At 61.8% G+C, this 42,702-nt stretch carries 30 protein-coding genes, 2 pseudogenes and 2 CRISPR repeat arrays; of the genes and pseudogenes, 26 read left to right on the top strand and 6 right to left on the bottom strand.

Going from position 1 to position 42,702, the window contains the following annotated elements; translation table 11 throughout:
• Positions 1 to 166: 166 nt before the first annotated feature.
• On the bottom strand, positions 167 to 1,444 hold the full coding sequence (gene gltA, locus K6T12_RS16655) for a citrate synthase (RefSeq protein WP_222224001.1): 1,278 nt from the start codon (positions 1,442 to 1,444) through the stop codon (positions 167 to 169).
• A gap of 421 nt (positions 1,445 to 1,865) precedes the next feature.
• Here gltA and sdhC point away from each other — a divergent pair, with 421 nt between their 5' ends.
• The 12 genes from sdhC (at position 1,866) to K6T12_RS16595 (ending at position 15,744) form a co-directional block, all read left to right on the top strand.
• Positions 1,866 to 2,243, top strand: a complete 378-nt coding sequence (gene sdhC, locus K6T12_RS16650) for a succinate dehydrogenase, cytochrome b556 subunit (RefSeq protein ID WP_222224000.1) — start codon at positions 1,866 to 1,868, stop codon at positions 2,241 to 2,243.
• On the top strand, positions 2,237 to 2,584 hold the full coding sequence (gene sdhD / locus K6T12_RS16645; protein WP_222224002.1) for a succinate dehydrogenase, hydrophobic membrane anchor protein: 348 nt from the start codon (positions 2,237 to 2,239) through the stop codon (positions 2,582 to 2,584). Before sdhC ends, sdhD begins: the two co-directional genes overlap by 7 nt.
• Positions 2,585 to 2,587: 3 nt before the next feature.
• Positions 2,588 to 4,360 (top strand): succinate dehydrogenase flavoprotein subunit, encoded by a 1,773-nt coding sequence (gene sdhA, locus K6T12_RS16640; protein ID WP_222223999.1) that lies wholly within the window; start codon positions 2,588 to 2,590, stop codon positions 4,358 to 4,360.
• Positions 4,361 to 4,372: 12 nt separating this feature from the next.
• Positions 4,373 to 5,077 (top strand): succinate dehydrogenase iron-sulfur subunit, encoded by a 705-nt coding sequence (locus K6T12_RS16635; protein WP_222223998.1) that lies wholly within the window; start codon positions 4,373 to 4,375, stop codon positions 5,075 to 5,077.
• 242 nt (positions 5,078 to 5,319) lie between these two features.
• Positions 5,320 to 8,151, top strand: coding sequence for a 2-oxoglutarate dehydrogenase E1 component (locus tag K6T12_RS16630; protein ID WP_222223997.1), 2,832 nt, complete (start codon positions 5,320 to 5,322; stop codon positions 8,149 to 8,151).
• Between the two features lie 57 nt (positions 8,152 to 8,208).
• The gene (odhB, locus tag K6T12_RS16625; RefSeq protein ID WP_222223996.1) at positions 8,209 to 9,426 is read left to right on the top strand and encodes a 2-oxoglutarate dehydrogenase complex dihydrolipoyllysine-residue succinyltransferase; all 1,218 of its coding nucleotides are present in this window, start codon (positions 8,209 to 8,211) and stop codon (positions 9,424 to 9,426) included.
• Between the two features lie 48 nt (positions 9,427 to 9,474).
• On the top strand, positions 9,475 to 10,914 hold the full coding sequence (lpdA, locus tag K6T12_RS16620; RefSeq protein WP_222223995.1) for a dihydrolipoyl dehydrogenase: 1,440 nt from the start codon (positions 9,475 to 9,477) through the stop codon (positions 10,912 to 10,914).
• 159 nt (positions 10,915 to 11,073) lie between these two features.
• The gene (gene sucC / locus K6T12_RS16615; RefSeq protein ID WP_222223994.1) at positions 11,074 to 12,240 is read left to right on the top strand and encodes an ADP-forming succinate--CoA ligase subunit beta; all 1,167 of its coding nucleotides are present in this window, start codon (positions 11,074 to 11,076) and stop codon (positions 12,238 to 12,240) included.
• 2 nt (positions 12,241 to 12,242) lie between these two features.
• Positions 12,243 to 13,115, top strand: coding sequence for a succinate--CoA ligase subunit alpha (gene sucD, locus K6T12_RS16610; protein ID WP_222223993.1), 873 nt, complete (start codon positions 12,243 to 12,245; stop codon positions 13,113 to 13,115).
• Between the two features lie 514 nt (positions 13,116 to 13,629).
• Positions 13,630 to 13,851 (top strand): hypothetical protein, encoded by a 222-nt coding sequence (locus K6T12_RS16605; protein ID WP_222223992.1) that lies wholly within the window; start codon positions 13,630 to 13,632, stop codon positions 13,849 to 13,851.
• A gap of 204 nt (positions 13,852 to 14,055) precedes the next feature.
• Positions 14,056 to 14,640, top strand: a complete 585-nt coding sequence (locus K6T12_RS16600) for an LON peptidase substrate-binding domain-containing protein (RefSeq protein ID WP_222223991.1) — start codon at positions 14,056 to 14,058, stop codon at positions 14,638 to 14,640.
• 240 nt (positions 14,641 to 14,880) lie between these two features.
• Positions 14,881 to 15,744: a DNA ligase gene (locus K6T12_RS16595; protein ID WP_222223990.1), complete on the top strand. Its 864-nt coding sequence runs from the start codon at positions 14,881 to 14,883 to the stop codon at positions 15,742 to 15,744.
• Positions 15,745 to 15,752: 8 nt separating this feature from the next.
• Here the strand turns inward: K6T12_RS16595 and K6T12_RS16590 are convergent, their stop codons facing one another.
• The 4 genes from K6T12_RS16590 to K6T12_RS16575 are packed head-to-tail and all read right to left on the bottom strand — an operon-like array spanning position 15,753 to position 17,435.
• Positions 15,753 to 16,070: an MGMT family protein gene (locus K6T12_RS16590; RefSeq protein WP_222223989.1), complete on the bottom strand. Its 318-nt coding sequence runs from the start codon at positions 16,068 to 16,070 to the stop codon at positions 15,753 to 15,755.
• 18 nt (positions 16,071 to 16,088) lie between these two features.
• Positions 16,089 to 16,628: a DinB family protein gene (locus tag K6T12_RS16585; protein WP_222223988.1), complete on the bottom strand. Its 540-nt coding sequence runs from the start codon at positions 16,626 to 16,628 to the stop codon at positions 16,089 to 16,091.
• A 56-nt stretch (positions 16,629 to 16,684) separates the two neighbouring features.
• Positions 16,685 to 17,101: a group II truncated hemoglobin gene (locus K6T12_RS16580; protein ID WP_222223987.1), complete on the bottom strand. Its 417-nt coding sequence runs from the start codon at positions 17,099 to 17,101 to the stop codon at positions 16,685 to 16,687.
• Between the two features lie 16 nt (positions 17,102 to 17,117).
• Positions 17,118 to 17,435, bottom strand: a complete 318-nt coding sequence (locus tag K6T12_RS16575) for a DUF3301 domain-containing protein (RefSeq protein WP_222223986.1) — start codon at positions 17,433 to 17,435, stop codon at positions 17,118 to 17,120.
• Positions 17,436 to 17,622: 187 nt separating this feature from the next.
• On the opposite strand from K6T12_RS16575, the gene cas3 reads away from it, so the two are divergent.
• The 10 genes and pseudogenes from cas3 (at position 17,623) to cas2e (ending at position 29,897) form a co-directional block, all read left to right on the top strand.
• Positions 17,623 to 20,340: a CRISPR-associated helicase Cas3' gene (gene cas3 / locus K6T12_RS16570; RefSeq protein ID WP_222223985.1), complete on the top strand. Its 2,718-nt coding sequence runs from the start codon at positions 17,623 to 17,625 to the stop codon at positions 20,338 to 20,340.
• The gene (gene casA / locus K6T12_RS16565; protein WP_222223984.1) at positions 20,337 to 21,926 is read left to right on the top strand and encodes a type I-E CRISPR-associated protein Cse1/CasA; all 1,590 of its coding nucleotides are present in this window, start codon (positions 20,337 to 20,339) and stop codon (positions 21,924 to 21,926) included. The genes cas3 and casA overlap by 4 nt, the downstream gene beginning before the upstream one ends.
• A complete protein-coding gene (casB, locus tag K6T12_RS16560) occupies positions 21,926 to 22,510 on the top strand; it encodes a type I-E CRISPR-associated protein Cse2/CasB (RefSeq protein WP_222223983.1) in 585 nt (194 codons plus the stop codon). Before casA ends, casB begins: the two co-directional genes overlap by 1 nt.
• An 18-nt stretch (positions 22,511 to 22,528) precedes the next feature.
• Positions 22,529 to 23,608 carry a type I-E CRISPR-associated protein Cas7/Cse4/CasC gene (cas7e, locus tag K6T12_RS16555; RefSeq protein WP_222223982.1) on the top strand — a complete coding sequence of 360 codons (1,080 nt, stop codon included), beginning with the start codon at positions 22,529 to 22,531 and terminating at the stop codon, positions 23,606 to 23,608.
• Positions 23,609 to 23,618: 10 nt separating this feature from the next.
• Positions 23,619 to 24,365, top strand: a complete 747-nt coding sequence (gene cas5e / locus K6T12_RS16550; protein ID WP_222223981.1) for a type I-E CRISPR-associated protein Cas5/CasD — start codon at positions 23,619 to 23,621, stop codon at positions 24,363 to 24,365.
• Complete coding sequence (gene cas6e, locus K6T12_RS16545) at positions 24,362 to 25,204, top strand: type I-E CRISPR-associated protein Cas6/Cse3/CasE (RefSeq protein ID WP_222223980.1); 843 nt, start codon at positions 24,362 to 24,364, stop codon at positions 25,202 to 25,204. Before cas5e ends, cas6e begins: the two co-directional genes overlap by 4 nt.
• Positions 25,205 to 25,364: 160 nt before the next feature.
• Positions 25,365 to 27,532: a CRISPR direct-repeat array (repeat unit 29 nt; unit sequence GTGTTCCCCGCATCCGCGGGGCTGAACCG).
• Between the two features lie 404 nt (positions 27,533 to 27,936).
• Positions 27,937 to 28,497: pseudogene (locus tag K6T12_RS16540) on the top strand (UPF0149 family protein); the annotation flags it as partial.
• 75 nt (positions 28,498 to 28,572) lie between these two features.
• A pseudogene (locus K6T12_RS21870) lies at positions 28,573 to 28,665 on the top strand (SEC-C metal-binding domain-containing protein); the annotation flags it as partial.
• 21 nt (positions 28,666 to 28,686) lie between these two features.
• The gene (cas1e, locus tag K6T12_RS16535) at positions 28,687 to 29,604 is read left to right on the top strand and encodes a type I-E CRISPR-associated endonuclease Cas1e (RefSeq protein ID WP_222223978.1); all 918 of its coding nucleotides are present in this window, start codon (positions 28,687 to 28,689) and stop codon (positions 29,602 to 29,604) included.
• The gene (gene cas2e / locus K6T12_RS16530; protein ID WP_222223977.1) at positions 29,604 to 29,897 is read left to right on the top strand and encodes a type I-E CRISPR-associated endoribonuclease Cas2e; all 294 of its coding nucleotides are present in this window, start codon (positions 29,604 to 29,606) and stop codon (positions 29,895 to 29,897) included. Before cas1e ends, cas2e begins: the two co-directional genes overlap by 1 nt.
• 95 nt (positions 29,898 to 29,992) lie before the next feature.
• Positions 29,993 to 31,182: direct repeats of the CRISPR family, unit length 29 nt; unit sequence GTGTTCCCCGTACCCACGGGGATGAACCG.
• 567 nt (positions 31,183 to 31,749) lie between these two features.
• Here cas2e and K6T12_RS16525 read toward each other — a convergent pair.
• Positions 31,750 to 32,916: a PAS domain S-box protein gene (locus K6T12_RS16525; protein WP_222223976.1), complete on the bottom strand. Its 1,167-nt coding sequence runs from the start codon at positions 32,914 to 32,916 to the stop codon at positions 31,750 to 31,752.
• 244 nt (positions 32,917 to 33,160) lie between these two features.
• On the opposite strand from K6T12_RS16525, the gene K6T12_RS16520 reads away from it, so the two are divergent.
• From K6T12_RS16520 to recD, 4 genes are all read left to right on the top strand, one after another.
• A complete protein-coding gene (locus tag K6T12_RS16520) occupies positions 33,161 to 33,376 on the top strand; it encodes a hypothetical protein (RefSeq protein ID WP_222223975.1) in 216 nt (71 codons plus the stop codon).
• 70 nt (positions 33,377 to 33,446) lie between these two features.
• Positions 33,447 to 36,755 carry an exodeoxyribonuclease V subunit gamma gene (gene recC, locus K6T12_RS16515; RefSeq protein ID WP_222223974.1) on the top strand — a complete coding sequence of 1,103 codons (3,309 nt, stop codon included), beginning with the start codon at positions 33,447 to 33,449 and terminating at the stop codon, positions 36,753 to 36,755.
• Positions 36,748 to 40,284 (top strand): exodeoxyribonuclease V subunit beta, encoded by a 3,537-nt coding sequence (recB, locus tag K6T12_RS16510; protein ID WP_222223973.1) that lies wholly within the window; start codon positions 36,748 to 36,750, stop codon positions 40,282 to 40,284. The genes recC and recB overlap by 8 nt, the downstream gene beginning before the upstream one ends.
• Positions 40,281 to 42,149, top strand: a complete 1,869-nt coding sequence (gene recD, locus K6T12_RS16505; RefSeq protein ID WP_222223972.1) for an exodeoxyribonuclease V subunit alpha — start codon at positions 40,281 to 40,283, stop codon at positions 42,147 to 42,149. The genes recB and recD overlap by 4 nt, the downstream gene beginning before the upstream one ends.
• The last annotated feature ends 553 nt before the right edge of the window (positions 42,150 to 42,702 follow it).

Raw genomic sequence — 42,702 nt, 5'->3', positions numbered from 1 at the left:
CCACTTTCGTGTTGCCGACAAGGCGAGAGCGGCGTTATCCCCGGGCATTAAAGAGCTGCCCATGCCGCTACCCCGTGAGAAAGAAAAATGCCAGTCAGTTGGCTTAACTGACTGGCATTACGCGAGTGCGGGGCTTTTATGGTTTGCTGGCCAGTTACCGGGCGGTTCAGGCCGGGTAGTCGCGCTTGCTCGGGCCGGAGTACAGCTGACGCGGGCGGCCGATCTTGTTCGGGCTGCTGTGGAACTCGCTCCAGTGGGAGATCCAGCCGATGGTGCGGGACAGCGCGAAGATCACGGTGAACATGTTGGTCGGGATGCCGATCGCTTTCAGGATGATACCGGAGTAGAAGTCGACGTTCGGGTACAGCTTACGCTCTACGAAGTACTCGTCCTCCAGTGCGATCTGCTCCAGGCGCTTGGCGATCTTCAGCAGCGGGTCGTCGTCGATGCCCAGTTCGTGCAGCACTTCGTCGCAGGTCTGCTTCATTACCTTGGCACGCGGATCGAAGTTGCGGTAGACGCGGTGACCGAAGCCCATCAGGCGGAACGGATCGTTCGGGTCCTTGGCCTTGGCGATGAATTCCGGGATGTTGTCTTCGTGACCGATCTCTTCCAGCATGGTCAGTACCGCCTCGTTGGCGCCACCATGTGCCGGGCCCCACAGGGCGGCGATGCCGGAAGCGATACAGGCGAACGGGTTGGCGCCGGAGGAGCCTGCCAGACGCACTGTGGAAGTAGAGGCATTCTGCTCGTGGTCGGCGTGCAGCAGGAAGATGCGGTCCATGGCGCGGGCCAGAACCGGGTTCGGCTGGTACTCTTCGCACGGGGTGCCGAACATCATCTGCAGGAAGTTATCAGCGTACTCGAGGTTGTTACGCGGGTACTGGAACGGCTGGCCGATGGAGTACTTGTAACACATCGCGGCGATGGTCGGCATCTTGGCGATCAGTCGGTAAGCACAGACTTCGCGGTGATAGGCGTCGTTGATGTCCAGCGAGTCGTGGTAGAAGGCGGACAGGGCGCCGACCACGGCAACCATGATCGCCATCGGGTGGGCGTCACGACGGAAGCCGTTAAAGAAGTGGCTCATCTGCTCGTGAACCATGGTGTGGTTCTTAACGGTGTGGACGAACTTCTCTTTTTCCTCTGCGGTCGGCAGTTCGCCGTTCAGCAGCAGGTAGCAGACTTCCAGGTAATCGGATTTTTCCGCCAGCTGTTCGATCGGGTAGCCGCGATGCAGCAGTACGCCGTTAGCGCCGTCAATATAGGTGATCTTGGATTCGCAGGCGGCGGTGGATACGAAGCCCGGATCATAGGTGAACAGCCCCTGGCCAGTCAGCGGACGAACATCGATAACATCTGGGCCCTCTGTGCCTGAGTAGACCGGCAGTTCAATAGTTTCATCCAGACCGTCGACTGTTAAACGTGCTTTCTTGTCAGCCATTAGAGGCTCCTATCATATTGTTATGTTTTGTGCGGACTTTGTGGATCGCTGGCCCGCCACAACCTAATCGGTGGGACCCGAATTTTTGGACCCACCCAATATAGAGTTTGAAATACGTTTGTCAATTCGCCACAAGGCGGCTTTTACTGCGTTGCAACATGACCTTAAAAGCACTAACAAGATTGTCCATGTGGCTGAATACGCATTTAGTTGTAAGGGGTTTTACAGTGCCGTCAGGGCGCTAGACCAAAGGCTTAGAGCCCCGTGGTCGCGTTGTATTTCGGTCCTGAAATGCTTATACTCCCGCTCCGAAGTTTAGACCCCGGAATGAGGGTTAAAGCTTCGATACCGAGGTACTTATCTTCTTGCACTTCCTAGCAACCTTGCTCTGCAACAGAGCAGCCGAGTGTGAACAAGAGCCGTGAACAAGAAAAGACCTGTAAACCTAGATCTAAGAACTATCAAGCAGCCTCTCCCGGCTATCTCATCTATTTTGCATCGTGTGACGGGCGTAGTGATGTATTTCGGCGCCGTGTTCATGCTGTACGCGCTGGGGCTGTCTCTGGAATCTCAGCAGGGCTTCAATGAAGCTGTTGAGATGCTAGAGACTAGCTTTTTCGCGAAGCTGATCGCCTGGGGACTGGTTTCTGCGTTGCTGTATCACTTCTTTGCCGGCATCAAACATCTGGTAATGGATTTTGGCTACTGCGAAGAACTCGAAAGCGGCCAACTGGCAGCCAAGGTAACAATGGGCGTCAGCGTCGTGGCAATCCTTCTGGCGGGGGTATGGATATGGTAACCAGTATCACTAGCTTTGGCCGTAGTGGCCTGTACGACTGGATGATTCAGCGCGTCAGCGCTGTGGTCCTGCTCGTTTACACCGTTTTCATGATCGGCTACCTGCTGATGAATCCGGGGCTGGATTACGAACAGTGGAGCGCGCTGTTCGAAAACACCGCAATGCGAATCTTCTCTCTGTTGACGCTGCTGTCTTTCGCAGCGCACATCTGGATTGGTATGTGGTCCGTATCGACTGACTACATCAAACCGACCGGTGCGCGTTTCGTCTTCCAGTCAGCAACAGGCCTCCTGACGTTCATCTATGTCGTCTGGGGTATTCAGATTCTGTGGGGTGTTTAAACGATGGCTAATCTGCGTACGCTTACATTCGACGCAATTGTCGTAGGTGGTGGCGGTGCCGGCATGCGTGCCGCGCTGCAGCTGGCTCAGTCCGGCCTGAATACTGCCTGCGTCACTAAAGTATTCCCGACGCGTTCACACACTGTGTCGGCACAGGGCGGTATCACCTGCGCTATCGCCAGTTCCGACCCGAACGACGATTGGCGCTGGCACATGTACGATACCGTCAAGGGCTCCGACTACATCGGTGACCAGGACGCGATCGAATACATGTGTTCCGTAGGTCCCCAGGCGGTCTTCGAACTGGACCACATGGGCCTGCCGTTCTCCCGTACCGAAACCGGCCGTATCTACCAGCGTCCGTTCGGCGGTCAGTCCAAGAACTTCGGTGAAGGCGGCCAGGCGGCCCGTACCTGTGCCGCGGCTGACCGTACCGGTCACGCGCTGCTGCACACCCTGTACCAGGGCAATATGAAAGCCGGTACCACCTTCCTGAACGAGTGGTATGCCGTCGACCTGGTGAAAAATGCCAACGACGATGTCGTCGGCTGTATCGCCATCTGCATCGAAACCGGCGAGACCGTCTACATCAAGTCTAAGGCGACCGTGCTGGCGACCGGCGGTGCCGGCCGTATCTACGCCTCCACCACCAACGCCCTGATCAACACCGGCGACGGTATGGGCATGTCCCTGCGTGCCGGCATCCCGGCGCAGGACATGGAGATGTGGCAGTTCCACCCGACCGGTATCGCCGGTGCCGGCGTGCTGGTGACCGAAGGTTGCCGTGGCGAGGGTGGCTACCTGATCAACAAGGACGGCGAGCGCTTCATGGAGCGTTACGCACCGAACGCCAAAGACCTGGCCAGCCGCGACGTGGTGGCTCGCTCCATGATCCTGGAGATCCTGGAAGGCCGTGGCTGCGGCGAGAACGGCGACCACGTTTACCTGAAGCTGGACCACCTGGGTGAGGAAGTACTGCACTCCCGTCTGCCGGGTATCTGTGAGCTGTCCAAGACCTTCGCGGCAAGCGATCCGGTCAAGGAACCGATCCCGGTTGTACCGACCTGCCACTACCAGATGGGTGGTATCGCCACCAACATCGGTGGTCAGGCGATCGCACCGGGTGCCGATGGCAACGACAAGATGGTCAACGGCCTGTTCGCCTGTGGCGAGGTGGCTTGCGTATCCGTACACGGTGCCAACCGTCTGGGCGGTAACTCTCTGCTTGATCTGGTGGTCTTCGGCCGTGCTGCCGGCCTCGAGATCGAGAAGCAGATGAAAGAAGGCTATGAAGTACTGGATGCGACCGATGCCGACATCGACCGCGCCATGGCTCGCCTGAACCGTCTGAACAACTCCACCGGTGGCGAGAACGTGGCTGAAGTCCGTAAGGAACTGCAGGACACCATGCAGCTGTACTTCGGTGTATTCCGTGACGGCGACAGCATGCAGAAAGGCCTGGAACTGCTGAAAGGCATCCGTAAGAAGGTCAGCAACCTGCACCTGGAAGACAAGAGCAAGGCGTTCAACACCGCGCGTATCGAAGCGCTGGAGCTGGAGAACCTGATGGAGGTTGCCGAGGCGACCGCTATCGCAGCCGAAGTGCGCAAAGAGTCCCGCGGTGCTCATGCCCGTAACGACTTTACCGAGCGTGATGACGAGAACTGGCTGTGCCACTCCGTCTACTATCCGACCGAAAAACGGGTCGGCAAGCGTGCCGTAAACTTCGCACCGAAGACGGTAGACGCGTTCCCGCCGAAAGTTCGAACTTACTAAGGGGCTGGTACGATGCTGGTAAGTGTATATCGCTACAATCCTGAAACCGATGACGCGCCGTCCATGCAGGATATCCATATTGATATCCCGGGTGGCAAGGACATCATGGTCCTCGACCTGCTGCAGCTGCTGAAGGATAAGGACCCGACACTGGCATACCGCCGCTCCTGCCGCGAAGGTGTTTGCGGCTCCGACGGTATGAACATGAATGGTACCAACGGCCTGGCGTGCATCACGCCGCTGTCGGCGGTGGTTGAAAACGACAAGCTGGTACTGCGTCCGCTGCCGGGCCTGCCGGTCATCCGTGACCTGGTGGTCGACATGACCCAGTTCTACAAGGCGTACGAGAAGATCAAGCCGTACCTGATCAACGACACGCCGCCGCCGGCGATCGAGCGTCTGCAGTCGCCGGAAGAACGTGCCGAGCTGGACGGCCTGTACGAGTGTATACTCTGCGCATGCTGCTCCACCGCCTGCCCGTCGTTCTGGTGGAACCCGGACAAGTTCATCGGCCCGTCCGGCCTGTTGCAGGCTTACCGCTTCCTGGCGGACAGCCGCGACACCGCCACCCGGGAACGGTTGACCGAACTGGACGACCCGTTCAGCGTGTTCCGGTGCCACGGTATCATGAACTGCGTGAGTGTCTGTCCGAAAGGTTTGAATCCAACCAAGGCGATCGGCAAAATCCGCAACATGTTGCTGCAGCAAGCGACCTGATGCGACATCAAGCGGTGCCCGGTGGGCACCGCTTTTTTGCGAGAAGCAGTATTACTGAAGATTCCAACAACCATTCGAATCTCCATTCGAAACAACGATTAACGCTTTCTTAAGAAAGTTCTCGCCGCAGCTGGTTTTCAGCGGGCGGGTAAACATACGGTAACGAAAGAGGGGTCGTCCCCCAAGTGGTGGGAGTTGTGCAGCCCGCCCGGACCAAACCCCCAGAGCCAGGGTGATCAATAATGCAAGAAGGCATAATGGAGCTGATGTGGAAGAATGCCCACCTGTACGGTGGCAACCTTTCCTACATCGAACAGCTTTACGAAGCATACCTGCTGGACCCGAACGCTGTACCTCAGGAATGGCGTGAAGAGTTCGATCGTCTGCCGAAGGTTGGTGACAACCTGACGCAGGATGTTCCCCACTCGCCGATTCAGGACCACTTCCTGTATCTGGCCAAGAACCAGAAGCGCGCCGCACCGGTGGCGGTCAGCTCTGTCAGCTCCGAACATGAGAAGAAACAGGTACGTGTACTGCGGATGATCAACGCATACCGCGTGCGTGGCCACCAGGTGGCGGAGATCGATCCGCTGGGCCTGATGGAGCGCGAACAGGTACCTGATCTGGATCTGCGATACCACGAACTGTCCGAGGCGGATAACGACACCACCTTCCAGCTCGGCTCGCTGTTCTTCGGTCCGGAAGAGGCGCCGCTGAAAGATATTATCGCGGACCTCAAGAAAACCTACTGCACCACCGTCGGTGCAGAGTACATGCACATCGTTGATACCCAGGAAAAGCGCTGGATCCAGTCCCGTCTGGAGCCGGTTCGCTGCCACCCGCAGCTGGAGCCGCAGGAGCGTAAGCACATCCTGGAACGGCTGACCGCTGCGGAAGGCCTGGAAAAATACCTCGGCTCGCGCTATGCCGGTGCCAAGCGCTTCGGTGTGGAAGGCGGCGAGTCGCTGATTCCGCTGATGGACGAACTGATCCAACGTGCCGGTCGTGACGGCGCCAAGGAGATCGTGATCGGCATGGCCCACCGTGGCCGTCTGAACATGCTGGTCAACACCTTCGGCAAGAACCCGGCCGAGCTGTTCGGCGAGTTCGAAGGCAAGAAGCTGGTCGAAACCTCCGGTGACGTGAAATACCACCAGGGCTTCTCCTCCAACATCATGACCGCGGGCGGCGAAGTCCACCTGGCGATGGCGTTCAACCCGTCCCACCTGGAGATTGCCGCGCCGGTGGTCGAGGGCTCGGTACGTGCCCGTCAGGACCGCCGTGAAGATCCGGTCGGCTCTACCGTGGTACCGGTCAACATCCACGGTGACCAGGCCTTTGCCGGCCAGGGCGTGGTGATGGAGACATTCCAGATGTCCCAGACCCGGGCCTACAAGACCGGCGGTACCGTCCATATCGTGATCAACAACCAGGTTGGTTTCACCACCAACAAGCAGGAAGACTCCCGCTCCACCGAGTACGCCACCGACGTGGCCAAGATGGTGCAGGCGCCGATCTTTCACGTGAACGGCGATGACCCGGAAGCGGTTCGCTTCGTCACCCAGGTGGCGCTGGACTACCGTAACGAATTCAACAAAGACGTGGTCATCGACCTGGTCTGCTATCGTCGTCGCGGCCACAATGAGGCGGACGAGCCGTCTGGCACTCAGCCGCTGATGTACGCCAAGATCAAGAAGCAGAAGACCACCCGCGAGCTGTACGCTCAGCGTCTGATCGACGAGGGTGTGATCACTGCCGAAGAAAGCAAGGCGATGGAAAAAGACTATCGCCAGGCGCTGGAAAACGGCGAGCACGTAGCCAATGCGCTGGTGCTGGAGCCGAACACCGAGCTGTTCGTCGACTGGAAGCCCTACCTGGGCCATGAATGGTCGTTCGACTGCGATACCGGTGTCGACCTGAAACTGCTGCAGGAACTGGGCAACAAGATCTGCGAGGTGCCGGAAGGTTTCTCCGTGCAGCGCCAGGTTCAGAAGATTATCGAAGACCGCAAGCGTATGGCCGCCGGTGCCATGGAGCTGAACTGGGGGATGGCCGAATCGCTGGCCTATGCTTCCATTCTGGCCCAGGGGCACCCGGTACGCCTGACCGGTCAGGACGTTGGTCGAGGCACGTTCTCCCACCGTCACGCGGTTCTGCATAACCAGAAGGACGGCAGCACCTACCTGCCGCTGCAGAACCTGTCCGCAGACCAGCCGTGTCTGACGCTGCACGACTCCTTCCTGTCCGAGGAAGCGGTGCTGGCGTTCGAGTACGGTTATGCGACCACGATGCCCAATGCACTAGTAATCTGGGAAGCTCAGTTTGGTGATTTCGCCAACGGTGCTCAGGTTGTTATTGACCAATTTATCACCAGCGGTGAGCAGAAATGGCAGCGCCTCTGCGGCCTGACCATGCTGCTGCCCCACGGCTTCGAAGGCCAGGGGCCGGAGCACAGCTCCGCTCGACTGGAACGTTATCTGCAGCTCTGCGCTGAACACAACATTCAGGTGTGTGTACCGACCACCCCGGCCCAGATCTTCCATCTGTTGCGCCGTCAGGTGGTGCGTCCGCTCCGTAAGCCGTTGGTTGTGATGTCGCCGAAGAGCTTGCTGCGCCACAAACAGGCGATCTCCACGCTGGAAGATCTGACCGTGGGCGGCTTCAAACCGGTTATCGGTGAAGTCGACCAGCTGGATCCGAAGCAGGTGAAACGTCTGGTACTGTGTAGCGGCAAGGTCTACTACGACCTCTATAACCGCCGTGCCGAACTGGAGAAGCAGGATGTCGCGATCGTCCGTATCGAACAGCTCTATCCGTTCCCGGAGCAGGCGCTGGCCGAGGCGATCGCCGAATACACCAACCTGGAATCTGTGGTTTGGTGCCAGGAAGAGCCGATGAACCAGGGTGCCTGGTACTGCTCGCAGCATCACATGCGCGCCGTACTGCACAAGCACGATGCCAAGCTGCATCTGGAAGGCGTAGGCCGACCGCATGCCGCTGCACCGGCGGTAGGTTACATCTCGGTTCACCTGGAACAGCAGGAAAAACTGGTCAACGAAGCAATCAACGGTTAATTGGAGGGCCGGCGCCTATCGGCGCCGGCCGTCTGACGGAGCACGAAAGGAAAAAACATGTCCATCGAAATCAAAGCGCCGACTTTCCCTGAATCCGTAGCGGACGGTACTGTTGCAACCTGGCACAAGCAGCCGGGTGAAGCCTGTGCAGCTGACGAGCTGATCGTAGATATCGAGACCGATAAGGTCGTACTGGAAGTCGTGGCACCGGCTGACGGTGTCATCAAGGACGTGGTAAAAGGCGAGGGCGACACCGTCCTCAGCGATGAAGTGATCGCCCTGTTCGAAGCGGGTGCGGCGGCTGCAGCGGCTCCGGCGGCTGAAGCTGAAGCAGCTGCCGAAGCGGCAACCGGCGAAGGCGACAAGGTTGGCCCGGCGGCACGCAAGCTGATCGAAGAGAACAACCTGGACGCTTCCAAGATCCCGGGTACCGGCAAGAATGGCGGTATCACCAAGGAAGACGTGCAGAACTACCTGAAGAAGGGCGGAGCCCAGGCGCCGGCGCCGGCAGCGACTGCGCCGGTTGCTGAAGCCAAGGCACCGACTGCGCCGGTCAACGTACCGGTTGGCGAACGCGTCGAGAAGCGCGTGCCGATGACCCGCCTGCGTGCGACCATCGCCAAGCGTCTGGTTGAAGCGCAGCAGAGCGCCGCCATGCTGACTACCTACAACGAAGTCAACATGAAGCCGGTGATGGAACTGCGCAAGCAGTACAAGGATCTGTTCGAGAAGACCCACAACGGCACCCGCCTGGGCTTCATGTCCTTCTTCGTCAAGGCGGCCACCGAAGCGCTGAAGCGCTTCCCGGCGGTCAACGCCTCCATCGACGGCAACGACATGGTTTACCATGGCTACCAGGATATCGGCGTAGCGGTCTCCACCGACCGCGGCCTGATGGTGCCGGTGCTGCGTGATACCGACAGCATGAGCCTGGCCGATATCGAAGCGACTATTCGCGATTTCGGTACCCGTGGCCGTGACGGCAAGCTGGGTATGGAAGATATGCAGGGCGGTACCTTCACCATCACCAACGGTGGTGTATTCGGCTCGCTGATGTCCACCCCGATCCTGAACCCGCCGCAGACTGCGATCCTGGGCATGCACAAGATCCAGGAGCGTCCGATGGCGGTCAACGGTCAGGTCGAGATCCTGCCGATGATGTACCTGGCGCTGTCATACGACCACCGTATGATTGACGGCAAGGAGGCTGTACAATTCCTCGTGACTATCAAAGACCTTCTGGAAGACCCTGCACGTATGCTTCTGGATGTTTGATACAGCCCCCCAGTAAGAACGAGTGAATTGACAGAATAGGAAAGGTACATGTCTGACAAATTTGACGTGATCGTAATCGGCGCAGGCCCGGGTGGTTATGTAGCAGCAATCCGTGCCGCACAGTTGGGTCTGAAGACCGCCTGTGTCGAGAAATGGGTAGACGACAAAGGTGCGGCCGTACTGGGCGGCACCTGCCTGAACGTTGGCTGTATTCCGTCCAAGGCGCTGCTGGAATCCACCCACAAGTTCCACGACGCTAAAGCGCACGCCAATGTACACGGCATCCAGGTGGGTGACGTCACCATGGACGTCCCGCAGATGGTGGCGCGCAAGAACCAGATCGTGAAGAACCTGACCAGCGGCATCACCGGCCTGTTCAAGGCCAACGGCGTTACCCTGCTGCAGGGCATGGGTAAGCTGCTGCCGGGTAAGCAGGTGGAAGTGACCGCGGCCGATGGCAGCGTGTCTGTCCACGAAGCTGAAAACGTGATCCTGGCGTCCGGTTCCGTACCGGTTGAGATCCCGCCGGCACCGCTGACCGAAGGTCTGATCCTGGACAACGCCGGTGCGCTGGATATCGAAGAGACGCCGAAGCGCCTGGGCGTGATCGGTGCCGGTGTCATCGGCCTGGAGATGGGTTCCGTGTGGGCGCGCCTGGGTACCGAAGTTACTGTACTGGAAGCGATGGACGATTTCCTGGCGGCAGCGGACAAAGACGTTGCCAAGGAAGCGGCCAAGCTGTTTAAGAAGCAGAACCTGGATATCCGCCTGGGCGCCCGGGTGACCGGCACCGAGATCCTCGACGGTAAGGAAGTGCTGGTGCGCTACACCGACTCCGAAGGTGACAAGGAGATCGTGGTCGACAAGCTGATCGTGGCCGTTGGTCGCCGTCCGCAGACCCAGGGCCTGCTGTCCGCAGACAGCGGCGTCAAGCTGGACGAGCGTGGTTTCATCTTCGTTGACGAGCACTGCCGCACCGACGCACCGGGCGTGTACGCCATCGGTGACAGCGTGCGCGGTCCGATGCTGGCGCACAAGGCGTCCGAAGAGGGCATCATGGTGGCTGACATCATCGCCGGTCAGCACGGTCACATGAACTACGATGTGATCCCGAACATCATCTACACCCATCCGGAACTGGCCTGGGTCGGTAAGACCGAACAGCAGCTGAAAGCCGACGGCGTCAAGTACAAAGCCGGTAAGTTCCCGTTCGCCGCCACTGGTCGTGCCATGGCTGCCAACGATACCGACGGTTTCGTCAAGGTGCTGGCCTGCGAAGAAACCGATCGCATCCTGGGCATCCACATGGTCGGCGGCGTCGCCTCCGAACTGATCGGCCAGGCGGTCATTGCGATGGAGTTCTGCTCCAGCACCGAAGACCTGCAGATGACCATCTTCGCTCACCCGACCGTGAGTGAAGCGCTGCACGAAGCCGCTCTGGCGGCGGATGGTCGCGCCATCCACATGGCAAACCGCAAGAAGCGCTAAGCGCAAACCTATTAGAAAGATTTCGGCCGTCCCCCGTGAGGGGGTTCGGCCGATTTAGCAAGAAGCTTGTCGTTGAAACCCTCAGGGGCTGCGGTCGGGTAACCTCTCCATACCCACAGCCGCAGAATAATCACTAGTGACAACACAACGGATTAGAGCATGAACCTTCACGAGTACCAGGGTAAACAACTGTTTGCCGAATATGGTCTGCCGGTCTCCAAAGGGATCGCGGTAGATACTCCGGAAGCAGCTGCAGCAGCAGCTAATGAGATTGGCGGTGACAAATGGGTTGTTAAGGCCCAGGTGCACGCCGGTGGCCGCGGTAAAGCGGGCGGCGTTAAGCTGGTCGACAGCCCGGAAGAAGCCCAGGCATTCGCAGCCAACTGGCTGGGTAAGAACCTGGTCACCTACCAGACTGACGCAAACGGCCAGCCGGTTTCCAAGATCCTGGTGGAAACCTGCACCGATATCGCTGCTGAACTGTACCTGGGGGCTGTAGTAGACCGCTCTACCCGCCGCATCGTCTTCATGGCTTCTACTGAAGGTGGCGTGGAGATCGAGAAAGTAGCGGAAGAAACTCCGGAGAAGATCCTCAAGGCCACTATCGACCCGCTGACCGGCGCACAGCCGTACCAGGGCCGTGAACTGGCGTTCAAACTGGGCCTGCAGGGCGACCAGATCAAGCAGTTCGTCAAGATCTTCCTGGGTCTGGCGAAGATGTTCGAAGAGAAAGATCTGGCGCTGCTGGAGATCAACCCGCTGGTTATCACCGATCAGGGCAACCTGCACTGCCTGGATGCCAAGGTCGTAATCGATGGTAACGCGGTTTACCGCCACAAAGATCTGCAGGCGATGCACGATCCGTCCCAGGACGATGAGCGTGAAGCACGTGCGGCCGAGTGGGACCTGAACTACGTGGCACTGGATGGCAACATCGGCTGCATGGTGAACGGTGCCGGCCTGGCAATGGGTACCATGGACATCGTTTCCCTGCACGGCGGTTTCCCGGCCAACTTCCTGGACGTAGGCGGCGGCGCGACCAAAGAGCGCGTAACCGAAGCGTTCAAGATCATCCTGGAAGACACCAAGGTGAAAGCCGTACTGGTTAACATCTTCGGTGGCATCGTACGCTGCGACCTGATCGCTGACGGCATCATCGGTGCGGTCAAAGAGGTCGGCGTAAACGTACCGGTCGTGGTACGCCTGGAAGGTAACAACGCGGAACTGGGCTCTCAGCGTCTGGCTGAATCGGGTCTGGACATCATTGCGGCAACCAGCCTGACTGACGCTGCTCAGCAGGCCGTTAAAGCAGCGGAGGGTAAATAATCATGTCCATCCTGATCAACAAAGATACCAAAGTGATCTGCCAGGGCTTCACTGGCGGTCAGGGTACTTTCCACTCTGAACAGGCTATCGCTTACGGCACCCAGATGGTGGGCGGCGTAACGCCGGGCAAGGGTGGCACTGAACACCTGGGCCTGCCGGTATTCAACACCGTTGCCGAAGCCGTCGAAGCGACTGGTGCTGAAGCGTCCGTAATCTACGTACCGGCACCGTTCTGCAAGGACTCCATCCTGGAAGCCGCAAACGCCGGCATCAAGCTGATCGTCTGCATCACCGAGCACATCCCGGTGATGGACATGCTGCACTGTAAAGTGAAGTGTGACGAGCTGGGCGTACGCCTGATCGGCCCGAACTGCCCGGGCGTTATCACTCCGGGCGAGTGCAAGATCGGCATCATGCCGGGTCACATCCACCTGCCGGGCAAAGTGGGTATCGTGTCCCGTTCCGGCACCCTGACCTACGAAGCGGTCAAGCAGACCACTGACGCCGGTTTCGGCCAGTCTACCTGTGTAGGTATCGGTGGCGACCCGATCCCGGGCTCCAACTTCATCGACATCCTGGAGATGTTCGAGAAGGATCCGCAGACCGAAGCGATCGTAATGATCGGCGAGATCGGCGGTACTGCCGAGGAAGAAGCGGCGGCTTACATCAAGGCCAACGTCACCAAGCCGGTAGTTTCCTACATCGCGGGCGTAACCGCTCCGGCTGGTAAGCGCATGGGCCACGCCGGTGCGATCATCTCCGGTGGTAAGGGCACTGCTGACGAGAAATTCGCGGCTCTGGAAGATGCAGGCGTTAAGACTGTACGCTCCCTGGCGCAGATCGGCGAAGCACTGAAAGAAGTTACCGGCTGGTAAGTTCGATCGGTTGCGATCCGATAATAAAAAGGGCAGCTTCGGCTGCCTTTTTTCATTTCAGTTATAAGTTAACAGTTGTGAGTTAACAGAATTCCGTAGACCGGCTCTATGTGGGAGGCGCGCCCCGCGGCGATTGGGAGCAGGCCTCGCTGGTCGCTGCTGAGCCAGCCCGGCTGGCACCCATCTGTCGGCAAGTTTCACCTCGCTTTAAGAAAAACAATTGACAAAAATTAACCAATCCGCTCCAATGGCTGAGTCTTACTGACAAATTTAATCAATATTCGTTAACCCAGACCGCACAGATAGCACAGACCGTCATGATTTACGCCTATACCGCGAAACAGAATCATCCGTCTCTGCCGGCATCCGTCAATCGATGGACGTCCGCTATCTGCCGTCCGCGTGCCTGAGTTTTAACACTGAACGCCGCGGAATCTGCCGCGGTTAATGTGTTTCCTTTCCAGGTTTCCTCTTTTCCCCGTCAGCTTCCGCTCTGAAACAGAAGGGGAATACCATGACTCTGATCTCACTGCTGGCTGCTGCCTACAATCGTTTCATTGAACACCGTCGTCAGAAACGCGCTTATGCCGAACTGCGTGCACTGCGCCCGGAAACCCTGCGCGATATCGGTCTGCGCCTGGAAAACGGTAACATCTACAACCTTCACGAAGAGGCGCTGACCGATGAGCGCACTGAACAGGCGGCGGCGAAGCCCGTGCCGGGAGAGGGTGGCTAGCGTCGCGCCAATGGTGCACTTGCTCAGTTAAGCGTGCATCATTGGCAATTCCGTATCAGCAGAGGGCAGCGATCGCTGCCCTCTGTTTTGTATCTGTTATGCTCTTCGCCGTATAACCCGCAACTCCGTTGGTATCAATTGGTTGCTAATCTACCAGCAACTTTTTAGGTACACTGACAGGCTCGTGCCTATTGAGAGTTGTACATGCAAACCCTGCCACTGTTCCCGTTGCCGACCGTGCTCTATCCCGGAGGTTACCTGCCGCTGCAGATTTTCGAACCGCGATACCTGAGGATGGTCAAGCAGTGCCTGGCCAATAGCAGTGGCTTCGTGGTGGTGCAGAGTATCGATGGCCTGTCTGCCTCTGAAGAGGGGCGGGCGCCGTTCTACCCGGTCGGTTGCTACGGGGAAATTGACGACTGGCACCCGCTGCCGAACGACCTGCTCGGTATCGACCTGCACGGGCAGTACAAGGTCCGCATCCACGACTATCGGGCTGAACAAGACGGCCTGCTGGTCGGTCAGTGCGAAATATTGCCGGCTGAGGCGCCAACGCCGGTCTCCGATCGTTATCCCCAGCTGATCCGGTTGCTGCAGGATATCCAGAAGCATCCGATGATCCAGATGCTGGGATTGGATATCGATTATCAGGATGCCAGCGAGGTTGGCTATCGGCTGGCGGAACTGCTGCCGTTCAGCGGCGACGAGAAACAACTGCTGCTGGAGTCGGACGACCCGCTGGCGCGGCTGGATGCGATCAAGTCGCTGATCCGGCAACTGGGCGGCTGAGTATTGGTTCTTCCCTGTTTTCGGGCCAAGCCGCGAACCCGCTGCTAAAAACACATTGACGGTTCGGCCGACGGCACGTTGGAGGCGCGTCCTGCGGCGATCGCCTGCTGTGCGTTCCGGTGGCGGCCGCTGACTGCAATCCATACTTGCCCTGATAGGGAGGCTGACCTAGTCTCTTTTTACGCCCGATGGAGGTGGGCGGACGGACGCAATGTCCGAATTTCGATCAGGGAGGAAAGGATGAAACTGCTACTGATACCCCTTCTGTTGATGCTGCTGCTGATGCTGCCGATCTCATTGCGTGCCGCCAGCCAGGCGGCGCCCGAGCTGATGCTGGCGCAGACCTATCAGCCGGGCATTACGGTCGGTCACTACTGGGTCAGCGAGAAGTACGACGGGGTGCGCGCCTATTGGGATGGTGAGCACTTGCTGACCCGCAGCGGCCAGCGGATCAATGCGCCCGCCTGGTTTACCCGGGGCTTTCCCAGCCGTCCGCTGGATGGCGAGCTATGGCTCGGGCGGGATCGTTTCGAAGAGATCTCCGGCTTGGTGCGGCGTCGGCAGCCGGATCAGACATTGTGGAAGCAGGTGGGCTATATGGTGTTCGACCTGCCGCCGGCATCGCCGGACGAGCCACTGACCACCTTTGCCGAACGTCATGCCGAGCTGGAACAGCGCTTGGCGGAGATCGATCTACCCTGGCTGAAGGCGGTACCGCAACGGCTGCTGGCCGATGACGCCAGTCTGCAGCAGGCGTTGCGGGAGATTGTCGAGCTGGGCGGCGAGGGGTTGATATTGCGCCGGGCCGACAGCCTCTATCAGCCGGCGCGCAGCCTGGCGCTGCTGAAGCTCAAGCCGTTCTCCGATGCCGAGGCGACCGTGGTCGGTTATACCCAGGGCAAAGGCAAATATCGAGGCATGGCCGGCGCCCTGCTGGTGGAGCGGGCGGACGGGCTGCGTTTCCGTATCGGCAGTGGGCTGACCGACCAGCTGAGGCGGGAACCGCCGCCGATCGGTAGCAAGATCACCTACCGCTATAACGGCGAGACCAATAACGGCATACCCCGTTTTGCCCGTTACCTGCGGCCTTGGCAGGCATTTTAGGCAGGCGTTCAGTCGGCTTCGCCGGACCAGCGATACACCCGCAGGTTGATCCTTTCACCGTTGAATTCGACACCGTCGGCTTCCAGCCGCTCGCGTTGGCATCGGTAGGCGTCGCTGTCCAGCGGGAAAGAGATCCGACCCTGGGCGTTGATCACCCGGAACCAGGGGAGCTGGCTGTCCTTGGGCAGCTGGCTCAATATCCGGCCAACCATCCGGGCCATGCGCGGCAGGCCGGCCAGCTCGGCCACCTGACCGTAGCTGGCGACCTTGCCGGGCGGGATCGCCGCCACCACCTGCCAGACCTTCTGGCACATCAATTCATCCATAACCGGTCAGCTCATCACTCAGTCGTGAAGCTCCGGAATCAGCGTCAGCAGGTCGGTGATGCCGATCTCGATCTCCTGCTGCGACAGCAGGGTGGTCAGCTGGCCGCGGTGGTGGGTCTGGTGGTTGAACAGGTGCAGTGCCAGGCTGCCGAAACGGCGGACCGACTCGATCCCTTTCATATTGGCGTAGTGCAGCGGTACGTCCAGATCCTCGTCGCGCAGTTCATTGGTCCATTCGATCAGCACCTCGTCCAGCAGCTCACGCTCGGCGCGCAGCTCTTCGATATCCTCGAACAGGACCTGCTTCAAGGTAACCGGCTGGCGCATGTGCTGCACCGGTTGCAGGCTCTGGAAGTTGGCCGGGTGGTTGGTGAAGCGCTGTAACCAGATGATATCGCCGACCATCAGGTGGTTCAGCGTGCCCATGATCGAGCCGAAATAGGCGCCCTGGTCCGCTTTCAAGGTCACTGCGGGCAGGGTTTCGGCGGCATCATAGAGGGTTTCGTTCATCCACTGGTTGTAGCGGGCCATTAGCCGAAGGTTGTGCAGTTCGCTCATGTTACAGCTCCTTTGTTCTGTCGCGCCCTGCCGTGTTCTGTCGCGCCCTGCCGTGTTCAGTCGCGGGTGCGGCTGCGTTCGGCCGGCACGAACAGCTGCTCTAGCAGGTACTTTTTAAAATCCGTAGCAAACGGCTGGCTTTCAAGGGCTTTTTCCATACATAGCAGCCAGGCATCGCGCTCGGCCGGGCCGATCTCGAGGTGGGAGTGGGCCGCCGGAATGCGAATCGGGCCATACTTCTCTCGATAACGTTTAGGGCCGCCAAGCCAGCCGCACAGGAAGCTGGCCAGCTTGTCGCGCGATTCGTCCAGGTTGTCGGGGTGCATAGCGCGGATACGCCGGGCTTCCGGCAACTGTTCCATGGCGTCATAGAAGGCATCGACCAGCTTCCGGATGCCGGCCTCGCCGCCGGCGGCTTGAAAGGAGATGTCGCCGTCGCCGTAGCGGGGTTGGTTGGGGTCGGAAATCTGCATCGTACGTCTCACTCAATCAGATTCGGTGGGGCTCCAGGTGGATCCCGGTAATGGCGCGGCCAAGCAGCACAATACGGCCCGTGTAGCGGTCATCGCCGGTACTGCTGAAATTAAACGTGTAGGAGCGCCAGATATGAACCTTGCCGTCCTCGCCGCGCTTGAACCAGAACGCCCGCAGCGCCACGCTCTCATCCAGCAGCTGAAGATCCAGCTCCTTGCACTGCTTGCGCGCCTCGCGCAACGCCAGTTCCTTGATCCGCTGAGCCTGCCACCAGTACAGCATGGCACCGCAGATCAGTGTCAGCCAGAGCAGATCGGACAGCTCGATATACATCTATAGCCTCGATGGATTAAAGGGCAAGGGAATCTGCGGCCATCCTACCATAGCCTGCGCTGGGTCAGTATTTGCTCCGATCAGGCAACGGGGCTGTAATTGAAAGCCCGCTTTTGTTAGGTGTATGCTCGGTAGCGACCGCTGCCACGGAGTTTGGGCGGCGGATTCTGTTCAGGGAGCGACATCGATGACCGCCTGTTATTTCCGCTATTGGGGCAAAGCCAGTCCCGATCCTCACACCGAAGGCCCTGCCTTCCATCTGTTGCCCTATCACAGCCTCGATGTCGCCGCTGTTGGTTGGCGGATGCTCGACCCGTTGCAGCCGCGCTGCCGGCAGTTGGCCACCGGGTTGCAAGTCGAGCCGGCCTGGCTGCAGCGCTGGTTCAGTTTCTGTCTGGCACTGCACGATCTGGGCAAGTTCGCTTCGGCGTTTCAGGGGTTGGCCACAGGCCTGTCGGATCGACTGATCGTGGCAGATGGCCGTTACCCTTACGACCAACGGCATGACTCGCTGGGCTTCCTGCTCTGGCGTGAACAGCTGTCGCAGCGGCTCTGGCAAGGGGCCTGGCAACCGTACAATTATTGGAAAAAACCGGCGCACGCCAACCGCGAATTGGTGTCCTGGCTAGGCATCGTTACCGGCCACCACGGCGAGCCGCCGCGGGAAGATCTGCGCGGCCTGGAGCGTTGGTTCAGCGATGAAGACCGGCAGGCCGCCGAAGCATTCGTTACTGCGCTGACCGAACTCTACCAACCCGATTTCCGGCCGCTGACCAATGCCAAGCTCTATCAGCGATTGAAGCCCGTCTCCTGGCAGTTGGCCGGGCTGGCTGTGCTGGCCGACTGGACCGGCTCTGACCGTTCGCTGTTCGGCTACCATGCCGAGCCGCAGCCACTTACTCAGTATTGGGATACGGTCGCGCTGCCGAAAGCACAGCAGGCGCTGCAAAAGATTCAACCGAATCAGGTCAGCAGCCGCCAGATCAGCAAGGTTAAAGAGCTGTTCCCCTTTATCGATCAGCCCACTCCGTTGCAGCAGAAGGCGGAGTCGGTCGAACTGCCCGAGGGGCCGCAGTTGTGGATTCTGGAGGATGTTACCGGTGCCGGCAAAACCGAGGCGGCGCTGACCCTGGCTGGCCGACTGATGGCGGCCGGCCGGGCGGAAGGGGTCTATATCGGCCTGCCGACAATGGCCACGGCCAACGGCATATACCATCGGATGCGCAGCAGTTATCGCGCACTGTTTACCGAGCAGAGCCGGCCCTCATTGATTCTGGCGCATGGCGCCCGTGAGCTTTCGCAGGAGTTCGTCGAGTCGGTACGGCTGTCCGAACAGCTGGCCGACCGCAGCTACCGGCAGGATGAGCCAAGTGCCACCGCCTACTGCAACAGCTGGCTGGCGGATAACCGCAAGAAGGCGCTATTTGCCGATGTTGGCGTCGGCACCTTGGATCAGGCGTTGCTGACGGTGCTGCCCGCCCGTCACCAGTCGCTGCGGCTGCTGGGCCTGCAGAACAAGATCCTGCTGGTCGACGAGATTCACGCTTATTCCCCGTACATGCAGGCGCTGCTGGCCAGCCTGCTGCGGATGCATGCCGCGCAAGGGGGCAGTGCGGTACTGCTGTCCGCCACCCTGCCGCAGCAGATGCGGGCCGCCTTCAGCACCGCGTTTCGTAACGGCCTGCAACAACCGCCGGCCGAGCTTGTCAGCCGTGACTACCCGTTGGTCACCTGCTGCGCCAGTGGGGCCGCAGAGTATCCGGTGGCAAGCCGCCGCTCGGTCTGCCGTACGCTGGCGGTACGCCAGTTGACCTCGCTCGATCAGGTTTCCGAACAGATACGGGCCGCGCTGGACGCCGGCCAATCGGTCTGCTGGATTCGCAATACCGTGGCCGATGCCCGCGCCGCCTGGCAACTGGCCTGCGAGCAGAACTGGACCGCGCCGCAGCAGATTGGGTTGTTCCACAGCCGCTTTGCGATGTGCGACCGCCAGGCGATGGAGTCTGACGTGCTGGCGCGCTTCGGCAAAGCCTCCAAGGCTGAACAGCGCCGGGGCCAGCTGCTGATCGCCACCCAGGTGGTAGAGCAGTCGCTGGACCTGGATTTCGATCTGATGGTCAGCGATCTGGCACCGATCGACCTGCTGATCCAGCGCGCCGGCCGGCTGCACCGCCATTGCCGCGATGCCGACGGCAATCCGTTAGCGCACGCGGCCGGCGCGGCAGGAACAGACCAGCGCCCGGCGCCGCTGTTCTGTATCTATGCGCCACCCGCTACCGGCGAGGCTGATGAGGATTGGCTCAAGCCCCACTGGCAGGGCAGCCAGTGGGTCTACCGCCATGTCGGCCAGCTGTGGCTGACGCTGACCGTGCTGGCCGAGCGCGACTGGCGGTTGCGGATGCCGGAGGATGCCCGCGAACTGATCGAAGGGGTGTATGGCGAGCCGGCGCAAGAGCGGATTCCCGAGGCGCTGCAGGGGCTGAGCTGGGACGCGGAAGGTGAAAGCCTGGGCCAGAAACAGCAGGGCCGGTTGAACAGCCTGAAGTTCGAGCAGGGCTACTGCCGGAAAAGTGCCGACGGCGACCGCTGGGACAGCGATATCCGCGTGCCGACCCGGCTCAGCAACGACAGCGTCACCGTCGCCCTGGCGCGGCTGGTGGGCGCTGAACTTCAGCCCTGGGCCGACGGCGAACGGCACCGCTGGCCGCTGAGCCAGATCAGCCTGCCGGAACAAGAGTGGCGGCGGGCGCAGGCCATGATTCCGCCCGAACTGCACGAATTGATCGAACAGACCCGACAACAGACAGCCGCGTTGCGCTGGTGCGAACTGCTGCCGCTGACCGACGAGCTGGCCGACTGCTACAGCGCCAGCGGCGGCTGGAATCTTTCAAAGGAGGAAAGATGAACCTGATCGAGGATCGCTGGATACCGGTTATCCGGCAGGATGGCGGGGCGGACTATATCGCCCCCTGGCAGATCGCCGAGCCGGACAATCCCCCTATCGAGCTGAATGCCCCCCGGCCCGACTTTCAGGGGGCGCTTTATCAACTGCTGATCGGCCTGCTGCAGACGGTCTATGCCCCGCAGGAGGCGCGCGACTGGGAGGCATTGTATGAAGCCCCCGAGCCGGCCGAACTGCAACGGGCGCTGGCCCGGCTGACACCGGCGATGCAACTGCTGCAAGCTGACGGGCCCGCCTTCCTGCAGGATTTCGACCTGCCCGATGGTGAAACCAAGCCGATTGCCGGGTTGCTGATCGACGCGCCGGGCGGCAAGACCCTGAAGGACAACCTGGACCATTTCATCAAGGGCGGTCGGCTACCGCAGCTCTGCCACAGCTGTGCCGCCAGCGCGCTGTTCACCCTGCAGACCAATGCCCCTTCCGGCGGGGTCGGTCACCGGGTCGGTCTGCGTGGCGGCGGGCCGCTGACCACCCTGATCCGGCCCGCCGGCCCGGCGACGCTGTGGCAGAAGCTCTGGCTGAACGTGCTGACCTGCGAAGAGCTGCCGGCTGCGCCGGAGCCGCTCAGCGCCAAGGTACTGCCCTGGATGGGGCCGACCCGGTTATCCGATCAGGAGGGGCTGTTGACCACGCCCGACGACGGCCATCCGCTGCAGATGTATTGGGGGATGCCGCGTCGTATCCGCCTGCATCCGAGTGACCGGCACGGCTGCTGCGCACTTTGCGGAGGTGACGATCAGCCACTGATTACCGAGTACCGTACCCGCAACTACGGCATCAACTACAGCGATCACTGGTTGCATCCGCTGACCCCGTACCGCTTCGACCCGAAGCAAAAGAATCCGCCGCGCAGCCTGAAAGGGCAACCGGGCGGGCTCTGCTACCGGCACTGGGTTGGTCTGGCATTGGGTCGGGCCGGCAATGGCGACACCCCGGCTAAGGTGGTGGCGGCCTTTAACGGCGAGCGCGAGGAGCTGCTGGCCGAGGCGTCCACTGGCCGGCTGACGCCCCGCCTCTGGTGCTTCGGTTACGACATGGACAACATGAAGGCGCGTTGCTGGTATGACCACGACTTCCCGTTATTCAGTTGCGATGCCGACCGGCAGGAGAAACTGCTTGCTCAGGCCGAAGAGTTGCTGGATTTAGCGCAACTGGCAGTACGCGAACTGCGTGGCCGGGTACGGGACGCCTGGTTCAAACGGGCCCTGGATGCCAAAGGCGACACCAGCCATATCGAAGCGGATTTCTGGCAGCAGACCGAAGCGCGTTTCTTCGCCCTGGTTCAGCAGCTCGGCAAACTGCCACCGTCCGAAGTGCGGCCGGCCACGTTGATGCTGCCCTGGAGCCGGATGCTGGTTGCCACCGCGCTCGACAGCTTCGACCGCTGGACGCTGGAGAGTAACCCGGAAGACCTCAACCTCAAACGGATCATGGCGGCCCGTGCCGAGCTGCTGCGCAAGCTGCGCACCAGCAAGCCATTCAAGGCGTTTGCCGCCCGCTATCCCGAACCTGAAAAGGAAACTGCCTGATGGAACAGCCCAACCTTAGCTACCGTTTCATTAAGGATCAGGCTGGCCTGAAGGCCCTGCATAGCTGGTTCGCCTGGCTGCAGGAGCTGGAAGACCAGCACAAGGGCGGCCGTGCCGACCGCGCCCGCCTGCGCCGCGCCCAGGCGCCCGACGAACTGATCCTCAGCGATGCGTTCTTCCGCTTTATCAACTACCAGGGGATGCCGGACCTGAAAGCCAAACAGGAACACTGGATTCCGATGGCGATGGTGGCCGGCGCCCTGGCGCATGCCCGCAGCCATAGCCCGAGCAAGAGCTTTGCCGGCCAGTTGGCGACGCCGCTGGAAACCGGCGGTAAGGCGCCGATGAGTGAACTGCGCTTCTCTCAACTGCAGAAAAGCCGTGATTACGACGAGTTCTACCGCCGGCTTCTCCGCGCCGTGAAACTGCTCAAGGGCAATCTCAATATTGTCTCGCTGGCCGACAGCATCCTGCACTGGAGTCAGGAGCACCAATACGGTATCGCCCGCCGGCCGGTCGATCGGCTGGCGGTCGGCTGGGCCAAAGAATACTTCGCCGCACTTCCGCGCTCAGAAAATCAGTAAGTTAAGGAAAACATCGCCATGAACAACCGTTTTATCCAGCTGCATATCCTGACCTCTTACCCGCCGGCCAACCTGAACCGGGACGACCTGGGCCGGCCGAAAACCGCCAAGATGGGTGGCGTCGACCGCTTGCGGGTCTCTTCGCAGAGCCTGAAACGCCACTGGCGCACCTCCGAGCTGTTTCAGCAGGCGCTGGAAGGGCATGTCGGCACCCGCACCAAGGTGTTGGGGCTGCAAGCCTACGACCGGCTGGTTGACGCCGGTATCGGCGAAAAGAATGCCTTCGACTGGGCCAAGTCGATCGCCGGGGTGTTTGGCGCTTTGAAAAAAGCCAATAAGGACAAGCCGCTGCAGGAGCTGGAGATCGAACAACTGGTGCATATCAGCCCCAGCGAACAGCAGGCGATCGACCAGCTGGTCGATACCCTGATCAGCGAGCAGCGCGGCCCGGAAAAAGCGGAGCTGGAGCTGCTGCGCCACGACAACCGGGCAGCCGATATCGCCCTGTTCGGCCGTATGCTGGCCTCCAAGACCGCCTACAATACCGAAGCCGCCTGCCAGGTGGCGCACGCGATCTCGGTGCATCCGGTAGTGATCGAAGACGACTACTTCACCGCCGTCGACGACCTGAACATTCACCGTGATGATGCCGGCGCGGCCCATATCGGCGAAACCGGCTTCGCCGCCGGGCTGTTCTACTCCTACATCTGCATCAACCGCGAACTGCTGATGGACAACCTCGGCGGCGACGAAGCGCTGGCCCGCAAGGCGATCGCCGCGTTGACCGAAGCCGCGCTGAAGGTGGCGCCCAGCGGCAAGCAGAACAGCTTCGGCAGCCGCGCCTACGCCTCCTATGCGCTGGCGGAAAAGGGCGATCAGCAGCCGCGCTCGTTGTCGGCCGCCTTTCTGATGCCGATCGACCAGAACCGGGGCCAGAGCGAAAAACTGGATTTTGCGAAGGCCGCTATCGAGGCGCTGGAGCAACAGCGAGACCACTTCGATAGGGTCTATGGCGATTGCTGCGACAGCAAAGCGGAGATCAACGTGGTGGCGGGCACCGGCTCGCTGGCGGAACTGCTGGCTTTCGTCAGTGAATAAGGAGCCGGATATGGATTATCTGGTCTTTCGACTCTACGGACCAATGGCTAGCTGGGGCGAGATCGCCGTCGGCGAGGCGCGCCACAGCGCCGCCTGTCCCAGCAAGTCGGCGCTGATCGGCCTGCTGGCCGCGGCGCTGGGCATCCGCCGCGACGAGGAGCAGCGCCAGCAGCAGCTGACGCAGGGCTACCGTATCGCCGTCAAGCAGCAGGCGGCGGGCAGTCTGCTGCGTGACTACCATACCAGCCAGGTGCCCGACTCGGCCGGCAAGCGGGTCTACCGTACCCGCCGTGATGAGCTGCTGTTCGGCCGCGACCGGCTCGGTACCCAGCTGTCCAGCCGCGAATACCGTTGCGACAGCAAGCAGCTGGTGGCGCTCAGTGCGCTGGACGGTGCGCCTTACACGCTGGCCGAACTGCAGGCGGCGCTGCTGAGGCCCCGATTCCAGCTATCGTTGGGTCGCAAGGCCTGCGTGCTGGCCGCCCCCCTGGCGCCGGAGCTGGTCGATGCGCCGGACCTGAAGCGGGCCTTCCAACAGTATCCCCAGCGGCCGATTCTGCATGACGCAGGCGTGGAATCGCGTTGGCTGGCTGATCAGCAGCACGGCTACTACTGGGAGGGGGCCCGTGAAGCGTTGTCGACCGACGACGACCTGAGCGGCGCTCAGTTGCTGAACCGGCACGACCAGCCGGTATCGCGCAGTCGCTGGCAGTTTCAGCCGCGCCAGCAGTGGTTCTGGCAGGAGGGCGAATCATGAGTGAGCTGAGCTACCTGTCACGCATCACCCTGAAACCGCAGATCGCCGACAGCTCGCATTTGGCACTGTTGATCGCCGGCAACGGCTACGGCATGCACCGGCTGCTCTGGGATCTGTTTCCCGGTCGCGATGGCCAGCGGCGCGACTTCCTGTTCCGGGAAGAGCGTGAAGACCGCCAAGGCGGCGATCGCCGCCGGCCGATGTTCTACCTGCTGTCGCCTGAGCCGCCGTCGCAGGATTCACCGTTGTTCCGGGTTGAGTCCACGCAATACCAACCACAGCTTCGGGCCGGCGACAGGCTGACGTTCAAGCTGCGTGCCAACCCGGTGGTCAGCCGCCGCCAGCCGGGCCGCAAGAACTCCGTCAACCACGACGTGGTGATGGACAGCCAGCACCAGTTGCTCTGTCAGCTCTGCCGTGCCGCCGGCCTGCCGGACAGTGGTGACAAAGGGGATAAGCTGGCCCGGCTTGGCCAACTGGACGGTGACCGTCTCCGGCATCTGCTGCCAACGGAGCTGGCCGACCAGGCCGAACTTTCCGGCGGTGGGATGTTGCCATTGCAGCAACTGTTGCGTCGGCAGGTCGATCAGGCGCTGTTCGACTGGCTCGAGCTGCGTGCCGAGCGCAACGGCTTCCAGCTGGCAGGCAATGCCCTGGAAGCCACCGGCTACGAGTGGCGACCGCTGCCGGAGAAGGGCCGCAACGCCGGCTTCAGTAGCGTCGACTACCAGGGCGCGCTGACCGTCACCGACCCGGAGCGGTTTACCCGGATGCTGCACCAGGGGCTCGGCAAAGCCCGCGCCTTCGGCTGCGGCCTGATGCTGGTCCGCCGGCTCTAACCGTTCGGTTAAAGCGCAACCGGCGGCAGAAACGGGAGGCCACACCTCCCGTTTTTTAACGCTTTTTATAGCGCTATCCGAACGGTTAAAAAACAGTGTTTAATTCGGTGGATTTTTACCGGGTTAATTTGCTCTTTAAAAACAATGGGTTATGTTTAGAGTGTTCCCCGCATCCGCGGGGCTGAACCGCGGCCTAAATCATGGCTAGACTATCTGACTGCCGTGTTCCCCGCATCCGCGGGGCTGAACCGGTAGCCATCCAGCGAGAATGCTTTGACGTGGTGTGTTCCCCGCATCCGCGGGGCTGAACCGAAATCACTCGCGTCGGAGACGGTGTTGGATGGGTGTTCCCCGCATCCGCGGGGCTGAACCGCCGACCGACGAGATGTGCGATGCACTCGACAGGTGTTCCCCGCATCCGCGGGGCTGAACCGGATCAACCATGTTCACCATCCACAACCAAGAAGTGTTCCCCGCATCCGCGGGGCTGAACCGCAGGTGTTGCTGAAGGTCACTGCCGCCAGGGCGTGTTCCCCGCATCCGCGGGGCTGAACCGCGCTAATGGTCGGGCGCCAGATAGGTGACCAGGTGTTCCCCGCATCCGCGGGGCTGAACCGTTAGACCATCATAACGCTCAACAAAAGTGGTGGTGTTCCCCGCATCCGCGGGGCTGAACCGGTTATACTTGGAACTCGCCAGAACGTTGAATGGTGTTCCCCGCATCCGCGGGGCTGAACCGGCCGCAGACGCTGCCCACGAGACTATTAGCAAGTGTTCCCCGCATCCGCGGGGCTGAACCGCCGCCCAGGTACGATTTGTTATCCCAGCGGTTGTGTTCCCCGCATCCGCGGGGCTGAACCGACTGGCTGACTGGCCGTTTTGTTGAGTTTGATGTGTTCCCCGCATCCGCGGGGCTGAACCGTTTTTGGTGAATATGGTATTGCTTTCCAAGTCGTGTTCCCCGCATCCGCGGGGCTGAACCGTAGTAGACGGCCTCGTAATACTTCAGCGCCCGGTGTTCCCCGCATCCGCGGGGCTGAACCGATGAACCAGCGTTGTGTCCATATGGTACGCTGCGTGTTCCCCGCATCCGCGGGGCTGAACCGTGATACAGGTACTCAACCCTGTAGCGATCACAGTGTTCCCCGCATCCGCGGGGCTGAACCGGTTTCGGCGGCGGCTATCTCAGATGTTTTGCGGTGTTCCCCGCATCCGCGGGGCTGAACCGATGCCAAAAATATTTACCAATATCGTGCATCGGTGTTCCCCGCATCCGCGGGGCTGAACCGCGCGTCACTGCGTATACCGTGCCATCAGACAGGTGTTCCCCGCATCCGCGGGGCTGAACCGTAGCTTGATGTCGAGCGCTATGGCCTGCTGCTGTGTTCCCCGCATCCGCGGGGCTGAACCGAGACGCTGGACCTCGATCTGGGGGTTCCGCAGGTGTTCCCCGCATCCGCGGGGCTGAACCGATGGTGCTCGGGCCGGATCGCTACGGCGCGTTCGTGTTCCCCGCATCCGCGGGGCTGAACCGTAGTTACCAGGGCAACCAGCGGGAAGCGTGCTAGTGTTCCCCGCATCCGCGGGGCTGAACCGTAGTCATCGACGCAGCCGGAGCCGACCGCGCGGTGTTCCCCGCATCCGCGGGGCTGAACCGCTGACGAGGAGGTTGGATGGATGATGTATGTTGTGTTCCCCGCATCCGCGGGGCTGAACCGCCGACAGCAAAACCCGAGCCGGACGCATTTGTGTGTTCCCCGCATCCGCGGGGCTGAACCGCAATGGTCAGCGCCAGACGTTGCGGGTCCTGTGTGTTCCCCGCATCCGCGGGGCTGAACCGCGCCCGGTAACGCGCCGTCTCACTCTTTTTCTGTGTTCCCCGCATCCGCGGGGCTGAACCGAAGACGAGGAGGTCGATTTTTCCAGCCCGGATGTGTTCCCCGCATCCGCGGGGCTGAACCGTCGAGCGGGTTAACGTCACGCCGGCCGATTTCGTGTTCCCCGCATCCGCAGGGCTGAACCGCGTATACGAACCGTATCGTTCCAGTTTCACGGGTGTTCCCCGCATCCGCGGGGCTGAACCGATCCGATTCTCGACACCTCCGTGCACACCATGGTGTTCCCCGCATCCGCGGGGCTGAACCGTTGACCTTACGCGCCACCGACCAGGGACTGGCGTGTTCCCCGCATCCGCGGGGCTGAACCGCGACAGTACGGTTTGCTATGGCTGAATCCTCCGTGTTCCCCGCACCCGCGGGGCTGAACCGCTGGCTGACCACATACTGCCACTTTTTCCCGAGTGTTCCCCGCATCCGCGGGGCTGAACCGGGATCATGCAGGCGATACCGGACGAGCCTGATGTGTTCCCCGCATCCGGGGGCTGAACCGGAGAATCCGCGCACCGTGCAGGCGTGGTATTTGTGTTCCCCGCATCCGCGGGGCTGAATCATCTGGGTTGTTTAGTGGCCTGGCAGATGACGAGTGTTCCCCGCATCCGCGGGGCTGAACCGGCGACACCGGCCATGCCGCCGCTCGGCGTATCGTGTTCCCCGCATCCACAGGGATGAACTGGGAGATAACGGTATATTTTTGCACGCCGGCTCGTGTTAGCCCCACCCATATGGCTAAACCCGCCGGCCGGTTTCGGTCGCCGCAGGCAGCGGTGTTACACTGCCGCCAACCAGTCGTGACCTGCACGACCGAACGGCTAACCCGAGAGACCAACGGAATCAATGGATATACAACAAGCGCGCGAAGAGTTGACTGCCTATCTGGCGGCGGAAGAACGGCCGGCGGGGTGTTTCAGCCTGGCACAGTACGAAGGAGCCCTGGCTGCGGTCTACTCCTGCCCGGATGGCGGTTCCATGTACCGAGTGCTGGACCTTGCGCTACAGCATGATCCGGAAAGTGTGGCGCACTGTCTTTCTTCAGTGAACGACGCTTGTGTCAAAGTCTCGAATACCTTGGGCGAAGCGCTGTATAACCAGGATTTTGATCTGTCCGAGAGCTATCCGCTGGAACAACGGGGCGACAGCTATCGGCCTTCGCAAGCACTGGTCGACTGGGCCGAGGGTTATCTGCGGGGGTGTCATCTGTGCGAGCAGGAGTGGCAGCAGGCTTTCGAAGATCTGGCGGAGGCCGGCTATCGGCCCGATAAGGTCGACGAGATACGTGAGGGTTATCAGGAGTTCCTCAATCTGCTGGTGGCGATCAGCCAGCCTGAACTGGCATTTGAGTCCGACGCGCAGATCGAGCGCTTTTATGCCGAGCTGCCGGCTGCGCTGGATGCCGTTAATGACGGCGTCCTTGAGCATCACCGGCTGGGAAAGGCTGTCTTGGATATTCCCTATCTGGATTATGGAAATGAACCGCTGGTGCGGGACGCGCCGAAGGTGGGCCGGAATGACCCTTGCCCCTGCGGCAGTGGCAAGAAATACAAGAAGTGCTGTCTGAACGGATAGCCGAGAAAGCGAGGACAAGGAATGTCATTTGTACCATTGAAGCCGATCCCACTGAAGGATCGCACCTCGATGATCTTCCTGCAGTACGGCCAGGTCGATGTGATCGACGGCGCTTTCGTACTGCTCGACAAGACCGGCGTACGCACCCATGTGCCGGTCGGCGCGATCGCTTGCATCATGCTGGAGCCGGGTACCCGCGTTTCCCATGCCGCGATCAAGCTGGCCGCGACGGTCGGCACCCTGCTGGTCTGGGTTGGTGAGGCCGGGGTGCGGATGTACGCCTCCGGCCAGCCCGGTGGTGCCCGCTCCGACAAGCTGCTCTACCAGGCCCAGCTGGCGCTGGATGAAAGCCTGCGCCTGAAGGTGGTGCGCAAGATGTTCGAGCTGCGTTTCGGCGAGGAGCCTCCGGCGCGGCGCAGTGTCGAGCAGCTGCGCGGCATCGAAGGAGCGCGGGTGCGTAAGACCTATGAACTGCTGGCCAAGCAGTATGGCGTCAAATGGCATGGCCGGCGCTACGACCCGAAAGACTGGGCCGCCGGCGACAAGGTGAACCAGTGCATCAGCGCCGCCACCTCCTGTCTGTACGGCATTACCGAAGCGGCCATCCTGGCGGCTGGCTATGCCCCGGCGATCGGCTTCCTGCACACCGGCAAGCCGCTGTCGTTCGTCTACGATATCGCCGATATCCTCAAGTTCGATACCGTGGTGCCGGTCGCCTTCAAGGTGGCGGCCGGCAACCCGCGCGAGCCCGATCGCCAGGTGCGACTGGCCTGCCGCGACCAGTTCCGCTCGCAGAAGGTGCTGAAAAAACTGATCCCGCTGATCGAGCAGGTACTGGCCGCCGGCGAGATCGAACCGCCGCCACCACCCGAGGATGCCCAGCCGCCGGCGATCCCGGAACCCGAGTCGATCGGCGACGCCGGTCACAGGAGCGCCTGATGAGTATGCTGACCGTGGTGACCGAAAATGTGCCGCCTCGCCTGCGCGGTCGGCTGGCGATCTGGCTGCTGGAGGTGCGTGCCGGTGTTTATGTCGGCGACGTATCGCGGCGGATTCGCGAGATGATCTGGCAGCAGATCACCGAACTGGCCGAGGAGGGCAATGTGGTGATGGCCTGGGCGACCAATACCGAATCCGGTTTCGATTTCCAGACCTACGGCCAGAACCGGCGGATACCGGTGGAGTACGAAGGGCTGCGACTGGTCAGCTTTCTGCCACAGGAACAGCCGTAAATGTGTCTCTCGTGATAGAAATAAAAAACAGCGTTTAATTCGGTGCGTTTTTAACAGTCGATTTTGCTCTTTAAAAACAATGGGTTATTTTTAGAGTGTTCCCCGTACCCACGGGGATGAACCGGAAGCTTTCGAACGGGACAGCGATGAAGTTGAGTGTTCCCCGTACCCACGGGGATGAACCGGTGCGTGTAGTTGTGAACAACCCTTCTCTCTTGTGTTCCCCGTACCCACGGGGATGAACCGTACGCCCGCATCAAATGCCTTCATCCCAGCGTGTGTTCCCCGTACCCACGGGGATGAACCAGATGATTCTGAACAACATCGCCGACAAGGCGGTGTGTTCCCCGTACCCACGGGGATGAACCGAACGCAAAAAAGTATGTCTATTGCTAGGCAGTGTGTTCCCCGTACCCACGGGGATGAACCGCTGGCCGACTTCGCCGGGGTCGATGGCTGGTTGTGTTCCCCGTACCCACGGGGATGAACCGATGATATGGCTTCCTGTTATGGCATTAATCGGGTGTTCCCCGTACCCACGGGGATGAACCGTGCTGCACGCTGGCATCACCAATCGCCACCTCGTGTTCCCCGTACCCACGGGGATGAACCGCCGCGTAGTTCGGGTGATACAGGCAATTCCAGCGTGTTCCCCGTACCCACGGGGATGAACCGCTGGCACATGATGAGTATCAGCGATTGCTTGGGTGTTCCCCGTACCCACGGGGATGAACCGGTTCAGACATGCTCAGACGGCGCGGTGATCAAGTGTTCCCCGTACCCACGGGGATGAACCGACGGAAAAGCTAAGCACTCGTCAGAAGCTCGCGTGTTCCCCGTACCCACGGGGATGAACCGCTGATCGATAAGCACTGCACCGGCAGCCACCAGTGTTCCCCGTACCCACGGGGATGAACCGCGTAAGACTGAGCCGGTTTTCAAGCTGACCGAGTGTTCCCCGTACCCACGGGGATGAACCGTAATCGGGAGGCCGCGACCATGACCACTAAAAGTGTTCCCCGTACCCACGGGGATGAACCGTTGCCGGCGATAATCTGGTCCGGCGTGTTCAGGTGTTCCCCGTACCCACGGGGATGAACCGATCCAGCGCGCCATCCAGGAGCGCATCAGCTTGTGTTCCCCGTACCCACGGGGATGAACCGATCGTTGAAGACGGTCTGGTCCAGGCGAAGATGTGTTCCCCGTATCCACGGGGATGAACCGATTGTCGAGAAAACCGGCGATCTGGACCTGGCGTGTTCCCCGTATCCACGGGGATGAACCGTTGGTGATAAACAGCGTGGTTTGACTCGGCTGGTGTTCCCCGTATCTCGGGGAAAAACCCGTTGATGAAGCTTTAAGTGCCAGGCCAGATGCAGCTTGATCCGTCTGCGCAAGCCCTGTCGCGGTCAGAGCCCGCTGCTACGGGGGTTACTGTTTGGTTAAGGCAATGCCGTTTTCGAAGGGAAAAAGCTTGCTATCGGAGTGGTATTACCCTGTAGATGCTATGAATGGCCTCCACCGTAGGTGTTGTGGAGCCCTGCGGGCTCCTGGTCGACTGAAGTCAACCCTACAGTCACCGCCGCAGTTACTTAAGTGAACAGTATTATGCTGCTATCGGAGCCGTGCTTTGTAGCAGCACGCTCCGCGGGCGACATCCGCGGACTACGCCGCTCGGTCGCGGATAAACCTACCCGGCCGGACCCCCTTATATGGCCCCACCGGTATCGGCTGCAATTGCAGGGTTCTGGGCGATCGGGCTGTTCTACAGGCCAGATGTAGGGGGTATAGTAACCAAGGTAAAGCTTGCCATAGTCCTGGCCAATACAAGCTGCTGTTCAGCTTGCAGCTCCTAAAGCTCCGAACTCAGGCTGTAGGCGGTGTCGGTGCGGGCGGCGTTCAGGCTGTCGTGCAGGCCGGCATGGTCCTGGCGCAGGTCATGTACTACCAGGGTGTAGCCGGGGTGGTCGCTGGACTGGCGGGCGACGTTCAGGGTCAGTGGGAACTTCTGGCCGTCGCTGCGTCGGCCGATGCATTCGATGCCGCTCAGGTCGTCCAGCCGCAACGGCAGGCTGTCTTCAAAGGCTGGGATCAGCTCGCCCAGCAGGGTCTGTTCATCCTCGTCAATCACCAGGCCGAACAGGTTGCGCGCCGGCCGGTTGATGTTCTGCACCGTGCCGTCGTCGTCGATCACCAGCACCGCATCGGGTACCGCATTGAGCAGCGAGTCGAGCTGGTGGTGATAGCGTTCCGCCTGCCGGCTCTGGTTGACGGCCCGTTCACGGGCTTCCGTCAGGCGGTCGTTCAGGTGCGCGAGGCTTTGATTGAGCTGCCGGACCTCCTCGCAGCCCCGCCGGATCGCCGGATGAACGGGGCTGTCGTCATGGTGGGGCCGGCGGGCAGCCAGGTGAAGCTGCCAGAGAGGCCAGGCCAGCCGGCTGTGCAGCCAGTACCAGATCGTTGCCAGCAGGGCGCTGTAAAGGGTTAGATAAACACCAATCTGTACCGGATGTTCTCGCTCCGCCTGCTGCAACTGCTGCTGCTGTTCCTGTGTCTTGAAACGTAGAAAATGCTCCAGCTCCGCCAGGTAGTTGCCCAGCTGCAAGCGCTTCGCCTGGTACTGATGCAGTTGCCGCTGGTTATCGTCGGTTGCGGCGGACGGACGGCTGTTTTGCCGGATAACGGCCTCGATATTTTGTAGATGTTGGTTGAGAATCGGGGCGGCCTGGGGCGCATGTTCGCCCAGTTCGCTGATGCTTTGACGCAGCATCGCGCTTTGCTGCTTGATGACCGCCGCCAGGTAGAGTGGCTGGTCATTGATAAACAGGTCGATGGTGATCAGCCACTGGCTGAACAGCGAACGGCTGTGCATCAGGCTGTGCACAGCCTGTTCCGAAGTGGCGGCATCCGCCCGCAGCTGCTGCAGTTGAACATCCTTCTGCCAGAGCCCGGCACCGGTGGCGATACCACCCAGCAGGCAGACTATAAAGCTGATCATCAGTTGCCAGGACGCGCGCATCTGCCTCTCCTTTGGCTGGTTGCGGTGATAAAGCGGGCTGGAGAGGTCGGGCCTGCTCCGGGCCGGCGCCTTTAGCTGTTTGATTTTTATATATAACGGCACTGCGCTTTACCAGTTTAGCTCTGCTTCCGGTAAACGAGCGTTTGAATTTACTAACTTTGCGTAACCCGCTGAACTGCTATGCCGATGCGACAGTTGCAACGGTCGCTGTTTGTGAGAAGATTGCCCGCCTCAGGAGGGGTTGATGAAAAGTTACCTGTTTACCACTGATAACGATCGCGGCGGCGTGATCCTGTGCGATATCGACGAGTTTGAAGCGGCGGTCGAATACCTGCGCCAGCGCTTTGACGGGGTGGTGCGGGTGGAGCAGGGCCATACCCTGTGGACCCTGGAGGAGGGCTTTGGGGAAATCCCACCCAGCACAGTGCACATACCCGACGGCAGCCTGCCGCCTGAATAGCCGGCTAACGCTCTCCCGCCCGGCAGTCCCAATCGGGTAAACTGGTCCGACCAAGTCCAGGGACGCCCACATGTTTCAGATTTATCACTCCAATGCGCTGGATCTGTTGAAAGATCTGCTGGTGCAGGTGATTGCACGCCAGCCGCTCACCGATCCGTTCGTCAGAGAAACCATCCTGGTGCAGAGTCCCGGCATGGCCCAGTGGCTGAAGCTTGAGCTGGCCGAATCGCTGGGCATCGCCGCCTCGATAGACTTTCCGCTGCCGGCCTCGTTCCTGTGGCAGCAGTTCGCCGCGGTACTCGATGGTGTGCCGGAGCGCTCGGCGTTCGACAAGGAGGCGATGAGCTGGAAGTTGATGGAGCTGCTGCCGCAGCAGTTGGACGATCCGGCCTTCGCACCGTTGCGCCAATATCTGGAGGATGACGACCAGGGCGTCAAGCGCTACCAGCTGGCCGCCAAGGTGGCTGATATCTTCGACCAGTACCTGATGTACCGGCCGGACTGGATCGAGGACTGGCAACAGGGTGGCGATCTGGGTGCCGCCGAACAGCCCTGGCAGCCGATCCTGTGGCGGGCGTTGCAGGCCCGAACCGAGGCGCTCGGCCAGCCGCACTGGCACCGCGCCAATATGCTGCAGGCGTTTACCGATGCGTTGATGGGGGCTGGCCGCAGCGGCCAGTTGCCTGAGCGGCTATTTATTTTCGGTATCTCGGCGCTGCCGCAACATACCCTGGAGGCATTGCGCGCGCTGGGTCAACGTACCGACGTCCACCTGATGATCGCCAACCCCTGCCGTTACTACTGGGGCGAGATTCTCGACAGCAAGCAGATCGCCCGCATCAACCGGCGCTGGTTCGACAAGCCGGGCGTCAACCCGGCCAGCTATTTCGAGCAGGGCAACCCGCTGCTGGCGTCGATGGGCAAGCTGGGCCGCGACTACCTCTACCTGCTACAGAGTATGGGGGTGGAGGAGATCGACCTGTTCGTGCCGCCGGAGGGCGACAATCTGCTGGCCGCGCTGCAGCGCGATATCCTCAACCTGGAGGATCGTAGCCGGCTGCCGTCGCCGCCGCCCGAGCGCAGCGACTACAAGACCACTTGGCGGCCGGAGGACGACTCGCTGGTACTGCACAGCTGTCACAGCCCGTTGCGCGAGGTCGAGGTGCTGCACGATCAGCTGCTGGCGATGTTCGCCGACGACGGCAGCCTCAGCCCGCGCGATGTGATCGTGATGATGCCGGATGTGGCCGCCTATGCGCCCTACATCGAGGCGGTGTTCGGCAATGCGCCCAAGGAGCGGCGCATTCCTTACTCGATCTCCGACCGCTCGCTACAACAGGAAAGTCCGTTGCTGCAGAACTTCCTGCGCCTGTTGGCGCTGCCGGATAGCCGCCTGCCGGTGTCCGAGGTGCTGGAATTGCTGGAACTGCCGGCGGTGATGCGCCGCTTCGAGTTGGACCAGGAGGCGTTCGACCTGCTGCGCCACTGGATCGAGCAGGTGCAGATCCGCTGGGGGCTGGACGCTGACGACCGCGCCGCGCTGGAACTGCCGGCGTTTGCCCAGAACAGCTGGCGTTTCGGCCTGGACCGGATGCTGGCCGGTTACGCACTCGGCGAGCAGGAGGGCCCCTGGCAGCAGATCGCCCCCTATGGTGATGTCGAGGGGCTGGACGCGGCGATCCTTGGCCGGCTGGCCGACTTTATCGATCTGTTGCGCGACTGCTGCACGCTGTTCCAGGGCCGCCAGCCGCTGGCGGAGTGGGGCGCACGGATCAACCAGCTGTTGGCCCGTGCCTATCTGCCGGATGACAGTGACGAGGCGGCGCTCAGCGAGATCCGCAAGGTGTTGGAACGGCTGCAACAGCAGCATAGCGACGCCGCCTTCGACGAATCGCTCGATGCGGTCATTCTGCGCGACTACCTGAACGACGCATTGAGCCAGCAGCGGGCCAGCCAGCGCTTCATGATCGGCGCGGTCAACTTCTGTACCCTGATGCCGATGCGCTCGATCCCGTTCCGGGTGGTCTGTCTGCTCGGCATGAACGACGGCGTCTATCCGCGCTCGATGCCGCCGCTGGGCTTCGACCTGATGAACAGCCAGCCGCGCCGCGGCGACCGTTCGCGCCGCGACGACGATCGCTACCTGTTCCTGGAGGCGCTGCTCGCCGCCCGCCAGCGGTTCTATATCAGCTACATCGGCCGGGCGATCCAGGATAACCGCGAAAAGGTGCCCTCGGTGCTGGTTAACGAGCTGCTCGACTACTGCGCCGACAGCTTCGTGCGTGACGGCGACCAGCCGCTGGCGCCGGATGACAGCGGCGCGGCACTGCGCCAGGCGCTGGTCTGTGAGCACCCGCTGACCCCGTTCAGCCCAAGTTACTTCGATACCGACAGCCGGCTGTTCAGCTACGCCGCCGAGTGGCTGCCGGTGGCCGGCGCCGAACAGCAGCCGCAACCGCCGTTCCAGCCCCATCCGCTGCCGCTGGTCATGCCGGAGGAGCTGGAACTGGCCGAACTGCTGCGTTTCTTCCGTAATCCGGCGGCCTACTTCTTCCGTGAACGGCTCAAGGTGGTGTTCGATCCGCCGGCCCAGCAATCGGAGGACGAGGAGCCGTTTAGCGTCGCCGGGCTGGACGATTACCTGATCAAGCAGCGCTACCTGCAGGCTGCGCTGGCCGGTCAGCCGCTGGAGCCGATCGACCAGCTGTTGCAGGCCGAGGGGCTGTTGCCGCTGGGCAGCGCCGGTCAGCAGCGGCTGGCCAAACTGCGTCGCGACAGCAGCGAACTGGCCGAGAAACTGGCGCCCTGGTGCGAAGGGCCGCGTCAACGGCTGGAGATCCGGCTGACGCTGAAACTGAATTCCGAACTCGAGCAAACGTCTATCAGCCTAACCGGCTGGCTGGACGATCTGTACGGCGGCCGGCTGGTGCGCTACCGACCGTCGCAGCTGCAGGGCCGCGACCGGTTGCTGTGCTGGCTCGAACACTTGGTCTACTGCGCCCAGTACCCGGTGGCCGAGGCCAGCGTCTATCGCGGCTTGTCCGGCCATGCGCTGTTCCAGCCGCTGGCGCCGAGCGAGGCGCAGGCCGAGCTGCAGCGATTGCTGGCGTTCTGGCAGCAAGGGCTGACCCGGCCGCTGCCGTTCGACCCGCAGACCGGCTGGGCCTATATCGCCAATCTGCCGAAGGGGGAGGAGCGCGCCAAAGCGGAAGCGGACAAGCGCTTCAGCGGCGGCTTCAACAGCCATGGCGTGGTGGAAGACCCCTATATCAGCCGGGTGTATCCGGTCTTCCGGCAGTACTGGCCCGGCCTGCAGCGCTGCAGTGATGAACTGTTACCGCCGATGGTGGCTCGGCTGGAGGAGAGCCAGGATGACTGATGCACTGAAACTGGAACCGCTCAGCTTTCCGCTGACCGGCCTGCAGCTGATCGAGGCCAGCGCCGGCACCGGCAAGACCTACACCATTACCGCGCTCTACCTGCGGCTGCTGCTGGGGCTGTCCGAGGCGTCCGATGGCAAGCCGCTGGGGCCGGAGCAGATTCTGGTGGTGACCTTTACCGAGGCGGCCACCGAGGAGCTGCGCGACCGTATCCGCAGCCGAATCAGCGAGGCGAGGCGCGCCTTCCAGCGCGGCCAGGCGGCCGATCCGCTGATCCAGACGCTGGTCGACAGCTACCCGGAGCGGGAGAGGGCGGTCGCGCTGCTGGAGATGGCCAGCCGGCAGATGGACGAGGCGGCGATCTTCACCATCCACGGTTTCTGTCAGCGGATGCTGCGCCAGCATGCGTTCGAGAGCGGCGGCCTGTTCGAGACCGAGCTGATCACCGACGAAACCCCCTGGCTGCGCCAGGCGCTGCTCGATTTCTGGCGCCGCACGCTGTACCGCTTGCCGGACGGCATCGGTGTCCAGTTGTTGAGCCACTGGCCGACCCCCGACGAACTGCTGTCCGAACTGCGCGCCTATCTGCACACCCCGCAGCTGCAGTTGCGGCCGAACCTGGCCGATAACGACCTGGTGGCCGCCTATCGGCGCCGTGCCGAGCAGCTGCAGGCGTTCCGATCCGTCTGGCGGCAGAACCAGGACGACCTGGCGGCACTGATTGCCGGCTCCGGCGTCAACAAGCGCAGTTATACCAAGAAGCGGATACCGGAGTGGCTGGCCAAGGTCGACGAGTTCGTCGCCGGCGAGGGCGAACCAAGCAAGGATCAGCGCAAGGCGTTGGAGCGCTTCAGCCAGCCGCAGTTGGACGAGGCGTCGGCCAGTAATCCGCCGCAACATACCCTGTTCGAGCAGGTGGAGGCGCTGTTGGCCGGCGAGGTGCCGTTGCGCGAGATGATCCTGCAACGGGCCTTTGGCCAGGTGCAGCGCTCATTGGCGCAGGCCAAGGCGGAGCAGCGGCTTCTGGCGTTCGACGACCTGCTCAGTGGTCTCGACCGGGCCTTGCAGTCCGACGGTCAGGGGCTGCTGGCACAGGCGATCCGCAGCCAGTTCCCGGTGGCGCTGATCGACGAGTTCCAGGATACCGACCCGCTGCAGTACCGAATCTTCAGCAGCCTGTACACCGACCGGCCCGGTTGCGGGCTGATCATGATCGGTGACCCCAAGCAGGCGATCTACGCCTTCCGCGGCGCCGATATCTTCACCTATATCCAGGCCCGCCGCAGCGTCGCCCAGCCCTATACGCTGGATACCAACTGGCGCTCCACCCAGGCGATGATCAGCGCCGTCAACCGGCTGTTTCAACAGTGCCCGGCGCCGTTCATCTACGATGCGGATATCCCATTCCAGCCGGTACGGGCCGCCGGCAAGGCGGACAAAACGCCGATGACCCAGGCCGGCCGGCCGTTGCCGGCGCTGCAGTTCTGGCACTGCGACCAGCTGCTGTCGCGCGGCGACTACCGCAGCCGCTACGCCGCCGCCACCGCCTGCGAGATCGAGCGGTTGCTGGCCGGCGACGTGCAGATCGGCCAAGCACCGCTGCAGGCCGGCGAGATCGCGGTGCTGGTGCGCGACCGCTACGAGGCTGACGCCATCCGCGATGCGCTGGCCGAGCGGCAGATCCCCTGTGTCTACCTCAGTAACCGCGACAGTGTGTTCGCCAGTGCCGAAGCGGTCGATCTGTACCGCATCCTGCTGGCAGTACAGGAACCCAACGACGAACGGGCACTGCGTGCCGCGCTGGCCTGTCCGCTGCTGCAGCTGGATGTGCCGGCGCTGGAGACACTGAACAGCGACGAGCAGGCCTGGGAGGCGGCGGTCAACGAGTTCGGCGAATACCGCGACTGCTGGCTGCGGCTTGGCGTGCTGCCGATGCTGCACCGGCTGATCCACCGCCGCCAACTGGCGGTGCAGCTGTTGCAGCAGCCCGGCGGTGAGCGCCGGTTGACCGACCTGTTGCACCTGGGCGAACTGCTGCAGCAGGCCAGTACCCGTATCGAAGGGCTGGCCGGCCTGCTGCGCTGGCTGGTCGATCAACTGCACCAGGCCGGCGGCGCGGCCGATGACCAGCTGTTGCGGCTGGAGAGCGACCGTAACCTGGTCACCGTGGTAACCATTCATAAATCCAAGGGGCTGGAGTATCCGGTGGTGTTCCTGCCGTTCGCCAGCGATTTCCGCGCCGCCCGCAGCGCCTTCTTCCATGACGAGGGGCTGCCGGTCTGGTCGCTGGACAACAACGAAGAAGACCTGGCAAAGGCCGACGGCGAGCGGTTGGCCGAAGAGCTGCGGCTACTCTACGTGGCGCTGACCCGGGCGGTCTACCGCTGCTATGTCGGCGTCACCGACCTGAAGGTCGGCAATGCCCGCAGCAGCCAGCTGCACCGTTCGGCATTGGGCCATCTGCTGCAGCGCGCCGAGCGCGAACTGCCGGACGCACTGGCGGCGCTCGACGGTGAAGCCCATGGCATCGCGGTGGACGAGCCGCCGCAGTCGGTGCAGCAGGCCGAGCTGTTCGCCAGTGCCGAACAGAGCCCGGCCGCTGAGCTGCAGGCGCGCCGTTTCGACGGCCAGATCAACCGCGACTGGCGGCTGTCCAGCTACTCGGCGCTGAGCCAGGGCGGCGCTCATAGTGGCGGTCATGGCGCGGCGGCGGTGGCGCCGGAGGTGGTGATGCCGGGGCTGGACCTGGAGGTGGCCGCCGAGCGACTCGAACAGCCGGTGTCCGACGATGAGCAGGACAGCATCTACAGCTTCCCGCGTGGCGCCCGTGCCGGTACCTTCCTGCACAGCCTGTTCGAGGAGCTGTCGTTCGACCGCCAGGGTGATGACGAGGCCGCAGACTGGCTGGCGCACCAGCTGGTCAACGAAGGTTATGACCCGGACCAGAACGGCCGCTGGCAATCGGTGCTGCTGCAGCTGCGTCATGATGTGCTGCAGGCCGACCTGGACGGCAACGGTCTGCGGCTGGCCGGGCTGAGCGACGATGACCGCCAGGTGGAGATGGAGTTCATGCTGCCGGTTGAGCGGCTCGATGCCGGCCGGCTCAATCGGTTATTGCGTCAGCACGACCCGCTCAGCGGGCGGGCCGGTGAACTGCAGTTCGAGCAGCTGAAGGGGATGCTGAAGGGCTTTATCGACCTGGTGTTCCGGGTCGACGGGCGCTATTACATCGCCGACTACAAATCCAACCACCTGGGGGATCGGCCGGAGGATTACAGCGGCGAGTCGCTGGCCCAGGCGATGATCGAACACCGCTACGACCTGCAGTACCAACTCTACAGCCTGGCGTTGCACCGGCTGCTGGCGCAGCGGTTGCCGGACTACCAACCGGAGCGTCACTTCGGCGGGGTGTTCTACCTGTTCCTGCGTGGTATGCAGGCCGGTAGCGGTAACGGAGTTTACTTCAGCCGACCCGATAGCGTGCTGATCGAACAGCTGGACCGGATGTTTCACGGAGGTGCCGAATGAACCCACAGCAAGCGAGCGTGTTGTCACCGCTGGATACATTGCTGAATAGAGCGCTGGAAAAACGCGAGCTGCGACCGCTGGATCTTCAGTTCGCCCGCTTTATCGGCCAGCAGGGCGGTGACGAGCGGCTGCAGCTGGCGGCGGCGCTGGTCAGCGAGGCGTTGGGGGAGGGCCACAGCTGCCTGCCGTTGGAGCGACCGCTGGAGCACTGGTCGCCGCTGCTGGCATCGCTCTGCCGGCGCGCCGGGCTGAGCGAACTGCAGCCGGATCAGTTGCTACTGGGGGATGGTAGCGTGCCGACGCCGTTGGTACGGGCCAACGGTGCGCTCTACCTGTACCGCTACTGGCAGTATGAGCAACAGGTGGCGGCCGGCCTGCGGCTGCGGGCGCGGGCTGAGCCGGTCGACGGCCAGTGGCTGCGCGCGGCGCTGGACCGGCTGTTCAGCGGCGACGAGTCGCCGGATTGGCAACGGGTGGCCGCAGCGGTGGCGCTGAGCCATCGGCTGGCGGTGATCAGTGGCGGTCCGGGTACCGGCAAGACCACTACGGTGGTCAAGATGCTGGCGCTCTGGCTGGAGCATGCTCTTGGCCAGGGGCGGCAACCGCTAATCCGGCTGGCGGCACCGACCGGCAAGGCGGCGGCGCGGCTGGCCGAGTCGATCGCCAATGCCCGCGACAAACTGCCGGTGACGGAGCAGATCCGCCAGCTGATCCCGGAGGAGGCGTCGACCCTGCACCGGTTGCTCGGCAGTCTGCCCGGTACCCGCCGTTTCCGCCACCACCGTGACAATCCGTTGCACCTCGATCTGCTGGTGGTCGACGAGGCGTCGATGGTCGACCTGCCGCTGATGGCGCGGCTGCTCGATGCGCTGCCGGCCGATGCCCAGCTGCTTTTGATTGGCGACCGCGATCAGCTGGCCTCGGTTGAGGCGGGTGGGGTGTTGGGGGATATCTGCGGCAGCGGTGTACCGCGCTACTCGCCCGCGTTGGCCCAGCTGCTGGCTGACAGCTGCGATCTGCCAGGACAAGTAGCAGGCACTGCGGATCTGCCTGAACCGGACGGCGACAGAACAATTGCCGACTGCCTGGCGCTGCTGCACAAGAGCTATCGCTTCCATGCCCAGAGTGGCATCGGCCACCTGGCGAGAGCGGTCAACGACGGCGACCTGAGCCGTCTCCAACAGGTGCTGCAGGAGGGTTACGCGGATATCGAGCTGACCCCGGCCGATGACAGCGGTTACCGCAAGTTGATCGGTCAGGCTGTGAACGGCTATCGCGACTATCTGCTGGCGATCGGCGAAGGGGCGGGGCCGGAGCAGGTTCTGCGATTGTTTGGCCAGTGCCAGCTGCTCTGCGCGTTGCGGGAGGGGCCGTTCGGTGTGGCCGGGCTGAACGAAGCGGTCGAGCAGGCGCTGAGCCGGGCCGGGCTGATCCGCAGCGATAGCCTCTGGTATGTCGGCCGGCCGGTGATGATCAGCCGCAACGAGCCGGCGCTGAACCTGTTCAACGGCGACATCGGTATCGCACTGCCGGACGCCGACGGTGCCTTGCGGGTCTGGTTCGATCAGCAGGGCGAACCACGGCCGGTGTTGCCAAGCCGCTTGCCGGAGCACCAGACGGTGTATGCGATGACTATCCACAAGAGCCAGGGCTCGGAGTTCGATCGGGTGCTGATGGTGCTGCCGAGCGATGACACGCCGGTACTGACCCGCGAGCTGGTCTACACCGGCATCACCCGGGCCAAGCAGCGTTGCGAGCTGTACAGCAATGCCGAGGTACTCGCTGCCGGTGTGCGGCGTCGTACCCAACGCAGCGGTGGTCTGCACCAGCTGTTGTGGAGTGAGCCCTCAGCTGTTGTGGAGTGAGCCCTCAGCGGTTCTGGAGTAAGCCCTCAGCGGTTGTGTAAAGAGCCACCTGAAGATGAATAAAGACCAACCTTTAAGGTAGGAAATGGCCGTAAGCTTTGCTAGGCTTGAAGTGCTGGAGTGCTGACCAGCGATGTTATCTGCTCAATAACATAACTCTCATCAATCAGCAGCCGGCGCTTGCGTCGGTTTCAAGGAGGGTCGGGCTTCCGCGGGAGCCTGGCCCTTCTCTATTTGGGGTCTTTTGATTCCTTTTCCCCCGATTTTCTTGTAGCAGCGGGCTCCGACCGCGACCGGTGGTGGTTTTTTGGAGTTCGTGGCTTGTCGCCCGCAGCACCCACCGGCATCACAAGCGGGCTGCTATGGCACGGCTCAATTGTAGGAGGGGATTTATCCGCGACCAACGGTGGGTCTTTCAGAGTCCGTGGCTTGTCGCCCGCGGAGCGGGCTGCTTGTATCTCTCGTTGATGGGTGATTAGCTACCGCCCATCGCAAGGAGCCGGTGAGCCAGGCGGGCTGCGAAGTCGAAAAGACTGCCCTGTAGATGAGGCCC

Origin of the sequence: Marinobacterium arenosum (genome assembly GCF_019795155.1) — a bacterium.
In the GTDB taxonomy this organism is placed as follows: domain Bacteria; phylum Pseudomonadota; class Gammaproteobacteria; order Pseudomonadales; family Balneatricaceae; genus Marinobacterium_C; species Marinobacterium_C arenosum.
The sequence above is the reverse complement of the archived record's forward strand: the minus strand, read 5'-3'. Positions and strand labels throughout refer to the sequence as shown.

What these genes read in the sequence shown, in the direction of transcription:
- gltA (WP_222224001.1), bottom strand. Translation starts at nt 1,444, where the DNA reads ATGGCTGACAAGAAAGCACGTTTAACAGTCGACGGTCTGGATGAAACT.
- sdhD (WP_222224002.1), top strand. Translation starts at nt 2,237, where the DNA reads ATGGTAACCAGTATCACTAGCTTTGGCCGTAGTGGCCTGTACGACTGG.
- sdhA (WP_222223999.1), top strand. Translation starts at nt 2,588, where the DNA reads ATGGCTAATCTGCGTACGCTTACATTCGACGCAATTGTCGTAGGTGGT.
- K6T12_RS16635 (WP_222223998.1), top strand. Translation starts at nt 4,373, where the DNA reads ATGCTGGTAAGTGTATATCGCTACAATCCTGAAACCGATGACGCGCCG.
- K6T12_RS16630 (WP_222223997.1), top strand. Translation starts at nt 5,320, where the DNA reads ATGCAAGAAGGCATAATGGAGCTGATGTGGAAGAATGCCCACCTGTAC.
- odhB (WP_222223996.1), top strand. Translation starts at nt 8,209, where the DNA reads ATGTCCATCGAAATCAAAGCGCCGACTTTCCCTGAATCCGTAGCGGAC.
- lpdA (WP_222223995.1), top strand. Translation starts at nt 9,475, where the DNA reads ATGTCTGACAAATTTGACGTGATCGTAATCGGCGCAGGCCCGGGTGGT.
- sucC (WP_222223994.1), top strand. Translation starts at nt 11,074, where the DNA reads ATGAACCTTCACGAGTACCAGGGTAAACAACTGTTTGCCGAATATGGT.
- sucD (WP_222223993.1), top strand. Translation starts at nt 12,243, where the DNA reads ATGTCCATCCTGATCAACAAAGATACCAAAGTGATCTGCCAGGGCTTC.
- K6T12_RS16605 (WP_222223992.1), top strand. Translation starts at nt 13,630, where the DNA reads ATGACTCTGATCTCACTGCTGGCTGCTGCCTACAATCGTTTCATTGAA.
- K6T12_RS16600 (WP_222223991.1), top strand. Translation starts at nt 14,056, where the DNA reads ATGCAAACCCTGCCACTGTTCCCGTTGCCGACCGTGCTCTATCCCGGA.
- K6T12_RS16595 (WP_222223990.1), top strand. Translation starts at nt 14,881, where the DNA reads ATGAAACTGCTACTGATACCCCTTCTGTTGATGCTGCTGCTGATGCTG.
- K6T12_RS16590 (WP_222223989.1), bottom strand. Translation starts at nt 16,070, where the DNA reads ATGGATGAATTGATGTGCCAGAAGGTCTGGCAGGTGGTGGCGGCGATC.
- K6T12_RS16585 (WP_222223988.1), bottom strand. Translation starts at nt 16,628, where the DNA reads ATGAGCGAACTGCACAACCTTCGGCTAATGGCCCGCTACAACCAGTGG.
- K6T12_RS16580 (WP_222223987.1), bottom strand. Translation starts at nt 17,101, where the DNA reads ATGCAGATTTCCGACCCCAACCAACCCCGCTACGGCGACGGCGACATC.
- K6T12_RS16575 (WP_222223986.1), bottom strand. Translation starts at nt 17,435, where the DNA reads ATGTATATCGAGCTGTCCGATCTGCTCTGGCTGACACTGATCTGCGGT.
- cas3 (WP_222223985.1), top strand. Translation starts at nt 17,623, where the DNA reads ATGACCGCCTGTTATTTCCGCTATTGGGGCAAAGCCAGTCCCGATCCT.
- casA (WP_222223984.1), top strand. Translation starts at nt 20,337, where the DNA reads ATGAACCTGATCGAGGATCGCTGGATACCGGTTATCCGGCAGGATGGC.
- casB (WP_222223983.1), top strand. Translation starts at nt 21,926, where the DNA reads ATGGAACAGCCCAACCTTAGCTACCGTTTCATTAAGGATCAGGCTGGC.
- cas7e (WP_222223982.1), top strand. Translation starts at nt 22,529, where the DNA reads ATGAACAACCGTTTTATCCAGCTGCATATCCTGACCTCTTACCCGCCG.
- cas5e (WP_222223981.1), top strand. Translation starts at nt 23,619, where the DNA reads ATGGATTATCTGGTCTTTCGACTCTACGGACCAATGGCTAGCTGGGGC.
- cas6e (WP_222223980.1), top strand. Translation starts at nt 24,362, where the DNA reads ATGAGTGAGCTGAGCTACCTGTCACGCATCACCCTGAAACCGCAGATC.
- cas1e (WP_222223978.1), top strand. Translation starts at nt 28,687, where the DNA reads ATGTCATTTGTACCATTGAAGCCGATCCCACTGAAGGATCGCACCTCG.
- cas2e (WP_222223977.1), top strand. Translation starts at nt 29,604, where the DNA reads ATGAGTATGCTGACCGTGGTGACCGAAAATGTGCCGCCTCGCCTGCGC.
- K6T12_RS16525 (WP_222223976.1), bottom strand. Translation starts at nt 32,916, where the DNA reads ATGCGCGCGTCCTGGCAACTGATGATCAGCTTTATAGTCTGCCTGCTG.
- K6T12_RS16520 (WP_222223975.1), top strand. Translation starts at nt 33,161, where the DNA reads ATGAAAAGTTACCTGTTTACCACTGATAACGATCGCGGCGGCGTGATC.
- recC (WP_222223974.1), top strand. Translation starts at nt 33,447, where the DNA reads ATGTTTCAGATTTATCACTCCAATGCGCTGGATCTGTTGAAAGATCTG.
- recB (WP_222223973.1), top strand. Translation starts at nt 36,748, where the DNA reads ATGACTGATGCACTGAAACTGGAACCGCTCAGCTTTCCGCTGACCGGC.
- recD (WP_222223972.1), top strand. Translation starts at nt 40,281, where the DNA reads ATGAACCCACAGCAAGCGAGCGTGTTGTCACCGCTGGATACATTGCTG.